This window comes from Streptomyces sp. NPDC006430 (assembly GCF_040612395.1).
Lineage (GTDB): Bacteria > Actinomycetota > Actinomycetes > Streptomycetales > Streptomycetaceae > Streptomyces.
Genome location: NZ_JBEXQA010000004.1, coordinates 57672 through 115342, shown reverse-complemented (window position 1 = coordinate 115342; position 57671 = coordinate 57672). Strand labels below are relative to the sequence as shown.

41 protein-coding genes and 5 pseudogenes (2 of these 46 cut by a window edge) are annotated in these 57671 nt (G+C 71.2%); 19 read left to right on the top strand and 27 right to left on the bottom strand.

What is annotated here, in order from left to right; all coding sequences use genetic code 11:
* Window positions 1-425, bottom strand: the beginning of a protein-coding gene (locus ABZZ20_RS08520; protein ID WP_356868164.1) for a glutamate-cysteine ligase family protein. It extends 943 nt beyond the left edge of the window; 425 of the gene's 1368 nt are visible here — the first part of the coding sequence; the start codon lies at window positions 423-425; its stop codon lies beyond the left edge, outside the window.
* A gap of 128 nt (window positions 426-553) precedes the next feature.
* Here ABZZ20_RS08520 and ABZZ20_RS08515 point away from each other — a divergent pair, with 128 nt between their 5' ends.
* From ABZZ20_RS08515 to ABZZ20_RS08505, 3 genes are all read left to right on the top strand, one after another.
* The gene (locus ABZZ20_RS08515; protein ID WP_356868162.1) at window positions 554-1387 is read left to right on the top strand and encodes a TIGR02452 family protein; all 834 of its coding nucleotides are present in this window, start codon (window positions 554-556) and stop codon (window positions 1385-1387) included.
* A gap of 452 nt (window positions 1388-1839) precedes the next feature.
* Window positions 1840-3390: an alpha/beta fold hydrolase gene (locus tag ABZZ20_RS08510; RefSeq protein WP_356868160.1), complete on the top strand. Its 1551-nt coding sequence runs from the start codon at window positions 1840-1842 to the stop codon at window positions 3388-3390.
* A 12-nt stretch (window positions 3391-3402) separates the two neighbouring features.
* Complete coding sequence (locus ABZZ20_RS08505; RefSeq protein WP_356868158.1) at window positions 3403-5019, top strand: alpha/beta hydrolase; 1617 nt, start codon at window positions 3403-3405, stop codon at window positions 5017-5019.
* Window positions 5020-5121: 102 nt separating this feature from the next.
* On the opposite strand, the gene ABZZ20_RS08500 is transcribed toward ABZZ20_RS08505, so the two are convergent.
* From ABZZ20_RS08500 to ABZZ20_RS08490, 3 genes are all read right to left on the bottom strand, one after another.
* Window positions 5122-5586: a type II toxin-antitoxin system PemK/MazF family toxin gene (locus ABZZ20_RS08500; RefSeq protein ID WP_356868156.1), complete on the bottom strand. Its 465-nt coding sequence runs from the start codon at window positions 5584-5586 to the stop codon at window positions 5122-5124.
* A gap of 111 nt (window positions 5587-5697) precedes the next feature.
* The gene (locus ABZZ20_RS08495; RefSeq protein WP_356868154.1) at window positions 5698-6360 is read right to left on the bottom strand and encodes an O-methyltransferase; all 663 of its coding nucleotides are present in this window, start codon (window positions 6358-6360) and stop codon (window positions 5698-5700) included.
* Between the two features lie 145 nt (window positions 6361-6505).
* Complete coding sequence (locus ABZZ20_RS08490; protein WP_356868152.1) at window positions 6506-7954, bottom strand: amidase; 1449 nt, start codon at window positions 7952-7954, stop codon at window positions 6506-6508.
* A 185-nt stretch (window positions 7955-8139) separates the two neighbouring features.
* Here ABZZ20_RS08490 and ABZZ20_RS08485 point away from each other — a divergent pair, with 185 nt between their 5' ends.
* From ABZZ20_RS08485 to ABZZ20_RS08465, 5 genes are all read left to right on the top strand, one after another.
* Entirely contained in the window at window positions 8140-9198 is a 1059-nt protein-coding gene (locus tag ABZZ20_RS08485) for a LacI family DNA-binding transcriptional regulator (RefSeq protein WP_356868150.1), read from the top strand.
* Between the two features lie 237 nt (window positions 9199-9435).
* Window positions 9436-10635, top strand: coding sequence for a thiolase family protein (locus ABZZ20_RS08480; RefSeq protein ID WP_356868148.1), 1200 nt, complete (start codon window positions 9436-9438; stop codon window positions 10633-10635).
* 158 nt (window positions 10636-10793) lie between these two features.
* Entirely contained in the window at window positions 10794-12233 is a 1440-nt protein-coding gene (locus tag ABZZ20_RS08475) for an aldehyde dehydrogenase family protein (RefSeq protein ID WP_356868146.1), read from the top strand.
* 72 nt (window positions 12234-12305) lie between these two features.
* Entirely contained in the window at window positions 12306-12704 is a 399-nt protein-coding gene (locus ABZZ20_RS08470) for a thioredoxin family protein (RefSeq protein WP_356868144.1), read from the top strand.
* A gap of 223 nt (window positions 12705-12927) precedes the next feature.
* Window positions 12928-14358 carry an NAD(P)/FAD-dependent oxidoreductase gene (locus ABZZ20_RS08465; RefSeq protein WP_356868593.1) on the top strand — a complete coding sequence of 477 codons (1431 nt, stop codon included), beginning with the start codon at window positions 12928-12930 and terminating at the stop codon, window positions 14356-14358.
* A gap of 166 nt (window positions 14359-14524) precedes the next feature.
* On the opposite strand, the gene ABZZ20_RS08460 is transcribed toward ABZZ20_RS08465, so the two are convergent.
* From ABZZ20_RS08460 to ABZZ20_RS08430, 7 genes are all read right to left on the bottom strand, one after another.
* Window positions 14525-14833, bottom strand: coding sequence for a DUF2087 domain-containing protein (locus ABZZ20_RS08460; RefSeq protein ID WP_356868142.1), 309 nt, complete (start codon window positions 14831-14833; stop codon window positions 14525-14527).
* Window positions 14834-14990: 157 nt separating this feature from the next.
* Entirely contained in the window at window positions 14991-15641 is a 651-nt protein-coding gene (locus ABZZ20_RS08455; RefSeq protein ID WP_356868140.1) for a hypothetical protein, read from the bottom strand.
* Entirely contained in the window at window positions 15638-16072 is a 435-nt protein-coding gene (locus ABZZ20_RS08450) for a DUF6114 domain-containing protein (protein WP_356868138.1), read from the bottom strand. Before ABZZ20_RS08450 ends, ABZZ20_RS08455 begins: the two co-directional genes overlap by 4 nt.
* A complete protein-coding gene (locus tag ABZZ20_RS08445) occupies window positions 16063-16620 on the bottom strand; it encodes a DUF6230 family protein (protein WP_356868591.1) in 558 nt (185 codons plus the stop codon). Before ABZZ20_RS08445 ends, ABZZ20_RS08450 begins: the two co-directional genes overlap by 10 nt.
* A gap of 211 nt (window positions 16621-16831) precedes the next feature.
* Window positions 16832-17587: a MerR family transcriptional regulator gene (locus ABZZ20_RS08440; RefSeq protein WP_356868136.1), complete on the bottom strand. Its 756-nt coding sequence runs from the start codon at window positions 17585-17587 to the stop codon at window positions 16832-16834.
* A gap of 40 nt (window positions 17588-17627) precedes the next feature.
* Complete coding sequence (locus tag ABZZ20_RS08435; RefSeq protein WP_356868589.1) at window positions 17628-18815, bottom strand: methyltransferase; 1188 nt, start codon at window positions 18813-18815, stop codon at window positions 17628-17630.
* A gap of 81 nt (window positions 18816-18896) precedes the next feature.
* A complete protein-coding gene (locus ABZZ20_RS08430; RefSeq protein WP_356868134.1) occupies window positions 18897-19247 on the bottom strand; it encodes a tetratricopeptide repeat protein in 351 nt (116 codons plus the stop codon).
* A gap of 106 nt (window positions 19248-19353) precedes the next feature.
* On the opposite strand from ABZZ20_RS08430, the gene ABZZ20_RS08425 reads away from it, so the two are divergent.
* Window positions 19354-20319 carry a pirin family protein gene (locus ABZZ20_RS08425; protein WP_356868132.1) on the top strand — a complete coding sequence of 322 codons (966 nt, stop codon included), beginning with the start codon at window positions 19354-19356 and terminating at the stop codon, window positions 20317-20319.
* A 727-nt stretch (window positions 20320-21046) separates the two neighbouring features.
* Here the strand turns inward: ABZZ20_RS08425 and ABZZ20_RS08420 are convergent.
* Complete coding sequence (locus ABZZ20_RS08420; protein WP_356868130.1) at window positions 21047-22393, bottom strand: IS630 family transposase; 1347 nt, start codon at window positions 22391-22393, stop codon at window positions 21047-21049.
* 58 nt (window positions 22394-22451) lie between these two features.
* On the opposite strand from ABZZ20_RS08420, the gene ABZZ20_RS08415 reads away from it, so the two are divergent.
* Complete coding sequence (locus ABZZ20_RS08415; RefSeq protein ID WP_356868128.1) at window positions 22452-23219, top strand: helix-turn-helix transcriptional regulator; 768 nt, start codon at window positions 22452-22454, stop codon at window positions 23217-23219.
* A gap of 211 nt (window positions 23220-23430) precedes the next feature.
* Window positions 23431-23871, top strand: a pseudogene (locus tag ABZZ20_RS08410) (TIM-barrel domain-containing protein); the annotation flags it as partial.
* Window positions 23872-23951: 80 nt separating this feature from the next.
* On the opposite strand, the gene xylA reads toward ABZZ20_RS08410, so the two are convergent.
* Window positions 23952-25124, bottom strand: a complete 1173-nt coding sequence (gene xylA / locus ABZZ20_RS08405; RefSeq protein ID WP_356868126.1) for a xylose isomerase — start codon at window positions 25122-25124, stop codon at window positions 23952-23954.
* 93 nt (window positions 25125-25217) lie between these two features.
* Between xylA and xylB the strand changes: the two genes are divergently transcribed.
* The 3 genes and pseudogenes from xylB to ABZZ20_RS08390 all read left to right on the top strand — a co-directional run.
* Window positions 25218-26648: a xylulokinase gene (gene xylB, locus ABZZ20_RS08400; protein ID WP_356868124.1), complete on the top strand. Its 1431-nt coding sequence runs from the start codon at window positions 25218-25220 to the stop codon at window positions 26646-26648.
* 14 nt (window positions 26649-26662) lie between these two features.
* Window positions 26663-27877 carry an ROK family protein gene (locus tag ABZZ20_RS08395; RefSeq protein WP_356868122.1) on the top strand — a complete coding sequence of 405 codons (1215 nt, stop codon included), beginning with the start codon at window positions 26663-26665 and terminating at the stop codon, window positions 27875-27877.
* Window positions 27878-28854, top strand: a pseudogene (locus ABZZ20_RS08390) (beta-galactosidase); the annotation flags it as partial. It abuts the gene before it with no gap.
* 138 nt (window positions 28855-28992) lie between these two features.
* Here the strand turns inward: ABZZ20_RS08390 and ABZZ20_RS08385 are convergent.
* The 4 genes from ABZZ20_RS08385 to ABZZ20_RS08370 all read right to left on the bottom strand — a co-directional run bounded on the left by ABZZ20_RS08385 (window position 28993) and on the right by ABZZ20_RS08370 (window position 33986).
* Window positions 28993-30435 carry a GH1 family beta-glucosidase gene (locus ABZZ20_RS08385; RefSeq protein WP_356868120.1) on the bottom strand — a complete coding sequence of 481 codons (1443 nt, stop codon included), beginning with the start codon at window positions 30433-30435 and terminating at the stop codon, window positions 28993-28995.
* A gap of 110 nt (window positions 30436-30545) precedes the next feature.
* Window positions 30546-31439 carry a carbohydrate ABC transporter permease gene (locus tag ABZZ20_RS08380; RefSeq protein WP_356868118.1) on the bottom strand — a complete coding sequence of 298 codons (894 nt, stop codon included), beginning with the start codon at window positions 31437-31439 and terminating at the stop codon, window positions 30546-30548.
* A 4-nt stretch (window positions 31440-31443) separates the two neighbouring features.
* Window positions 31444-32490, bottom strand: a complete 1047-nt coding sequence (locus tag ABZZ20_RS08375) for a sugar ABC transporter permease (protein WP_356868116.1) — start codon at window positions 32488-32490, stop codon at window positions 31444-31446.
* A 128-nt stretch (window positions 32491-32618) separates the two neighbouring features.
* Window positions 32619-33986, bottom strand: coding sequence for an ABC transporter substrate-binding protein (locus ABZZ20_RS08370; protein WP_356868114.1), 1368 nt, complete (start codon window positions 33984-33986; stop codon window positions 32619-32621).
* A 430-nt stretch (window positions 33987-34416) separates the two neighbouring features.
* Between ABZZ20_RS08370 and ABZZ20_RS08365 the strand changes: the two genes are divergently transcribed.
* The gene (locus tag ABZZ20_RS08365; RefSeq protein WP_356868112.1) at window positions 34417-35475 is read left to right on the top strand and encodes a LacI family DNA-binding transcriptional regulator; all 1059 of its coding nucleotides are present in this window, start codon (window positions 34417-34419) and stop codon (window positions 35473-35475) included.
* Between the two features lie 119 nt (window positions 35476-35594).
* Here ABZZ20_RS08365 and ABZZ20_RS08360 read toward each other — a convergent pair whose 3' ends face one another.
* Window positions 35595-37346 carry a glycoside hydrolase family 6 protein gene (locus ABZZ20_RS08360; RefSeq protein ID WP_356868110.1) on the bottom strand — a complete coding sequence of 584 codons (1752 nt, stop codon included), beginning with the start codon at window positions 37344-37346 and terminating at the stop codon, window positions 35595-35597.
* Between the two features lie 668 nt (window positions 37347-38014).
* Between ABZZ20_RS08360 and ABZZ20_RS08355 the strand changes: the two genes are divergently transcribed.
* Window positions 38015-40939, top strand: a complete 2925-nt coding sequence (locus ABZZ20_RS08355; protein WP_356868108.1) for a glycoside hydrolase family 48 protein — start codon at window positions 38015-38017, stop codon at window positions 40937-40939.
* Between the two features lie 80 nt (window positions 40940-41019).
* Here ABZZ20_RS08355 and ABZZ20_RS08350 read toward each other — a convergent pair.
* Window positions 41020-41297: pseudogene (locus ABZZ20_RS08350) on the bottom strand (L-arabinose isomerase); the annotation flags it as partial.
* Window positions 41298-41301: 4 nt separating this feature from the next.
* Here ABZZ20_RS08350 and ABZZ20_RS08345 point away from each other — a divergent pair.
* Window positions 41302-41877: pseudogene (locus ABZZ20_RS08345) on the top strand (class II aldolase/adducin family protein); the annotation flags it as partial.
* Between the two features lie 489 nt (window positions 41878-42366).
* Window positions 42367-44838: a glycoside hydrolase family 9 protein gene (locus tag ABZZ20_RS08340; protein WP_356868106.1), complete on the top strand. Its 2472-nt coding sequence runs from the start codon at window positions 42367-42369 to the stop codon at window positions 44836-44838.
* A gap of 87 nt (window positions 44839-44925) precedes the next feature.
* Here the strand turns inward: ABZZ20_RS08340 and ABZZ20_RS08335 are convergent, their stop codons facing one another.
* The 5 genes and pseudogenes from ABZZ20_RS08335 to ABZZ20_RS08315 all read right to left on the bottom strand — a co-directional run bounded on the left by ABZZ20_RS08335 (window position 44926) and on the right by ABZZ20_RS08315 (window position 51573).
* Window positions 44926-45468 (bottom strand): hypothetical protein, encoded by a 543-nt coding sequence (locus ABZZ20_RS08335; RefSeq protein WP_356868587.1) that lies wholly within the window; start codon window positions 45466-45468, stop codon window positions 44926-44928.
* Window positions 45469-45778: 310 nt separating this feature from the next.
* A pseudogene (locus tag ABZZ20_RS08330) lies at window positions 45779-47101 on the bottom strand (glycoside hydrolase family 2 TIM barrel-domain containing protein); the annotation flags it as partial.
* A gap of 265 nt (window positions 47102-47366) precedes the next feature.
* Window positions 47367-48665: an RICIN domain-containing protein gene (locus ABZZ20_RS08325; protein WP_356868585.1), complete on the bottom strand. Its 1299-nt coding sequence runs from the start codon at window positions 48663-48665 to the stop codon at window positions 47367-47369.
* Window positions 48666-48762: 97 nt separating this feature from the next.
* Window positions 48763-50205, bottom strand: coding sequence for an endo-1,4-beta-xylanase (locus tag ABZZ20_RS08320; protein WP_356868104.1), 1443 nt, complete (start codon window positions 50203-50205; stop codon window positions 48763-48765).
* Window positions 50206-50601: 396 nt separating this feature from the next.
* Window positions 50602-51573, bottom strand: coding sequence for a glycoside hydrolase family 6 protein (locus ABZZ20_RS08315; protein WP_356868102.1), 972 nt, complete (start codon window positions 51571-51573; stop codon window positions 50602-50604).
* A 311-nt stretch (window positions 51574-51884) separates the two neighbouring features.
* Here ABZZ20_RS08315 and ABZZ20_RS08310 point away from each other — a divergent pair, with 311 nt between their 5' ends.
* Entirely contained in the window at window positions 51885-52916 is a 1032-nt protein-coding gene (locus tag ABZZ20_RS08310) for a LacI family DNA-binding transcriptional regulator (RefSeq protein WP_356868100.1), read from the top strand.
* Window positions 52917-53021: 105 nt separating this feature from the next.
* On the opposite strand, the gene ABZZ20_RS08305 is transcribed toward ABZZ20_RS08310, so the two are convergent.
* The 3 genes from ABZZ20_RS08305 to ABZZ20_RS08295 all read right to left on the bottom strand — a co-directional run.
* A complete protein-coding gene (locus tag ABZZ20_RS08305; RefSeq protein ID WP_356868099.1) occupies window positions 53022-55748 on the bottom strand; it encodes a beta-L-arabinofuranosidase domain-containing protein in 2727 nt (908 codons plus the stop codon).
* Between the two features lie 221 nt (window positions 55749-55969).
* Entirely contained in the window at window positions 55970-57469 is a 1500-nt protein-coding gene (locus ABZZ20_RS08300; protein ID WP_356868097.1) for a family 43 glycosylhydrolase, read from the bottom strand.
* Window positions 57466-57671: the final stretch of a glycoside hydrolase family 3 N-terminal domain-containing protein gene (locus ABZZ20_RS08295; RefSeq protein ID WP_356868095.1), read on the bottom strand. Its footprint extends 2014 nt past the window's final position; 206 of the gene's 2220 nt are visible here — the last part of the coding sequence; its start codon lies off the right edge, out of view; it ends in the stop codon at window positions 57466-57468. The genes ABZZ20_RS08300 and ABZZ20_RS08295 overlap by 4 nt, the downstream gene beginning before the upstream one ends.

Below are 57671 nucleotides of genomic sequence, written 5' to 3'. Positions count from 1 at the left end.
GGGCTGGTCAGCAACCGGCGGAGCGGACCGCGCGGATCCCGGCCGGCCCCGTGGAGGACCAGGCCCTGGGAGCGCAGGGCGGCCCGAACGGCGGTGAGGTCGGCCTGTAGGCCGTCCACGCAGCCGGAGAGGGAGGTGGCGGGGGCGGAGCTGAGCTCCAGTTGACCGCCGGGCTCGATGCTGAGCCGGGAGTGCAAGGACAGGGCGCGGGCCGCGTCGTGCGCGGCCGTCAGTCGCTCGGGCGGCAACACCTCGCCGGGCTGCTCGGCGTCCAGGACGAGCCATTCGAGCTCGGCACCGAGGACGCGCGGCGGGCCGGTTTTGAAACAGATGCCGTGGACCAGGTCCTCCGCGGCGGTCTCGCTGAGCACGGGTGGGGGGCCCGGGGTAGGAGCGGTTGGTGGGCTCGACGAGTCCTGAGACATGGCTGGGTCTCCTTTCCTGGACTGTGACTTGACCATGCCTACCCGTCCTTGTCGGCCTGAAAGGTGGGAGAGCGAGACTCGCGAAAAATCTCTGGCCACAGCTGTCCCGCTCTGCCGATGATGGCGAGGTGAGCAGCAGATTGCGCGAGATCGCGCGGGAGAACGCGACGATCGTGGCGGCCGGGGGCTACCGGACGCGGTCGGGGCGGCAGATCTCCCTCGCCGCCGCCCTGGCGGAGGCCAGGGCCGGAACCAGAATATATGGGCCAAAGTCGGTCATTCCAGATGAAAACCTTCCGCAAGGAGGTCGTGAGACGGCCGTCGAGGTCACGGGGGAGAGCAGTACGGTCGCAGCACGTAGGCTCGCGACCGAAGGTTCGGAGCCGGTCCCGGTGGCCGTGCTGAACTTCGCCTCGGCCCGGAATCCCGGGGGCGGCTACGTCCGTGGGGCCAAGGCGCAGGAGGAGGCGCTGTGCCGGGCCTCGGCCCTGTACGAGACCCTGCTGGAGGCTCCGGAGTACTACGAGGTCCACCGCGCGGGGCGCAGCACCTTCTACACCGACCGGGTGATTCACTCCCCCGGGGTCCCCGTCTTCCGCGACGACCGGGGCGAGCTGCTGGACGCCCCCTTCCGGGTGGGCTTCCTCACCTCCCCTGCGCCGAACGCCGGCACCATCCGCAGGCAGGAACCGGAACGGGCGGCAGAGATCCCCGCCGCTCTGGCACGCCGCGCGGAGCGCGTCCTGGAGACGGCGGCGCTGCACCGGTACCCGCGACTGGTGCTGGGGGCATGGGGGTGCGGGGTCTTCCAGAACGACCCCGCAGAGGTCGCCGAGGCCTTCCGGGGGCTGCTGGCCGGCCGTTTCGCGGGAGTCTTCGAACGGGTGGTGTTCGGGGTGCTGGACCGCGATCCGGGACCCCGGGAAGCGTTCGAACGGGCCTTCGCCGGATTCGGGGCCTAGCGAATCGCCCGCGGCCTGCCGCCGCGGCTTCCGGCCGCTTGCGGTTCGCGGGCCGGCGGCAGGGCGCGCAATCCGTGCCCGCCCAGGCCTCGGTGATGCGCCCGGCCCCGGACCGCAGGGCCTGGCGGGCGCAGTCGGCGCCTCGGCGAGGTCGGCGTGACGGCGTCCTCGTTCTCGAACGCGTTGAACTGGCGCGTGTACCCCGCCTGGCCGTAGCCGCTGCGGTGTCGGGTAGGTAGCGGCCCCAGGCCATCGTCGCACCACAGCCCCGCGGTGGGCATGCGGTGGGCGATCTTCCGGAGCATGCTGGTGCTGGGATCGACCCCGGTTCGGCAGCCGGCCGTATGCGCGCCTTTGCGCCACCTGCTCCCGTCGAAGAGGTGCGTTCCAACCAACCCGCTGTGGCGTCGCCCGGCCGGGCGCCGCGGATGTCGGCAGAGGAACGAGATCACATGGCAATGCACAGCATCAACGCGGCGACTGTCGCGGCCACTCTGGTCTGCCTGGCGGCCTTCGGCGCGACACCGAGCAGCGCCGCGCCGTCACACAACCCGCTCGCCGGGCCCGGCCCGACCGCTCCTGCGCGGTTCGTGCCCGGTCCCTGCCCGAAGCCGCCCGAGCCGATCGAAGCGCTGAGCGGCGCGCGGTGCGGTTTCCTGGAAGTCCCCGAGAACCGCGCCCGCCCCGGCAGCCGGACCATCAAGTTGCCCGTGGCGGTCATTGCGGCCACGGCGGCGAAGCCCGCCACCGAACCCGTGGTGTTCATGGCGGGCGGCCCGGGAGCCGACACGTTCGACGACATTCCCTTCCTGGTCGACTCCGGCCTGAACCGGGACCGAGATCTGATCATCATGGCCCAGCGCGGAAACCTCTACGCCCAGCCGAACCTCGCCTGCCCGGAGATCGACCGGTTCAACGCGAAGGCCGTGGGCCTGCGCTACGACGGACCGGCGTCGCAGCGGCCCATGCTGGAGGCGGTGAAGCAGTGCCGCGACCGCCTGGCCGCCGCCGGAATCGACCTCGGCGCCTACAACACCACAGAGAATGCCGCTGACTTCGCCGACCTGCGCACAGCACTGGGCATCAAGCAGTGGAACGTCTACGGGTACTCCTACGGCACTAACCTGGCCCTCACCTACCTGCGCGAGCACCCCCAGGGCATTCGCGCGGTGGCACTCGACTCGCTCGCACCACCGAAGAACACCATCCTGCCGGTGACCTGGGGCAGCGCCCGGCAGGGGATCGACGGCATCCTCGACGCCTGCGCGGCAGAGCCCCGATGCAAGAGCCGCTACCCGGACCTCCCCCGCACGCTGACGGAGCAGGTGCGCAGGCTGGAGGCGCAGCCGCTGGTGCTGAACGCCCGGCCGCCGGGCGGGGGAGCCCCGGTCAAGGTCGACCTCGACGGGGGCGCGCTGGTGAACCTGCTGGTCGCCAACGCCGTCCCGGCCGCCGACGTTCCGGCCGCCCTCGACGAGCTCAGCCGCGGACGTCCCGAGCGCTTCGCGCGGGCCCGCGCAGCCGATTCGGTCCAGTCCGCCGGCGTGGTCGCCCACGGCCTGATCGAGTCGGTGGCGTGCAGCGAGTGGGTGCCGGGTTCCTCGGCGTCCGACCTGCTGAACGCGGGGCGCAAGGCCTTCCCCCGATGGCCCGACACGGTCCTGGCCCAGGCACCCCAACTCCCCTTCCAGTACGAGGCCTGCCGCGTCTGGAACGTCCTGGACCGCACCGCCGCCCAGCGGGTGCCCACCACGAGCACCGTGCCGGCGCTCATCATCTCCGGCACGTTCGACGCGAAGACCGGGGCGAGCCTGGCGCGGGACGCGGCCCGTACGCTGTCCCGCTCGACCTCCGTACAGATCCCCGGGATCGGACACTGGGTGGTCCCCCAGTCGCCCTGCGCGCAGCGCGTGCTGGCCTCGTTCCTCGCCCGTCCGACCGCGCCCGACACCGGTTGCGCGGCCGGTCTGACACCGAAACCGTTCACGATCATCCCGAAGTGACTGGGAGGGCACATGGCTCTCGACCGCGCACCCCGTCGCCGCCGCCCCGTGCGACGGCTCCACGCCAGATCCGCCGCGGTGGCCACCGGGGTCCTCCTCACCGGCCTGCTCGCGACGCCCGCCCACGCGCAGCCCGGCACGGGCACGGGGCCGTCCCCCGGCACCGGAGCACCCATCGGGACGGTCGCCCGCACAGTGGGCGATGCGAGCTTCGAGCCCGGCCCCTGCCCGAAGACGCCGGAACCGATCGCCGAGCTCAAAGGAGCCCGCTGCGGAACGCTCACCGTGCCCGAGAACCGCACCGAGCCGGACAGCCGAAAGATCACCCTCGGTGTCGCGATCGTGCCGGCGGCGGCCGACAAACCGAAACCCGACCCGATCGTGTGGCTCGCCGGCGGACCCGGCGACGACGCGGTCGGAGAGGCGAAGATGGCGATCGACGGCGGCCTGAACCGCGACCGCGACGTGATCTTCATGTCCCAGCGGGGGACGTACTCGGCCGACCCGGTGCTCACCTGCCCCAACATCGACGAGTTCAATGCACGCGCGGTCGGCCTCGTCTACGACGCGCCGTCCACCGAGCGCCTGCACGTCGAGGCGACGCGGACCTGCCGCGAGAAACTGGCGGCGGCCGGGGCCGACCTCAGCGCCTACAACGACATCGAGAGCGCCGCCGACTACGCGGACCTGCGCACCGCGCTGGGCATCAAACAGTGGAACGTGTACGGCATCTCCTACGGCACCCACCTGGCGCTCGTCTACATGCGCCTGCACCCGCAAGGACTCCGGTCGGTCGGCATCGACGGCATACTGCCACCGTCCAAGGGAGGGTCGGCCATGACCTGGAGCAGCGCCAGGCAGGGCTTCGACGGGCTGTTCAAGGCCTGCGCGGACCAGCCCGCGTGCAACCGCCGCTATCCGAACCTCCCGGCCACCTTCGACCGGCTCGTCCGCGACCTCGAAGCCAAACCGGTCACGACCACCGTCACGCTCCCCGGCAACCCGAAGCCGGTGAAAGTCGTACTGGACGGCGGAGCCCTGGTGAACTGGATGACCTCCGCCACCCACGTGGCGCCCCAGGTACCCCGCGCCCTCGACGAGCTGGCCCACGGCAAGCCCCAGCGGATCGCCCGGCAGTGGGCGGGCGGCAAGCTCAGCCCCCAGGCCCACGGCAGGGTCGCGCACGGACTCGCCTACGGCATCTTCTGCAGCGAATGGATCCCCTACGAAAGCCAGGCCGAAGCACTCAAGGGCGGACGGGACGCCTTCCCGTCGTTCCCGCACTCGGTGCTGGCCCAGGCCCCGCAGCTGACCTTCCTGCGACCGGACTGCAAAGTCTGGAACGTCCCCGCGGCGCCGCCCTCGATCCGTGACGTCACGCGGAGCGACATCCCCACCCTCGCCCTGTCGGGCGGGTTCGACTCCCAGACAGGGGCGGCCAACGGGCCGTACGTCGCCCGCACGCTGAGTCGCGCCACCGTCGTCACGGTCCCCTACGAGCCCCATGTCGTGTTCGCCACGTCCAAGTGCGCGCAAGCGATCGCCGTCTCGTTCTTCGACACTCCGACCGCGCCGAAGACCGGCTGCCTCAGCAGCCTTGCGCCACCCAAGTTCGAGACCGGGCCCTGAACGCCGTGAACCCGGTACCGGAGGCCACCCCGAGGGGCCGGCGCTCCGGCGCACACCGAAGCCCCGGCCCTCGATGGCTGATCCGCGGCAGCGCCCTGGCGGCTACCGCCAGCCGTAGCGCTCGCCCAGTCGGTTCACCACCAACTGGAACCGGCGCCGGTCCAGCGCGCACGCCTCGCGCCGCATGCCCGCCTCGTGCACCCGCAGCACCCGGTCCACTGCCACCCAGGACTCCCGCCCGGCGCTGTCCCAAGGCCCGGTCCCGATCGGCACCCACTCCCGGTCGCCGTCGTGCCGTTTGCTGGACAGCTGTACGGCCAGCAGCGTCCGTCCGCCCGCCTCCCGGGCGACGACCAGTACCGGGCGGTCCTTGCCCCGGCCGTCGTTCTCCTCGTACGGGACCCAGGTCCACACGATCTCCCCGGGGTCCGGGTCGCCGTCCGGATCGGGGGCGTACTCGGTGCGCACCGGCCCGATGGCCTGCGGATCGGCCTCGGTGGTCGCCGTGTCCCCGTCCCGCCCGGGTCGCTCGACGTAGCCGCTGGCGTGCTGTGAAAGTGCCGTCATTCGGGCGAGATTACTGGTTCGGGCGACTGCGGTGCGCGTGCGGCGGTCGGCCGGTCCTGCCTGCGGCCGGTCCGGGGCGATGTGAGGCTCGGGCGTACGGAAGGGCGCAGGTCAGTTGGTGACCAGGGCCAGGACGAGGCCGTCGTAGCCCTTGCTGCCGACGGTCTGTAGCGCGGTGGCGGTCAACTTCGGGTGCTCGGAGATGAGTTCGGTGAACCGGCGAACGCCCTGGACGCGGGGGTCGGGACTGTCGGGGTCGACGACCGCGCCGTCACGCACGACGTTGTCGCCGATGATGACGCTGCCGGGCCGGGTGAGCGCCAGGGCCCACTTCAGGTAGTCCGGGTTGGACGGTTTGTCGGCGTCGATGAAGACCAGGTCGAACGGGGCGAGGTCCGAGAGCTCGGGCAGCAGGTCGACGGCCCGGCCGCGCCGGATGTCGACGACGTCGGCCAGCCCGGCCCGCGCGATGTTCGCGGCGGCGACGTCGGCGCACTGCGCGTCGACCTCCAGTGTGACCAACCGCCCGCCGGGGGGAAGGGCCCGGGCCAGCCAGATGGTGCTGTAGCCGCCGAGGGTGCCGATCTCCAGGATGCGGCGGGCGCCGTGGATGCGGGCGAGCAGATTCAGCAGCTTTCCCTGGTTGGGGGCCACCTGATGGGCGGGCAGCCCCGCGGCCTCGCTGTCGGCGGCAGCGGCCACCAACGCGGCGTCCTCCTCGACGAGTAGCCCGTCGAAGTAGTCGTCGACGGCCGTCCACGTCTGTTGTGTCATGGCTCGCTCCTCCCGTGTCGCATCCCTCATGCATGGTTCCCAAAGGGAACTTACATCAGGTCCTGGATCGTCAACAGCGGGTGGGGGCGGCGGTGGCGGTGGCGGGAGCGGGGGTGGCGACGGGACCCGCCACCCCCGCCCCACCTCAGTTCACCCCGTCCGGCCACCGGTCCCCCCACTTCTCCACCGCTTCCACCTGCGCGGCCAACGCCAGCAGCAGTGGCTCCGAGCACTCCGGCCCCAGCAGCTGGGCCCCCATCGGCAGGCCCGTCGTCGTGAATCCCGCCGGGACGTTCACCGCCGGCCAGCCCAGGACGTTCCAGGTCCAGGCGTACGGGCAGGCGGCGATCATCGCCCGGTCCGTGGCCATCGCCCCGAGCCCGGCCAGGGCCCCGATCCGCAACGGTGCGGTGGCCGTCGTGGGAGTCAGGACCACGTCGAACCGGCCGAAGATCTCTCCGATCCTCCTGCGCAGGAGGCCTTCCGCCCTGCGCGACGCCCGCAGTGGCAGACCGCCCAGGATCCGGCCCGTGCGCATCGCCTCGTGCGTGCGCGGGTCCAGCAGCGCTCGGTCCGGCACCCGGGACGCCCAGTTCCGTACGCCCTCGGTCGCGCGGGGCACGAAGGTCAGGCCGATCTGTCCGTAGCGAGGGTCCTCGGGGACGACTTCGTGCCCCAGGGACTCCAAACGCCCCGCCAGTCGCTCCACTGCCGAACGGATCTCCGGATCCAGGGACTTCGGCGTCGCCGTGAACGCCATCCCGAACGACAGGGCGATGCGCAGCCGGCGCGGGGGGCGGCGGGTCGCCTCGAACGCCGAAATGGGCGCGGGGCGGTGCAGGTCGCCCGGGTCGGCGCCGCTCGCCGCGTCGAGCAGGAGCGCGGCGTCGGCGACGGTGCGGGCCAGCACGCCGTTGACGGTGAGGCCGTTGAACGCCTCCGGCTCAGGCCAGGTGGAGATGCGTCCGCGCTGCGGCTTCACCCCGACCAGGTGCGTCCAGGCCGCGGGGATCCGGACGGAACCCGCCCCGTCGGATCCGAGGGCGGCAGGGACCAGTCCCGCGGCCACGGCAGCCGCCGAGCCGCCCGAGGAACCGCCGGGCGTATGGGCCGGGTTCCACGGATTGCGGGTCGCGCCGAAGGCCGGGCCCTCCGTGAAGGGCCACTGCCCCAGCTCCGGCGTCTGGGTCTTGCCGACGACGATCGCGCCGGCCGCGCGCAGCCTGCGTACGGCCTCGCTGTCGGCGGTCTTCGGCGGGAAGTCCCCGGCGCAGCCGAACGCCGTGGGCTCCCCGGCCACGTCCATGTCGTCCTTGACGGCCACCGGCACGCCCAGCAGCGGCAACCGCTCACCGCGGGCGAGGCGCCGGTCGGCCGCGTCCGCCTCGGCGAGCGCGGCCTCGGCGCGTACGACGCGGAAGGCGTTGAGCTGGGCCTGAGCCGCCGCGATCCTCGCCAGTGCCTCCTGCGTCAACTGCCGTGCCGTGACGCTTCCTTCGGCGAGCGCCGTTGCCATGTCGACCAAACCGGCCGGAGCGTTTGACGATCCGCCGGAAGGGGCGACTGGAGCCTTCGAACCTGACGTCACCGACATCGGACCTCCCCGTTACCGCTCGGTAGGACCGAAGGTAACGGCGAGGAACCGAGGGTGGCTAGAGCAGTCGAAGTCGCCGCGGTGGACGGTGTGTGCGACGCCGGCGCCCGAACGCACCTCTTAGCAGCCGTTTCCGGCCATCCGCTAGCCCCCGGGTGTGATCGGTCTGGAAGGATGCCACGGCAATGTCTCAGTCATCGAAATCGCCGAAGTCCTCCTCCTCGGCCCCGACGTCGCCCGCCGGGCCGCTCGCTGCGCCGCCCCCCGTGCCGACCAGCGCAGACGTGGCCCGCCTCGCCGGCGTCTCGCGCGCGACGGTCTCGTACGTCCTGAACAACGCGGAAGCCGTACGCATCAGCGAACCGACCCGCCGCAAGGTCCACCAGGCCGCAGAAGAGCTCGGGTACGTGCCGCACGCCGCCGCCCGCAGCCTGCGCGCCGGACACACCCGGATCGTGCTGCTGCCCACCTCGCACGTGTCTGTAGGCCCGCTCTACAGCGCCCTCCTCAACGAGCTCCAGTGGTCCCTGCGCCGCCTCGACTACACCGTGGTCCAGTACGGCAGCCTCGGCCTCAGCGGCGACGAGGCCGCCCGGGCCTGGGCCGAGCTGCGTCCGGTCGCGGTGATCTCACTGGGCGAGATCACCCTGTCCGCGCACAATGTGGCGACCCTCAAACGTGCCGGGGCCCGCGCGGTGATCACGACGGGCCCGGTCGGTGTCCCCGGCGCGCACGCCCTGGTCATGGACCAGCGCGAAGTCGGGGTCCGGGCCGCCACCCACCTCGTCGCGCGAGGCCGCCGGCGGATCGGGGTGGTCGTTCCGCGGGAGGAGGGGCTGGAGCTGTACTCCACTCCCCGGCTGGAGGGAGCCCGCTCGGTGGCGGGCGCCGAGATCGAGCCGCTCCCGTTGGCCTACTCGGAGGAGTCGGCCGCGGGTGTCGCGGCCCGTTGGTGCTCCCTCGGCCTGGACGCGGTGTTCGCGTACAACGACGAGTACGCGATGCTGCTGATGCGCGCCCTGCTGGACGAGGGCCTGCGCATCCCCGAGGACGTCGCGGTCGTCGGCGCGGACGACCTGCTCATCGGCAGGCTGCTGCGGCCACGGCTGAGCACGGTGCAGATCGAGTTGCCGACCGGGGACCACCTGGCCTCGATGGTGGACCGGGCGGTGCGCGAGCCGGCGGAGATCACGCAGCGGTACGACCTGATGGCCGCCGTGGTCGTCCAGCGCGAGTCGAGCTGACCGCTGGGCCGCCGACCGCGGGCCGCTGACGGCGGCTCCTGACTGCGGGCCGCCGACCGTGGGCCGAACCTGTCGGGCCGGACCCGCCGGCCCTCGCAGGCAGGGGGAGCGTTGACAGGCGGTGACCGGCGGACGGAGACTGCGGGCGCGCCCCACCGGGCGCGCCCGGCGCCGTACCGGGTGCCTACTACGGCACCTCCTCGGCGCCGCCCGTACGGATCCGCGCAGGAGAGCCCCATGAGCATCCGCACCGTCCGCGACGTCTACGTCGTCGACGCCGTCCGCACCCCGATCGGCAAGTTCGGCGGTGCCTACGCCGGGGTACGCCCGGACGACCTCGCCGCGCACGTCGTGCGCGCGCTGGTGGACCGTACGCCGGACCTCGACCCCGCGCGCATCGACGACGTCGTCTTCGGTGACGCCAACGGTGCCGGCGAGGACAACCGGGACGTCGCCCGGATGGCCGTACTGCTCGCAGGGCTCCCGGTGTCGGTCCCCGGGGTCACCGTCAACCGGCTCTGCGGATCGGGCCTCGAAGCGGTCATCCAGGCCGCCCGCGCCATCGCGCTGGGGGACGCCTCCGTCGCCATCGCGGGCGGCGTCGAGTCGATGAGCCGAGCCCCCTGGGTGGTGCAGAAGCCCGAACGCTCCTTCCCGGCCGCCCACCAGCAGATGTGGTCCACCACCCTCGGCTGGCGGATGACCAACCCGCGGATGCCCGCCGAGTGGACCGGCTCGCTCGGCGAGGGTGCCGAACTGATCGCCGAGAAGCACGGCATCACCCGCGAGGCGCAGGACCTCTTCGCCCTCGGGAGCCACCGCACCGCCGCGGCCGCCTGGACGGCCGGGCTGTACGACGACGAGGTCGTGCCGTACCCCGGGGTGGACCTCGTCCGCGACGAATGCATCCGGGAGGGCTCGACGCCCGAGTCGCTGGCGCGCCTCCGGCCCGCCTTCCGGACGGACGGCACGGGCACGGTCACCGCCGGGAACGCTTCCCCGCTCAACGACGGTGCCGCGGCACTGCTGTTGACGGACGAGGCGGGGCTGGCGGCCACCGGCCGGGAGCCGCTCGCCCGGATCAGCGCCTCCGCGGCCACCGGCATCGAGCCGCAGCTCTTCGGCCTGGGCCCGGTCGACGCCGTGCAGCGGGCGCTCTCCAAGGCCGGCCGGAACCTGACCGACCTCACCGTCCTCGAACTCAACGAGGCCTTCGCGGCACAGGCGTTGGGCTGTCTCGCGGCCTGGCCGGAGCTGGACCCGGCGGTGGTCAACCCGCGCGGCGGAGCCATTGCGATCGGCCACCCGCTCGGCGCTTCCGGGGCTCGGCTCGCCGGCTCGGTGGCGCACCAGCTGGCCGCCGCCGGCTCGGGAACCGGCATGGCGACGCTGTGCATCGGCGTCGGGCAGGGCATCGCGCTCGTCCTGGAGCGCTGAGCCCCCCCCCCCCGCACGGCGAAGGACGGCCGAACGATTCCGGTCACGAAGGAACGTCAACTGCCCAATAACTGAACAGATGTGGTGCCTCCGGTCTGGCACGATGGCGCGTGCTGCCGCCCCCCGCCCCGCCCATCCCCACCCGGAGGCCCCGCGCCATGCCGCTCCTCGAACCGACGCTCTGGCAGGACGGACCGACCCTGACCGGCGGTGCCGCCCCGGTCGTCGAACCCGCCACCGGCCGTACCCTCGCCACGCTCCACCTCGCGGCTCCCGCCGACGTCGCAGAAGCCGCCGTACGGGCCCGGACCGCTCAGCACGACTGGGCGCGGGCCACCCACATGGAGCGGGCCGCCGTCCTGCGCCGCGCCGGAGACTTGTTCGCCCAGCACGCCGCGGAACTGCGGGACTGGCTGGTGCGGGAGTCCGGCTCCATACCCGGCAAGGCGGACTTCGAGCTCCACGTCGCCGCCCAGGAGTGCTACGAGGCCGCCGCGTTGGCCTCCCGCCCGGCCGGGCAGGTACTGGCCAGCGAAGCGCCCCGGCTCTCCTTCACCCGCCGGGTACCAGCCGGAGTGGTCGGCGTGGTCGCCCCGTTCAACGCCCCGCTGATCCTGGCGATCCGCTCGGTCGCGCCGGCGCTCGCGCTCGGCAACGCGGTGCTGCTCAAGCCGGACCGGCGCACCGCCGTGTGCGGTGGCCTCGCGCTCGCCGCCGTCCTCACCGCCGCGGGCCTGCCGGACGGGCTGCTCCAGGTGCTGCCCGGGGATGCCGGGACGGGCGCCGCCGTGGTCGCCGACCCGCTGGTACGGGTGGTGTCGTTCACCGGTTCCACGGCGGCCGGACGGCTGGTCGGGGAGCTGGCCGGCCGCCACCTCAAGCGGGCCCACCTGGAGTTGGGCGGGAACTCCGCCCTCGTCGTGCTCCAGGACGCCGACGTCGAGGCCGCCGTCGCGCAGGCCTCCTGGGGTTCGTTCTTCCACCAGGGGCAGATCTGCATGACCGCCGGCAGGCACCTCGTCCACGCCTCGCTGTACGACGAGTACGTGGAGCGGCTCGCCGCGCGGGCCGAGGCCTTGGTGGTGGGGGACCCGTACCGAGACCGGGTGCACCTGGGGCCGCTGATCGATCGGGGCCAGCTGGAGCGGGTCCACGCCCTGGTCGAGGCCAGTACGGAGCAGGGGGCAAAGCTCGTCGCCGGGGGGACCCACGAGGAGCTGTTCTACCGGCCGACCGTACTGGCGGGCGTCGGCGACGACACCCCCGCCTACGCCGAAGAGGTCTTCGGCCCGGTGGCGCCCGTACGGTCCTTCGAGACGGAGGAGGAGGCGGTGGCCCTGGCTTCGGCGGGCCCCTACGGTCTCTCCCTCGGGATCGTGACCCGGGACGCGGCCCGCGGGCTGGAGCTGGCCGGGCGGATCCCGACCGGCATCGCGCACGTCAACGACCAGACGGTGAACGACGAGGCGGTGGCCCCCTTCGGCGGGCTCGGCGCCTCCGGGACCGGAGCCCGCTTCGGCGGCGAAGCGAACCTGGACGCCTTCACGGAGCTGCGCTGGACCACGGTCCGCTCCTCCCCGGCGGGGCACCCCTTCTGAGCGACCTGTGGAATGCACCGGGCGAGTCGATCGTTCAAGCAGCATAGGAAGCGATCAGGAGGTCTGGAACCCGTGGCTACTGTCGAGCTCACCAAGGAGAACTTCGACCGGACGGTCAGTGAGAACCCGTTCGTGCTGATCGATTTCTGGGCGGGCTGGTGCCGGCCCTGCCTGGCGTTCGCCCCGGTCTACGAGAAGGCATCGCAGACGAACCCCGACCTGGTCTTCGCCAAGGTGGACACGGAAGCGCAGCAGGAGCTGGCCGCCGCCTTCCAAATCACCTCGATTCCGACTCTGATGATCGTCCGGGACCAGGTGGCCATCTTCGCGCAGCCCGGCGCGCTTCCAGAGGCCGCGCTCACGGACCTCATCGGGCAGGCGCGGGCGCTGGACATGGACGAGGTACGCGGGAAGATCGCCGCGTCGCAGCAGGAGGGCCAGCCGGGCTCCGCCGGCACGACGGAGGCCTGAGGTCCGAAGCGCGGCGCCTGAGGTCCGGGGGCCCTGGTCCGAGGCCGAGGCCCGAAGTGCGAGTGTGTGGTTGTCCCGGCCGGCCCATGGTGGCCTCGCCGGGACACCGCCGTGCGTCCGGGCTTGCGCAGTGGCGTTGCCGCGCGTCTGCCGGGCCTCTTCCGTACCCCACGTAAGGTGACGGGGACATGAGCCCCTGTCCCTGGAACCACGGAAGGTGACTGTGTCGGAAGCGGTGGAATACGACGTGGTGGTGCTCGGTGGGGGACCGGCCGGCGAGAACATCGTGGACCGGACCCGCGCCGCCGGGCTCACCACGGCCCTCGTGGAGAGCGAACTCATCGGCGGGGAATGCTCGTACTGGGCGTGCGTGCCGAGCAAGGCCCTGCTGCGCCCGGCGCTCGCCAGGGCCGACGCCCGCCGGGTGCCCGGCCTCGCGGACGCCGTCGCGGGCCCGCTGGACGCGGCGGCCGTGTTCGCGCACCGCGACTACTGGACCAGCAGCTGGAAGGACGACGGGCAGGTCGACTGGCTGGACTCGATCGGGGCCCACGTCTACCGCGGCCACGGCCGGCTGTACGGAGTGCGCAAGGTCGCGGTGACCAGCCCCGAGGGGGAGCACCACGTGCTCGCCGCCCGGCACGCGGTGGTCGTCGCCACCGGCACCCGGGCCGTCATCCCGGACCTGCCCGGGCTCGCCGGGGTGCGCCCGTGGACCAGCCGCGAGGCCACCTCGGCCCAGGAAGCACCGGGGCGGCTGTTGATCGTGGGCGGTTCGGTGGTGGCGGCCGAAATGGCCACCGCCTGGCGGGCCCTCGGATCCGAGGTCACGGTCCTGGTCCGCGGCGCGGGGCTGCTGCCGCGGATGGAACCCTTCGCGGGGGAGCTGGTCGCCGAGGCGCTGCGCGAAGCCGGCGCGGTGGTGCGCACGGGCGTTTCGGTCGAGGCGGTGGTACGCGACGGCTCGACCGGGCCCGTTCGCGTCGTGCTGGAGGGCGGCGAGTTCCTGGAGGGCGACGAACTGCTGATGGCGACCGGCCGCGCGCCGCGCACCGAGGACATCGGGCTGGACACCGTCGGGCTGACGCCTGGCGGCTGGATCACGGTCGACGACAGCTGCCGGGTGCTGGGTCACGACTGGCTGTACGCCGTCGGAGACGTGAACCACCGTGCACTGCTGACCCACCAGGGCAAGTACCAGGCCAGGATCGCGGGCACCGCCATCGCGGCGCGCGCGGCGGGCACCGCCGCGCTCGACACCGGTCGCTGGGGCGCGCACGCGGCGACCGCCGATACCCGGGCCGTGCCGCAAGCAGTGTTCACCGACCCGGAGGCGGCGGCCGTGGGCCTGACCCTCGCCGAGGCGGAGCGGGCCGGACACCGGGTCCGCGCGGTCGACTACGACCTGGGCAAGGTCTCGGGCGCCGGGCTGTACGCCGACGGGTACCGTGGCCGGGCCCGGATGGTCGTAGACCTGGACCGGGAGGTGCTCCTCGGGGCCACCTTCGTCGGCCCGGGGGCAGCCGAGCTCCTGCACGCGGCCACGATCGCGGTCGCGGGAGAGGTCCCGATCGACCGGCTGTGGCACGCGGTCCCGGCCTTCCCGACGATCAGCGAGATCTGGCTCAGGCTGCTGGAGACGTACCGGGGATAGCGCGACCGGGCGGCGGGCTCGGATCAGCGCGCCCGTCGAGTACGGGCGGGGTCGCCGGGCATTCCGCGGCCGGTCGCGGCCCGTGAGCGGGCGGTCCAGGCCGGCTACCGGCCGGTCGGGGCCCGCTACCGGCCCGGCGGGGCTCGCTATCGGTCGGCGGAGCCCGTTATCGGTCGGTCGGGGCCGCCCGCCGGTAGCTGCTGCCGTCCCGGGTGCGGGTCAGTAGGCCCGAGGTGATCAGGTAGCGCCGCAGTGCCGAGCAGTCCTCGTGCACGGTGCGCAGCGCTTCGTTCACCTCGGGCTCCGTGTACGCCCGGTCCTCCGCGAAGAGGGTCTCGGCCAGATGGACGAGCAGTTGCTCGCGGCGGGCGGCCCTGCGCGGGACCGCGAGGAGCCGACCGCCGGAGAAGAGGTCGGTGACGGTGCGCCGCGCGTGCGGTTCCACCGGCTGGTTCGGGAGGGCGTCATCTGACATGGGAGGAAGCTTGTCCGGCCCCGTGTCCGCCGGGCAACGCCTTTTCCCGTCCGCCGGCGGTGGGGCGGGTTCAACCCGGTCCGCCCGGCCGGCGGTGGGGCCGCCCGCCCGCTCCGGATCTCCCCGGCGCGGGCGGGCGTCCTCGTGCAGGGGTGGTTCAGGGGCCGACGGTGATCTGCTGCGCCGGGTCGGTCGTATCGGTGACCTTGTACACGGCGTTGAAGGTGGAGGAGGTCGCGCTCGTCGGGCAGCCGAACCCACCGGTGACCGTGACCGGTACGGAGGCGTTGGTGAAGGTCAGGCTCGACGGAGCGCCGTTGGCCCAGCTCCCGGCGACGTTGGCCGGGGCCGACGGCGCCGCGGTGACCGTACAGGTGGCCAGACCGGTCGTGTGCACGACGAGTCCGCCGACCGGGACGGTCATGGTGGCGGTGATCGGGGAGCCGTCCTGCATCGACACCGACCAGGAACCGCTGGTGGTGACCGTCGGTGTCACGCCCGGCATGCTGGAGGTGCACGAGCTGTACGTCGGCGGCGAGATCGGCGACGAGACGGGCCCGGCGGCGTTGTGGTTACCCGGGGCCGCCGGGACCGTGCCGGTGGAGACGGAGACCGTGCAGGTCACCGTCACCGAACCGGCCTTGAGGGTGGCCTTCCCGCTCAGGGCGGCCTTGAAGGCGTGTCCGGCCGGGGTGACGGTGGTCGACCCGGCCAGCGGTAAGGGCGCGGCGGTGGCGGTGACCGAGGCCACCGACAGTGCTCCGGCGGCGGCCATCCCGAGGACGAGCGCGGTGCGCGTGCGGCTCATGGCTGTGCTCCTTGGGGATCGGTGTGCAGTGTGGAGCCGGTTGGGGTGGGGGACTGCGGTGTGGGGGAGCGGCGCGGGGCGGCGTACGGCTGCCAGGCGAACATCAGGCCGCCGCCGAGGATCCCGAGCAGGGTGCCGATCAGGAACCCGCCGAGGTTCGACAGGACCAGCGCGGCGGTCGCGACGAGGGTGGTGAGGACACCGGCGAGGCTGCGCTGTGGGGGCGCGAACCAGGCGGTGAGGCCGAGCACGATCATGACGATGCCCATCAGGACGGACGGGATGCCGGCGACGCCCTGCTGGAGCATGACCTTCAGCGGTGCCAGCGGCAGGGCGCAGATCTCCGCGCCGGCGAGGATGGCGAACAGTCCACCCCAGAAGGGCCTGTTGCGCCGCCACCGTCGCCACTGCCGCCAACGGCTCAGAAGCATTCCTTCTTGCCCTTGCTGATGTTCATGCTGAGCCCGGAGAGCTTGAAGGTGCCCGCGTTCGTGGCCCAAGCCGTCTGCTGGAGATCGGTGATGCTGACGGTGTCCGCCTGCTGGGCGAACAGGTCCTGCATGCCCACGGCTTCCGTCGGCCCCTTGTCGAGGGTGGAGGCGTCGCGGCCGATCTCGATGTTGGTGAAGACGGCGTTGCCGGAGAGCTGGGTGGCGTCCACGAAGAGGTTGCTGGCCTCGACCGGGGTCTTGCCGCCCGCGGTGAGATTGAGCGAGATGTCGCCGACGACCGGGAGGGTGGTCACCACCGACTGGCAGAGGCTGTGGAGCTTGGCCTCCTTGATGGCGGTCACCGCCACCGGGATGAGTTCCTCGCGGGCGTTGACGTCGATGCTGCCGTACTGGGCGAACCCCTCGCCCTCAAGACTCGCCGCCGAGACCTTGAACTGTTGCCCAGATACTGCGAAGGAGGCGGCGAGCGCGCCCTGCGCGAGGGCGATGCCGAGGCCGGCGGTCACGGCCACGGCGGGGACGGTCAGGACGGCGAAGTGACGCCAGCGGACGCAGCCGCCCCGCTCGTCATCTCTGCCGGGCGGGCCGGATAAATCGGATGTCGTGGGGGAATCTGCCATGAGATCGTCCCTTATTTCGGCTGTGCACCGTTGTTACCGACGAGTTGAATGTAAGAGTGCCAATGAAGGTTGGCAAGGTTGTTCGAGCGTGCCTTTCCGGCCGACTCCTACCGGTCGGTCACTGTTGCGTGCGCAGCAGTTCGGCGACCTCCGCCTCCACCCGCCGGGCCATCGCCCGGGCGAACTCCGCGGCCACGACCTCGCCCGCCACCGGACGCAGTGCCGCCGCCGCCTCCGAGATGTGATCCAGTTGCGTGGCCGAAAGTCGCTCCAGCCCCTCCGTGCCGATCACGTGCCGCCGGAACAGTCCGACGAACCGGTCGGCGAGTACGGCCGCCTGCGTCTGTACGAAGTCCCCCGCATCGAGGACCTCCACGAGCGGCACCCCCTGCCGCACCAGCGTGAGCGTCGCCTCCAGCAAGCGCCGGCTCCGGTGCGTGACGTGGTTGCCGTCGATCCGTACGTACCCCAACTCCGCGGCCCGCCGGGTGTCTTCGGCCGTCGCCGCCGGGCCGAACAGCTCGCGCAGCTCGGCCAGGGTCATGGTGACCGGCTCTTCCTGGACCCAGTCGCGGGTCATCGCCCGCTCCAGGCCCAACAGTTGGGACAGCCCGCCGCCCGCCTCCCAGGCGTGCAGCAACTCCGCGATGCCGTTGACGGTGTACCCCCGCCCCAGCAGGTCGCTGATCAGCCGCAGCCGGGTCAGGTGGTCCGCGGAGTACCAGGCGATCCGGCCCTCGCGGCGCGGTGGCGGCAGCAGCCCGCGCTCCTGGTAGTAGCGCAGGTTGCGCACCTTGACGCCGGCCGCGCGGGCCAGGTCCTCCCGCCGGTAGCGCTCCCCGTCCATGCCGTCGTCGTGCACCAGGCTGCTCACGCGGCCGAGTGTAGGACGTACCGGCGGGTGTACCGGCAGGTCACATGGGGCGCGGCCGTTCCTTCTGCTTGACGGCGCGCAGCACCACGAACCGCGGTTCGCTCGCGACGACTTCGCTGTTGCCGAAGAGGCGGCGCAGGTGCGTGTGGTACCCCATGTGGCGGTTGGCGATCACCCACAGTTCACCGCCGGGGCGCAACACCTTGCGCGACTGCGCGAACATGCGCAGCGCCGTCGCGTCCGTCGTCGCCTGGTGGGAGTGGAACGGCGGGTTGCACAGCACCAGGTCCACCGACCCCGGGTCCAACATGGCCACCCCGTCACCGACGAGGAAATCGGCCCGCTCCCGCTCGCGCTGGACATTGGCGCGGAAGGTGGCCTTCGCCGAGGCGACCGCCTGGTAGGACTCGTCGGTGAACACGATCTCCGCATCGGGGTCGGCGACCGCGACCGCCGTGCCGACGATGCCGTTGCCGCAGCCCAGGTCCACGACCCGGGCCCCGTTCGTGTTGGTCGGGATGCTCTGCAGGAAGAAGCGGGTACCGATGTCGAGCCGGTCCGCACAGAAGATCCCGGCGTGGTTGACGGCGGTCAGGCCGGCACCCGAGCCCGCGTCCTCGTCCAGTGTGTACGTCACCGGCCACGGGTCGACGGCCCGGGTCGACGGGGCGCTGGGCGTGCAGAAGATCAGCCGGGCCTTCTTCTCGGCGAGCGAGGTCCTGGTCGGGCCGAGGATCCGCTCGAAGAGCTTCAGGGTGGAGGTGTGGATCTCCTTGACCATGCCGGTGCCCACGACGACCGTGCCCGCGTGCACGTGCGGGGCCAGCCGGTACAGCTGGTCCTCCAGCAGCGCCAGGCTCTTGGGCACCCGTACGAGGAGCACGTCGATCCGCTCGGGCGGCGCGTCCTGCGTGGTCAGCAGCCGCACCGTGGCCTTGGACGTGCCGATCCCGGCCCGGTCCAGGTTCCCGGCGGTGGCGGCGCGGGAGAGGTAGGAGTCGGTGATCTGCGTCGGGTGGTACGCGGCCAGTGCGGTCGTCAGCGCTCCCCAACGGTCCCCGAGGATGGTGATCTGGCCGGCGCCGGCCAGATCCACGGGGCCGCGGTCCCCCGTACCGGAGTCGAGGTGGCGCAGCAGGTACTCGTCGGCGGCGTCCCAGGCGCGGAGCTGGTCGCGCGGGTCTTCGGGGAAGCGGGTGAGCTCGTAGGAGCCGAAGGGCGTGGTCAGACGGTTCATCGTGCCCCCAGGCTAACCGAGCCGGCCGCCCGCCCCCGCACGCACGGCCCGACCCGCCGCCCTGCTCCGCCGCTACTCGGGGAACTCGCCGGCCATGGCGGCGGCCAGCCGCAGGAACGGCGCCGCCTCGGCGGCCCGGCCCTGGCGCTCCAGCGTCCGGCCGAGCATCAGCTGTGCGTAGTCCTCCACCGGCCAGCGCTCCAGGAGGGCGCGGAGCTCGTGCTCGGCGCGCGAGAGCTGGGCGGAGTGGTAGTAGGCGCGGGCCAGCAGCAGCCGGGGCGCGAGCTGCTCGGGGGCCTCGCCGGCCAGCGGGTGCAGGATGCGTGCGGCCGTCGCGTACTCCTTCGCTTCGAAGAAGAGCTGGGCCCGCGCCCAGCGCTCGGCCGCCGTCCCGTGCTCGAAGTACGTCGTCCGCGCGTTCATCGCGTCCCTTCCGCCGTTCAGGTGGTGCGTCCGCCCCCTCCAACACGTGACGGCAGCCGGGCATTCCACCGAACGCGGCGCGGGCGTCGGTACTAAGTTGTGCAGTATGAGCAATCTCGATCGCCAGCCCGCTCTCTCCGCTTGCGGAGGCCGCGGCTTCGTCGTTGCCGAACCCGTGCGCGAGCTCCTCAGCCCGCGCACGGTCAAGCTCGGGGAGTCCACCGAGGTCCGCCGCCTCCTGCCGAACCTGGGTCGCCGCATGGTGGGTGCCTGGTGCTTCGTGGACCACTACGGTCCGGACGACATCGCCGGCGAGCCCGGCATGCAGGTCGCTCCGCACCCCCACTCGGGACTCCAGACCGTGAGCTGGCTCCACGAAGGCGAGGTGCTGCACCGGGACAGCGTGGGCAGCCTGGAGACCATCCGCCCGCGCGAGCTCGGCCTGATGACCTCCGGCCGCGGCATCAGCCACTCCGAGGAGAGTCCCCGCTCGCACGGCCGCTTCCTGCACGGGGCCCAGCTGTGGGTTGCCCTTCCGGAGGCCCACCGGAACGTGGAACCGCACTTCCAGCACCACGCGGAGCTCCCGCACGTGACCGCCCCGGGCCTGACCGCCACGGTCATCCTGGGTACCTTGGACACGGCGACCTCGCCCGGATCCGCGTACAGCCCCATCGTCGGCGCGGACCTCGCGCTCGCCGCGGGCACCGAGACGCGGCTCCCGCTGGACCCGGACTTCGAGTACGCGGTCCTGTCGATGTCGGGCGAGGCCCACGTGGACGGCGTCCCGGTCCTCCCCGGCTCGATGCTCTACCTCGGCTGCGGCCGCACGGAACTCCCCCTGCGCGCGGCCTCGGACGCCGGCCTGATGCTGCTGGGCGGCGAGCCGTTCGAGGAGGAGATCGTGATGTTCTGGAACTGGATCGGACGGTCACACGAGGATATCGCACAGGCTCGCCAGGACTGGATCGATGGGACGAGATTCGGCGAGGTGAAGGGGTATGACGGCCCTCCACTTCCGGCTCCTGACCTGCCCCCGGCCCACCTCAAGCCGCGCGGTCGAGTGCGCTGAACTGCGATAACTGGAGAGAGGCGGCCCTGCGGGGCGCGAGTCAGATGCCTTCCGGTTGATGAATCCTCGGCGCTTCCGATCGCGTCCCGTGCTTGCCCTTCGATGGTGCGGGGCCTTCCCCCTCTGTGGGCGTCCGTGGGTGGGTGTATGTCTACGAATGCTGACCCAATGCTGACTTTCCTGACGCTGCGTCAGGTGAGGCTTCGTGCAGGTACAGACGTCGAAGCGGCTTCGTCGGCGATCCGCGCTTGTCTGGAAGTTGTTCCCGGCTACGTGCCGGTCGGGTTGCCCACTGCGCTTCGCTAGGCTCGGACCGAGAGTCTGATCGCCCGGGTGCTACCTCTTGTAGGAAGCCGACAACCCCTGCAGCGGTCGTCGCAGCGACGTCCGCCGCGCAGTCTCGGCGAGGCGGGCTTCCGGGAGGCAGTGCGATGAACGGCACTGCCGTAAGGGTGTCCGCGGCTCTGTGGCGTGCCTTCCCTTGGTCCTCGTCAGAACGGTTCACAGGTGCGGTTGGGTCGGTAGCGCGCCAGCGTGAGTCAGCGGACCGTTCGGACGCGCGAGCGACCGGCAGTCGGCACAGACGAGGGGCCTGAGAGCGGAGTCATGCCACGGCAAGCCCGACGAGTTCGGCGCGCATGGAGATGTTGCTGACGCACAGGCTCCATCGCCAGTGCGTGTCACGTGACAGCAAGGTGTCTAGTGTGATGCGCCGGAAATCTCAGGGTTAAGTCTGCGGCTGGTTGTTGGTGGCTGGTGGGGTGATTTTGGTGAGGTAGTCGGCGAGGGACTTGAGGATCTCGTCGGCGCTCTTCGTCCAGGTGAAGGGTTTCGGGTCCTCGTTCCAGGTCTCGATCCAGGCCCGGATGTCGTCTTCCAGTGCTTTCACCGAGGTGTGGACGCCGCGGCGGATGAGCTTGTCGGTGAGGAGACCGAACCACCGCTCGACCTGGTTGATCCAGGACGAGCCTGTGGGGGTGAAGTGGACGTGGAAACGGGGGTGTTTGGCCAGCCACGTCTTGATCTCGGGGGTGTTGTGGGTGGCGTAGTTGTCGCAGACCAGGTGCACGTCGAGGTCGTGGGGCACGGCCTTGTCTATCGTGACCAGGAACTTCTTGAACTCCTTCGCGCGGTGACGGCGGTGGAGTTCGCTGATGACGGTGCCGTCGGCGATGTTGAAGGCAGCGAAGAGACTGGTGATGCCATGTCGCAGGTAGTCGTGGGTGCGCCGCTCGGGCATGCCCGGCATCATCGGCAGCACGGGCTGCGAGCGGTCCAGAGCCTGGATCTGGCTCTTCTCATCCACGCATAACACCACTGCCCGTTCGGGCGGATTGTGGTAGAGCCCGACGACGTCGACGACCTTGTCGACGAACTGTGGATCGGTGGACAGCTTGAAGGAATCCTGCAGGTGCGGCTTGAGATCGAACCGCTTCCAGATCCGGCCGACCGTCGATTTCGACAGCCCCGTACGAGCGGCCATCGAGGCCCGTGACCAGTGGGTGTCCCGGCCCGGAGTGGACTCCAGCGTCGCCACGATCACGTCCTCGACCTGGTCGAGGAGAATCGAGGACGGCCGGCCCGGCCTGGGCTCATCGGCCAGACCGTCCAAACGGTCAGCGATGAAACGACCGCGCCAGCGATCCACGGTCGAGGTGTCGACACCAAGTTCTGCCGCGGCCTGCTTGTTCGTCCCGCCTTCCGCACAACGCAGCACGATCCTCGCGCGAAGCGCCAGGTACTGGGCGGTCTTCGCGCGCCTGGCCCACCGGATCAGCTGGTCCCGTTCGGCCTCGCTCAGAACCAGATCGGCCTTCGGCCGGCCGATGCGCGCGGCATCCTCGAGCCCGGCCATCCTCTCAGCGGCGAATTTCCCACGCCATTTCCTCACCGTCGCGGCGGTCACGCCGACCTCCACCGCCACCCGCGCGTTCGGCGCCCCGCCCGCACACGCCAGCACGATGCGCGCCCGCTCCGCGAACCGCGGCGCCACCGCCCCACTCGCCCAACGAGACAACTCCGCGCGTTCCTCATCGGACAGACGGACTTCAACGGCACGAGGACCCGGCGACATGCCAACAGGCTACAGACTTAACCCTGAGATTTCCGGCGCATCACACTAGAGTTAGCGCATGACCAGGAACCGGGTTCCGATCTGGCCCGACAGGCTGCGTAGGGCGCGGAAGGCGAAGGGGTTGTCCCAGACGGATCTGGGTGTCCTGATCGGTGCCGATGTCTTCCGCATCACGAGTTATGAGACTGGCAAGAGTGCTCCTTCTCCGAACCGATTGATGCAGCTAGCAAGGGTTCTGGAGTGCGAACCGTCTTACCTCATGCAGACCGATCCGGACTCCTTCCTCCTGGCAGATCTCCGCATGAGCGCAGGGTTGACCGCAGCCGAAGTGGTTGCCAAGTGTGTTCCCCTTCTAGGTCGAGTTGGCGTTCCCATCTCGCGCCCCAGGCTCTTGAGGGCGGAGAGAGGAGAGCTGCCAGCTTCTTGGACCTCGCCGGATGCGCGGAACCGTGTACAGGCCGTTCTCGCGCATGTTTATGGCGCCCCGGTGCGAGCGGTGATGGATGCCTGGGTGCTCACACTGTCTCGCTCCGAAAAGTCCGGCGACAACATTGGCAGCGGCAAGAGTTCGAGATCCGCAGTCCCCGCGTCCCGCCCTGCGACGACGAAGGCCGCGAAAGCCTGGGCCGCCCTCAACGACCGGCAACGCACATACCTGAGGGTGATCTTCGAGGAGGATCAGCGCGCCGAGCGCCGAGCGGAGAGGGCGAGTGCGAACCGAGAGCCCTGGCCCGGCTGCGCGATGGCGTCGGCTCGCCTTCTCGGTGCATGGGGATCTCCCGGCCGACTACACCACGATTCAGGAGCGTCTCCGGACGGAGGGTGAGCACGACACCGCCGCAGGGTCGACGCTGCGGGCCTTGACGCGGCGTGGGCTCATCGAGACGGAGGAGGAGATGGTCACGGTCCCCGACTGGGGAATCCTTCGCTAAGTGATGGTGAAGGTGACCCGTGCTGGCCGGGCCTGCGTGCGCGCCGGCCTGGACATTCCCCCCAAGGGGCGCCCCCCGAAGCACCTGCTTTCAGCCCCCTTCAACGCCATGGCCGAGTCGCTGCGCGGCGGGCTCTCCCTGGGTCTGTCCGGCTTCGGCTTCTGGAGCCACGACATCGGCGGCTTCGAGGGCACCCCGACCCCCACCGTCTTCCAGCGCTGGGTGCAGTTCGGCCTCCTCTCCTTGCACAGCCGCTGGCACGGCAGCAAGTCCTACCGCGCCCCGTGGGACTACGGGGAGGAGGCCGTCGAGGTCACCCGGGAGTTCACCCTGCTCAAGCACCCCCTCGCCCCGTACCTCCAGCGCGCCGCCCAACAGGCCCACGCCACCGGCATCCCCGTCATGCGCGCCATGGCGTTGGAATTCCCCGACGGCCCCGCCGCCGCCGCGCTGGAGCGGCAGTACATGCTCGGCGACGACCTGCTCGTCGCCCCCGTCTTCACGGACGACGGCACGGTCGAGTACTACGTGCCGGAAGGGACGTGGATCCGACACACATCCCGGCGGTCACCTCATGGCGGAGCCGGGCCGTGGAAGCCCACGGCCCGGCTCCTGCGCGCACCGGCTCAGCGGGCGCCGAGGAGGTGTTCGAGGGCGAGCTGGTCCAGCTGCTCGAAGGCCATGCCGCGGCGGGCGGCGGCATCGACGTCGAACTCGTCGAAGGCGGATCGGTCGGCCAGCAGCCCGGCCAGGCCGTCCTCGGCGGTGGGCAGGGCGAGCTCGGGCAGTCGGGAGGCGGCGAGCGCGGCCTGGACCTCCGGATCGGACCGGAAGGCGCGGGAACGCTCCGCCAGCAGCAGGTAGTTGCGCATGCAGGCGGACGCCGAGGCCCAGACGCCGACGGAGTCCTCGGTGCGCGGCGGCTTGAAGTCGAAGTGGCGGGGGCCGTCGTAGCCCGCCGACTCCAGCAGGTCGACCAGCCAGAAGGCCTGGCGCAGGTCGCCCGCGCCGAAGCGCAGGTCCTGGTCGTACTTGATGCCGGTCTGGCCGTTGAGGTCGATGTGGAACAGCTTGCCGTGCCAGAGGGCCTGGGCGATGCCGTGCGGGAAGTTCAGTCCGGCCATCTGCTCGTGGCCGACCTCCGGGTTGAGGCCGACCCGGTCTGGCCGGTCCAGCTCGTTGATGAACGCCAGGGCGTGGCCGATGGTGGGCAGCAGGATGTCGCCGCGCGGCTCGTTGGGCTTGGGCTCGATCGCGAAGCGCAGGTCGTAACCCTGGTTCTCGACGTACTCGCCCAGCAGGTCGAAGGCCTCCTTGAGCCGGTCCAGCGCCGTGCGCACGTCCTTGGCGGCGCCAGACTCCGCGCCCTCGCGGCCGCCCCAGGCGACGTAGACCGAGGCGCCGAGCTCCACGGCCAGGTCGATGTTGCGGATCGTCTTGCGCAGCGCGTACCGGCGCACGTCCCGGTTGTTGGCGGTGAAGGCGCCGTCCTTGAACACCGGGTGGGTGAAGAGGTTCGTCGTGGCCATCGGCACCTTCAGCCCGGCCGTGTCGAGTGCGCTGCGGAAGCGCTTGACCGCCCGCTCGCGGGCGGCGTCGCCGGTGCCGAAGGGGATCAGGTCGTCGTCGTGGAACGTGACGCCGTAGGCGCCGAGCTCGGCCAGCCGCTCCACGCTCTCGACGGGATCGAGGGCGGGCCGGGTGGCGTCGCCGAAGGGGTCCCGGCCCTGCCAGCCGACGGTCCACAGGCCGAAGGTGAACCTGTGCGCGGGAGTGGGGACGAGCGGGTCGCTGGTCATGAGGCGCTCCGGATCCATGCCGAGGGCTATTTGTTATGGCGAAAAACAAATTAGTATGCCGAGACGCCAGAAGGAACCCCACCGGAGGAACGCATGTCTGCTCAGCGTGTCGTGATCGGTGTCGACAGCTCGACCCAGTCCACCAAGGCCCTCGCCGTCGATCTGGACACCGGCGCCGTCCTGGGCGAGGGCCGCGCCTCGCACGCCGTCAGCGTCGGCGCCGGACGCGAGAGCGACCCCGAACAGTGGTGGCGGGCCCTCGGCGAGGCCACGGCGGGCACCGGCTGGGCGGATCGCGCAGCCGCTTGTTCGATCGCCGGCCAGCAGCACGGCCTGGTCACCCTCGACACGGCCGGCCGGCCGGTGCGCCCGGCGCTGCTGTGGAACGACGTCCGCTCCGCCCCGCAGGCCGCCGGACTCCGGGCCGCGTTCGGTACGGCAGCGCTCGCCCGCCGCACCGGCAGTGTCCCGACGGCCGCCTTCACCGCCGCCAAATGGGCCTGGCTGCGCGCCCACGAGCCTGCCGCAGCCGACCGCGTCGCGGCCGTCCGGCTTCCCCACGACTTCCTGACGGAGCGGCTGACCGGCGAGCCGGTGACGGACCGCGGTGACGCGTCGGGAACCGGCTGGTGGGGCCCGCACGGCTACGACCAGGAGATCCTCGACGGGATCGGCCTCGACCCCGGCCTGCTGCCGCAGGTCCTCCCGCCGGGCGCCCGGGCCGGCCTCGTCCGTGCCGGAATGCCCCTGCCCGAGGGCACGCCGGTGGCCACCGGGACCGGCGACAACATGGCCGCCGCCCTCGGGCTGGGCCTGACACCCGGACGTCCCGTGCTGAGCCTCGGAACTTCCGGCACCGTCTACGCCGTCGGCCGGACCCGGCCCGCCGACCCGAGCGGAACCGTCGCCGGCTTCGCCGACGCTCTCGGCGGCTGGCTGCCGCTCGCCTGCACCCTCAACTGCACCCTCGCCGTCGACCGCTTCGCCGCCCTCGTCGGCCGCGACCGCGAGGACGTCGAGGCGGGCGGCACGGCGGTGGTGCTCCCCTACCTGGACGGCGAGCGCACGCCCGACCTCCCGGGCGCTTCCGGCCTGGTCCACGGCCTGCGCCACGACACCACGCCGGGCCAGCTGCTCCAGGCCGCCTACGATGGCGCCGCCCACGCTCTTCTCGTGGCCCTGGACGACGTACTGCGTGCCGGAGGCGAGAGCCCCGCCCCCGACGAACCACTGCTGCTGATCGGCGGCGGCGCCCGCGGCCGGGCCTGGCAGCGGACCGTGCTGCGGTTGTCCGGCCGGGCGGTGCAGGTGCCCGAGGCCCGGGAACCGGTCGCGCTCGGGGCCGCCGCCCAGGCCGCCGCACTGCTCACTGGTGAGCCTGCCGACGCCGTCGCCCGGCGTTGGGGGACCGCCGCGGGCCGGGTGCTGGAACCCGTGACCCGTGACGACGAGACCCTCGAACGGATCACCAGTACGCTGCGGCGGGCGCGGGCCTTGCAAGAGCTCCCGCCGGCAGAACGATAGGAGGGTCGGGCTCAATGGCGGGGATCGGCAGGGCGAGCGGGGGCGTGGAGGCCGTGCCCGCCTCGCAGCAGGGCATGCGTCGGCAGAACCTCGCGGTGGTCATCGGAGCGGTCGCCGCGCACGGCCCGCTCTCCCGGGCGGACGTCGCCGGGCACACGGGCCTGACCAGGCCGGCCGTCTCCTCCATGGTCGACGAGCTCATCGGCCGCGGAGCCCTGACCGAGACGGAGACCGCGCCCAGCGGACGGGTCGGCCGCCCCGGACGGGCACTGGAGCTGAGCGATCGGGGTCCCGCGGGCCTCGGCCTGGAGATCGGCGTCACCCACCTCGCCGCGTGCGTCGTGGACCTGCGCGGTGAACCCCGGGTGTGGCGCCGGGTGGAGCGGGCCAACGCGGGCCGGCCGGCCGGGCGGGTGCTGGCGGAGGCCGCCGCGCTGGGCGCCGAGGCGGAGGCCGAGGCCGCCGCCCTCGGGCTGCGCGTCGCGGGCCGCGTTCTGGCCGTGCCGGGGGTGGTGCCGAACGAGCCGAGCGGGCTGATCGGACACGCCCCCAACCTCGGCTGGCAGGCAGTCCGCCCCGCCGACCACTGGCCCGACGCCGACACCGTGCCCGAGCCGGAGAACGAGGCCAACCTCGGGGCGCTGGCCGAGCAGTGGCACCAGGGACACCCCACCGGGACCTTCGTACACGTCTCCGCCGAGGCCGGAATCGGCGCCGCACTGGTCGTCGGCGGGCAGCTGTTCCGCGGCGCCCGCGGCTTCGCGGGGGAACTCGGCCACCTGCCCGTCCACCCGGAGGGCGCCCGCTGCGCCTGCGGGGCACGCGGCTGCCTGGAGCAGTACGCGGGCGAGGCGGCCGTGCTGCGCGAGGCCGGCATCGCGGACGCCGGCGACCCGGTGGCCCTGCTGGCCGAGCGGGCAGGCGCCGGGGACGCGGCGACCCTGCGCGCCCTGGACCGTGCAGGACGGGCCCTGGGCCTCGCCCTCACCTCTGCGGTGAACCTGATCGACCCGGACGGCCTCGTTCTGGGCGGCGCCTACGCCGAACTCGCCGACTGGCTCCTCCCGGCCATCCGCGCCGAACTCGCCGCCCGGATCACCGTCCGGCCCTGGACCCCGGAGGCGGTACGCCCCTCCGCGCTGGGCCGGCGCGGACCGGTGCTGGGCGCGGCATGGTCGACCGTCCGACAGATCATCGCCGATCCCACCCGCCTGCCCGCCCGCTCCTAGGGCACCGCTTTCTGGAGCCACGGCTACGACACCGGGGACGGCATCCTGCCGCCCCGTCTGCCCCACTACATGCGCAACCCCACCCAAATGCTGGACTTCCGGCGCTTCACCTCCGACATGCTCCTGGAGTGCTACGCCGCCGAGCGGGACATCGTCCGCCGTCACACCCCGCACCTGCCGGTGACCAGCAACTTCATGCCGCTGTGGGTGGGCCAGGACGCCTGGCGCTGGGCGCAGGAGGAGGACGTGGTCTCCGTCGACATCTACCCGGATCCGCGCGACCCGCTGGGCGCCCAGAGCAGCGCCTCGTCCAGGACATGACCCGCTCCCAGGCGCGCGGGCCGTGGATGCTCATGGAGCAGGCCGCCGGGCCCGCCAACTGGCGGGGCGTGAACCACCCAAGCCCCGGGGACCGGACCGGCTCTGGTCCCTGCAGGCCGTGGCCCGGGCGCCGACGCCGTCTGCTACTTCCAGTGGCGCCAATCCCGACAGGGCGCGGAGAAGTTCCACTCCGGCATGGTCAGCCGTGCCGGGGAGGAGGGCCGGACCTTCCAGGAGGTCAAGCTGCTCGGAGCGGATCTGGAGCGGATCGCCTCCGGGGTGACCGGCCGGAACATCACCGCGGACATCGCGGTCCTGCACGACTGGAACGCCTGGTGGGCCGGCTCCCATGACGGCCGACCGTCCGACCAGGTGGACGATCCGGACATCCTGCGCGCCTGGCACGGGCCCTGTGGCAGGCGCACCTCACCACCGACTTCGCCCACCCCGAGCACGACCTGACGCCGTACGCCGTCGCGCCGCAGCTGTACGCGTTCACCGACGCGGCGATCGACGATCTCCTCGCCCATGTCCGCACCCTCGACGACTCGGGCCTGGACTTCCTCGGCTGCGACCGGCACTACTCGGCCCACGACGACCGGCTCATCGCCGACCGGCTCACCTCGTTCATCGCCAGCCTCCCGACAGGCTGGTGATGGCGCCGACCGGTAAGAGCACAGGACGACATGGGCGGACCGGGTGCGAGGTCGGCCCACTCCGGTGGGCGGCGCCTTCCTCGTGCCGGCGGCGTGCCAGTGGGCTCGCACTGCTGCCGAGTCCACCAGCACCGCCCGCTACGCCTCGCCGGGAGCGCGCAGCTGTCCTGTCCGGGCCACGCGGGAGTACCAGTGCGCGCTCGATTTGGGTGTGCGCTCCAGGGTGGCGTAGTCGACGTGGATGGCGCCGAACCGCTTGGCGTAGCCGTACGCCCACTCGAAGTTGTCGAGCAGCGACCAGAGGAAGTAGCCGCGCACGTCCGCCCCGTCCGTGATCGCCCGGTGCACCGCGTCGAGGTGGGCGTGGACGTAGGCGGCGCGCTCCGGGTCGTGGACCGTGCCGTCGGGGCCGATCTCGTCCTCGTACGCCGCGCCGTTCTCGCTGACCAGGAGCGGAAGCGCGGGGTACCGGGCGGCGGTCCGGGTCAGCAGGTCGTACAGGGCGCCGGCGTCGACCGGCCAGTCCATCGCCGTACGTTCACCCGGCGCCCGGTGGAAGGCCACGCCCTCCGCTCCGGGCCACGGCGAGTGCTCGCTGCTGCCGTGCCCGTCGTCCTGCGGCACCGCTCCGCCCTCCGCCGGGTGCGAGACGACCGTCGGGGTGTAGTAGTTCACGGCGAGCAGGTCCAGGGGCTGGTGCACCGTGGCGGTGTCGCCGTCCCGGACGAAGGACCAGTCGGTCAGGTGCGCGGTGTCCGCGAGGAGGTCCTCGGGGTAGGCGCCCTCCAGCATCGGTCCGAGCCAGATCCGGTTGCCGACGGCGTCGATGCGCCGGGCCGCCTCCCGGTCTTCGGCCGAGGAGGTCAGAGGGCGCACCTCGTGGAGGTTGAGGGAGACCGCGACCTGACCGTCCCCGGGCAGCGCCGCCCGCAGGGCCTGGACGGCGAGGCCGTGACCGAGGTTGAGGTGATGGGCCGCGCGCAGGGCGGCGACGGGGTCGGTGCGCCCCGGGGCGTGGACCCCGGAGCCGTAGCCGAGGAACGCGCTGCACCAGGGCTCGTTGAGGGTGATCCAGTGCTTCACCCGGTCTCCGAGGGCGTCGGCCACCAGGCCCGTGTACTCGGCGAACCGCTCTGCGGTCGAGCGCTCAGGCCAGCCGCCCGCGTCCTCCAGGTCCTGGGGGAGGTCCCAGTGGTAGAGGGTGAGGGCGGGTGTGACGCCGGCGGCGAGCAGTTCGTCGACGAGCCGGCGGTAGAAGTCCAGGCCCTTCTGGACGGCGGGGCCCCGGCCGGTCGGCTGAACGCGTGACCAGGAGACGGAGAACCGGTAGGCGCCCAGGCCGAGTTCCGACATGAGCCGGACGTCCTCGGGGAACCGGTGGTAGTGGTCCACGGCCACGTCACCGGTGTGGCCTTCGAAGACCTTGCCGGGGGTGTGGGAGAAGGTGTCCCAGATGGATGGGGTCCGGCCGTCCTCGTGGGCGGCGCCCTCGATCTGGTACGCGGCGGTGGCCGTGCCCCACAGGAAGCCGGGCGGGAAGGTGCGGGTGGCCGTGAGTGGCCGGGTCTCGGACGCGGTCATAGGAGAGCGCTCCCAACGCATGTTTGGATGAAGTGGTGCCGGATGAAGCGGTGGCGGAAGACAGGGTGTGCTAACGGACCGACGGGCCGGCCGGTCCTCGACGAACGCCGTCAGTTCTTGACGGCGCCGGCTGTGATGCCGCCGACGATGTGCTTGCCGAGCACGGCGAAGACCAGCAGCAGCGGCAGCGTGGAGATGAGCGCGCCGGTCAGCACGACGGCCTGGTCGACGGTGTGATTGCCCGCGCCGAGGCCGGCCAGGGCGACCTGGAGGGTCGGGTTCCCGTCGGGGGTCAGTGCGATGAACGGCCAGAAGAAGTCGTTCCATGCCTGCACGAAGACGAGCATGCCCAGGACCGCCATCGCGGGCCGGGCGACCGGGAACACCACGTGCCAGATGATGCGCAGGCTGTGCGCGCCGTCCATCCGCGCCGCCTCCACCAGCTCCACGGGCAAGGCCTCGATGAGGTACTGGCGCATGAAGAACACGCCGAAGGCGGCGACCAGCGAGGGCAGGACGACCGACTGGAGCTGGTCGACCCAGCCGAGGTCGGTGATGATCTGGTAGAGGGGGATCACACTGAGCTGCGGCGGGATCGTCATGGTGGCCACCACGAGCGCCAGCAGCGCGCCCTTGCCCCTGAAGGCCAGTTTGGCGAAGGCGAAGCCGGCCAGGGTGGAGAACAGGACGGTGGACAGGGCCACGAGCCCGGCCACGATCGTCGTGTTGACCAGCGCCTCGCCCATGTCGACCTGGTTCCAGGCGAAGGAGAGGTTGTCGAACAGCCGGGGGCCGGGCAGGAGCGGGGCCGGAGCCTCGACCACGCGCTCGCCCGTGTGGGAGGCGGCGACCAGGTTCCAGTAAAGGGGGAAGAGGGAGACCAGGGCGGCGAGGCAGAGCAGGACGTAGGCCAGCGGTCCGGCGTGGTGCTGGCGGCCGGCCGACGGGCGAAGGCGCCTGGCGCGCGGCGCACCGGCGGAGGTCGTGTCGAGTGTGCGGCTCATGGGTTCAGCTCCCGTCCTTCGTGCGCATGCGGCCGGCGCGGTTGCGGTTGCGGCTGCGGTTCGAGCGGGAGAGCAGAGGCTGGAGGCCGCCGATGAGCAGGAGCAGCAGGAGCATGACCCAGGCGATGGCGGAGGCCTGGCCCAGCGCGCCCGTCACCCAGCCCTTCTCGTACATGAGCAGGCTCAGCGTCTGGAACTGGTTGCCGCTGCCGCCGCTGATGCCGACACTGCCGCCGAAGAGCATCGGCTCGCCGAAGAGCTGGGTGGCCCCGATGGTCGAGACGATGACGGTGAACAGGATCGTCGGCCGGATCGAGGGGATGGTCACGCTGAGGAACTGGCGCCAGCGCGAAGCCCCGTCCAACGCGGCCGCCTCGTAGAGGTCCTGGGGTACGGCCTGCATCGCGGCCAGGTAGATGAGGGCGTTGTAGCCGGTCCAGCGCCACGTCACGATCACCGAAATCGCGATCTGAGCAGGCCACTTGGAGGACTCCCAGGCGACCGGATCGAAGCCGGCCCAGCCCAGCGCAGTGTTGATCAGCCCGTAGTCGGTGTTGAACAGCTGCGCGAAGACGAGCGTCGCCGCCGCGATTGAGGTGGCGTAAGGGGCGAGCACCGCCACGCGGAAGAAGCCGCGGCCACGGAGTTTGTAGTTGAGCAGGTGGGCCAGGCCGAGGGCAATCAGCAGCTGGGGAACGGTGGAGATCACGCCGATGGTGAAGGTGTTGGCGAGGGCGTTCCAGAAGAACTCGCTGCCCGCCAGGGAGGTGTAGTTCTCCAGCCCCTTCCACTGCGCGCTGCCGCCGAGTTCCACCCGGTGGAGCGAGAGCCAGCCCGTGTAGAGCAGGGGGAAGAGTCCGAAGGCCGCGAAGGTGAGGAAGAAGGGGGCGAGGAAGACGTAGGGGACCGCCTTCAGGTCCAGGCGGTAGAGCGTGCTGCGCAGTCCGCCCCGGCCGGAGGGCCGCTGCTTGCGGGAGCCGGTGCCGGGGGCCGGGGGCTGTGCGGCGGGCGGCGCGGAGCCGCCACTGGTCGCCCGTACGGAGGTGGCCACGGGGGCGTCCTTCCAGGTCGATGCGTGCGGTGGCGAGGTGGTGCGGACGGCGACGGCCCGCCGCCACCCGCGGGGAGGCCGCCGGAGGCGGGTGGGAGGCGGGTGGGGGCGGGCCGCCGCGTGCCCCGCTACTTGTCGATCTTGTCGGCGACCAGCTTCTTGACGTTCTCCCAGGCCTTCGCCGGGTCGGTGCCGCGCTGCTCGATGTCGAGGATGCCGTTGTCGGTGAGGAAGGTCTTCACCTGTCCGTCCCAGCGGCTGATCGGGGCGGGCGTGATGCCGGCCGCGGCTTCCGAGTAGATCTTGCCGACCGGAGTGTCACCGAAGTACGGCAGCTTCGCGCCCTGCACCGCCGGAGAGCTGAGGGTGTCCTTGGAGGAGGGGATGTTGCCGTTCACGCCGAAGACCTTGGCGTGCTGGGCCGGAGCGGTGAGCCAGGCGGCGAGTTCGGCCGCCTCCTTGGCGTGCTTGCCCGACTTCGGGACGGCGAGAAAGGAGCCGCCCCAGTTCCCGGCCACGGGCGGTGCGGCGATGTCCCACTTGCCCTGGTTCTCCGGGCCCGCTTGGTCCTTGATGATGCCCGTCATCCAGCTAGGGCAGGCCACGGTGGCGAACTTCGAGTTCTTGAAGGCCGCGTTCCACGTGCCCTTCTCGTCGAACTGCCGGAGCTTCGCGGTCATTTCGCCCTTGGCCGCTGCCACGGCCGTGTCCCAGGCCTTCTTCACGCCCGGACTGTTCTCGTAGTCCAGCTCGCCCTTGGCGTTGGCGTACTGCACGGGCTCGCTGGCGATCACGGCGTTGAACAAGCCGCTCGCGGAGTCGTGGAAGGAGGTCCCCTCGGGGGCGCTCTTCTTGTACGTCTCGCCGGTCTGGATGAACTTCGCCCAGTCGCCCGCCCAGAGCTTGGCGACTTCGGCGCGATCGGTCGGCAGGCCGGCCTTGGCGAAGAGGTCCTTGTTGTAGCAGATGGCCATCGGGCCGATGTCCGTGCCGAGCCCGATCACCTTGCCGTCGGCCGTCGTGGCCTGCTTGACCTTCCAGTCGAGGAACGCGCCGAGGTCCGCGCCGCCCGTCTTGCCGAGTTCGGCCCACTTGCCGGCCAGGGCGGGTCCGGTCGCCTCCGCGATGTAGCCGACCTCCAGGGCCTGGATGTCCGCCAGGCCGCTGTCGCGGGAGAGGCGCAGCTTGAGGGTGTCCCAGTACTTCTGGCCGTCCGCGACGTTCGACTCTTCTATCTTGATGTTCGGGTGGGCCTTCGTGTACTCGGCGTAGAGCTTGGCCCCGGTCGCGTCGTCGTAGCCGAAGGAACCGAAGGTACCGATCCGCAGCGTGATCTGCTCGCCGCCGGCCGCGCCGTCGCCCTTGCCCTGGTCGCCGTCACCGCCGCAGCCGGTGAGCAGGGCCGTACCGGTCGCTACGACGGCAACCGCGGCGACCGCGTGGATCAGGGTGCGGCGTCCCCGTCCGCGTCCGTGTCTGCTGCTGGAAGAACGCATTCCACTCTCCTCGTCCAAGGTGCTGCTCGTTGTGCCCCATGGGGTCCGGCGGGCTGTTCGCGGCTCGGCCAGGGGCCCGCCCGGACCTGATGTGAAAGCCGTTGTCGCACCCCCTGAATGGGAGCGCTCCCACCTCGTAGCCGGAAGGCTGCTGCCTGGCGGGTGCGGGTGTCAAGAGATGAACGCGAATTCATTACACGGAGCCCCCGATGCTGGGGGCTGCCTTCTCGGGCGCGCTGCCCGTGTCAGGTTGTGAACGCAACCGTGGTGGCGGGAGGGGGTGGGGAGTAGTATGGGAGCGCTCCCACCTCTGGTCGGCGTAACGTGTCCCACGGCTACGGGACGGGGTGCACCGTCCTACGTACCTGATCAGCAGGCCGGGCCCGCGCCCGGCGCGGAGTGCGATGGCATATGAGGGGAGTTCAAGAGCGTGAGCGGACGGCAGAGCGGCGGCAGACCCACTCTGGAAGAAGTAGCGGCCCTGGCCGGTGTCGGCCGGGGCACGGTCTCCCGGGTCATCAACGGTTCGCCGCGGGTGAGCGAGCGGGCCAAGGACGCCGTGGCCCGGGCTGTCGCAGAGCTGGGGTACGTACCCAATCAGGCGGCCAGGGCGCTGGCCGGCAGTCGGACCGACGCGGTGGCCCTGGTCATTCCGGAGACCGAGGCCCGACTGTTCTCGGAGCCTTACTTCCTCGACCTGATCCGCGGGGTCAGCGCCGAGCTGGCCGAGGCGGACAGGCAGTTGCTGCTCACCCTCGTCCGGACCGAGGCCGAGCGGCAGCGGTTCGAGCACTACCTGGCGGCCCAGCGGGTCGACGGCGTGCTGCTGGCATCGGTCCACGGGAACGACCCGCTGCCCGACCGGATCACGCGGCTGGGCCTGCCGGTCGTCATGAACGGGCGGCGTTCCGAGGGCGAGCCCGTGGCCTATGTGGACTCCGACAACATCGGTGCGGGACGGGCGGCCGTCGCCCACCTCGCGGGGCGCGGCCGCTCCAGGATCGCGACCATCAGCGGGCCGCTGGACATGTACGTGGCCCGCGCCCGTCTGGGCGGCTACCGAGCTGGCCTCGCCGAGGCGGGAATCCAGCCCGACGAGTCGCTCGTGGCGACCGCGGACTTCACCGAGGAGGGCGGCCGGCTGGCGATGCGCGAGCTCCTGGAACGCGCCACCGGCCTGGACGCCGTCTTCGCCGCCTCCGACGTGATGGCGGCCGGCGCGCGCGGCGTGCTGCGCGAGGCCGGCCGGCGGGTCCCCGAGGACGTCGCCCTCGTAGGGGTCGACGACTCCACGGTGGCCCGTCTGATGGACCCGCCCCTGACCAGCGTGCGCCAGCCCATCGAGGAGATGGGCCGGACGATGACCCGGCTCCTGCTCCAGAAGATCGCGGAGCTGTCCCGAGAAGCCGGGGCCGCCCCGGGGCGGGGCATGGGCGAGGAGCCGCGCCGGGTGCTCCCGACGGAACTGGTCGTGCGGGATTCCTCCTGAGCCGCTCCGGCAGCCTGCCGGCCGCCCCGCCTTCCGGCCACAGCACTGGCGTGCCGAGGCCCGGAGCCCCGCGGAAGGGAATGCTTCCGTAGGGCTCCGGGCTCGTCACCTGCCCTGCGTCACAGCGCCGGGTAGGCGTTCTTCATGAGCTCCTGGAACTGGGCGGAGAACCACTGGCCGGCGAGCGGTGCGTCCGGGAGGGCTCCCGACATGCTGTTGCCGTTGCGGACGTTGCCCGTGTAGGTGGGGTCGCACATCCGGTCGAATCCCTTGCCCTCGTTGTTCGGGATCTCCTTGCTCGCCCCGTCGGACTCGCCCGGGGGCTTGATCCACACGTAGGCGTCGATGCCGGCGGCCGGGGCCGCTTGCGGTCGTTCGCCGAGTCCGGCGCCGGACTGGTTGCACCAGTTGCCGAGGTGGATGCGCCGGTCGTAGCGGCCGCCGTTGACGTAGGTGTCCACGTTCGTCAGAGCGCCGGGCCCGGTCGGGCGGGCGGTGCCGCCCCAGCCGTTGCGGGAGGTGTCGATGAGCATGCCGATGTTGGCGTCGAAGCCCAGGGAAACCAGCTTGGTCCGCATGGCTTGGGCATAGGACAGTTCGTCGGTGTAGCGGTTCCAGTCGACCCACTTCGACTGGCGCACGGAGGTGCCGTTGATCGAGTCGTCGATTTTGAAGTGGTCCTCCTTCAGGGCGCTGTAGTTGGCGGTGTTGACGATGAAGCCGTGCACGTTGGAGAGCGTGGAGCCCTCGGCGGTCGCGGCCTGCTTGAACATCTCGGCGGAGGCGCCGAAGTTGTCGTCCCAGCCGAGCCAGCCGTGGTGGCCCGCGTCCACGTAGTTGTAGACGTTGGCGATCGAGCCGAGCTTGTTCAGCGCGTATCCGACGCCCTTGATGTAGTTGCCGTTGGTCTTCATCACGTCGCAGTTGGCGGTTGCAGTGGGGCGGCCGGAGACGTTGGTGACCAGGTTCGGCAGTGAGTCGATCTCGACCGTGGTCACGATCCGCAGCCCGGCGTACTTGGGGTCGGCGAGGATCGCGGCGATCGGGTCGATGTACTGCGTCTTGTACTTGTCTATCTCGGTGGGGCCCAGCTCGCCGTTGGAGGCGAGCGCGGAGCAGTCCCGTCCGGGCAGGTTGTAGATCACCAGCTGGACGACGAGTTCGCCGCTGCCCTTCTGTGTCAGGGCCGCGTTGAGGTGGTCGCGCAGGCCCATCGTGCCGCTCGTGCCCGTGACGAGGGCGATGCGGTCCAGCCATACGCCGGTGGGCTGGTTGGACACCCTGCTGCCGCCCGGTTCGGCGGCGGCATGGGCGGACCACTCGGGGTTCACGTACATCTTGGCGCCGGCGTAGGGGTTGTCGACCTTGCCGCCGGTGGGCGGAGGCGTGGTCGGCGGTGTTGTGGGCGGGGTCGTCGGGGGTGTGGTGGGGGGCTGGGTCGGGTCGGTGGCGCCGTTGCAGGTGATGCCGTTGAGCTTGAAGGTCGCGGGGACGGCGTTCGTGCCGGTGTGCGAACCGTTGAACCCGAAGGAGGTCGAACCGCCCGTGGCCAGCGAGCCGTTGTAGGACATGCTCTTCGCCGTCACGGCGGCGCCGGACTGGGTGATGGTGGCGTTCCAGCCCTGGGTGACCTGCTGGCCGTTCGCGTAGGACCACTCCAGGGTCCAGGAGGCGACCGGGTCACCGGTGTTGGTGACGATCACGTTGGCACCGAAGCCGGTGTTCCACTGGTTCGAGATCTGGTACTCGACCTTGCAGCCGGCAGCGGCGGCGGCGCCGGCGCTGGTACCGAACGCCGTGGCGGTGGCGCCGGCGACGGTGACGAGACTGAGGGCCGCCAGTAAGGCGGTGCGGGGGATGGTGCGGCTCATTTCGCGGGGCCTTTCAGTCAGGGTGCGCAGGCGGTCACGCACCTGGTGCCGAATGGGGGGAGTGCCGTGGTGCGGAGGGGTGCCGTCGTACGGAGCGGGCGCGGTCGTCGGAACCGGGCCGTGGCGCGGTCGGTGAGCGCGTGTCCGCAGGTGTGCTCGCCGCTCTCGCCGGCGACCGGGGGGCCCGGTCCGCGACCGAGGCGAGGGGGGAACGGGTGGGCCACTGGCTCGGGTCGTTGTAGGCGATCCCGGGGACCGGCAGGAAACTGCGGGCCCCGGTCGCATGCACGGCCTGCACCAGGTCCTGTGTGCCGGCGACCGTGTGGCCGATGCCGGCAAGTACCGCCGTCGCGCGAGGTCAGCGCCGCTCCGCCGAGCAGTGTTGACAGGCGCGGGGTGTCGATGAGCGAGTCCTTGCAGCACGTTGCGCCCTGACGGCGTGCCGGCCGATGGAACCGCTCCCACTGGTTGGGGCCAGACCGTAGCGCCAAGTGCCGCCAAGCAAAAGAGGAGTTGAGTAAATTCCTCGCAGATTGCTTTCGACTCTTCACACGTCTTGACGCCGTCGCGTCACCTCTGCACAGTGGGAGCGCTCCCACTGGTTCGGAGCTTGTGCGCAGACGCTCCTCTCATCCCGTCTCCCCCGAGCCGCGAGGAGAACCATCCGCATGCCGTCACATCCCCCACCCGGATTCCACGGACGACGCACCCTGCTGACCGCGTACGCCACGGCCGTGGCCCTCTCCCTCCCCCTGGGCCTCACCGCCGTCGGCGCCACCACCGCCGCGGCCGCGGCCGTGCAGTGCAGCGTCGACTACAAGACCAACGACTGGGGCTCGGGCTTCACCGCCGAACTCACCCTCACCAACCGGTCCGCGACCGCACTCGACGGCTGGAACCTCACCTACGACTACTCCGGCAACCAGCAGCTGACCAACGGCTGGAACGGCACCTGGACCCAGTCCGGCAAGAGCGTCCGCGTCTCGGCCCCGGACTGGAGCAAGACCGTCGCCGCCGGCGCGGCCGTCACCGCCGGCGCCCAGTTCAGCTACAGCGGTACCAACGCCGCCCCCACTTCTTTCGCCGTCAACGGCACTCCGTGCACCGGTGCTCACCAGCCCCCGGTCGCCGTCCTGACCAGCCCCACCGCAGGCGCCGTCTACACGGCGGGCACCCCCGTCCCGCTCGCCGCCACCGCCGCCGCGGCCGACGGCGCCACCGTGGGCAAGGTCGAGTTCTACAGCGACACCACGCTCCTGGGCACGGACACCACGGCGCCCTTCACCCTGGATGCCACCGGCCTCGCAGCCGGTTCCCACTCCCTCTACGCCAAGGCCTACGACAGCCTCGGGGCCTCCGCCGAGTCGGCCCCCGTCGGCATCACCGTCGCCGCAGGCCCCGCGCTCGTCGCCGCCCCCGGGCAGCTCTCCGTGCGCCGCGGGGAGACGGGCACCTTCGACCTGAAGCTCTCCAAGCAGCCGGCCGCGAACGTGACGGTGGGCGTGGCTCGCACCTCAGGCAACACCAACCTCGCCGCGGCACCTGCCGCGCTCACGTTCACCCCGGCGAACTGGAACACCGCCCAGAAGGTGACGGTCACCGCCGGGACCACCGGCAGCGGCTCCGCCGTCTTCACCGCGACCGCCCCCGGCCACGCGAAGGCGGAGGTGACGGTCACCGAGCTGGCCGGCGACTCCACGTACGAGGCCCGCTTCCTCGACCTCCACGGGAAGATCACCAACCCGGCGAACGGCTACTTCTCGCCCGAGGGCATCCCGTACCACTCCGTCGAGACGCTGATCGTGGAGGCCCCGGACCACGGGCACGAGACGACCTCGGAGGCGTACAGCTACCTGATCTGGCTGCAGGCCATGTACGGGAAGATCACCGGGGACTGGACCAAGTTCAACGGCGCGTGGGACACCATGGAGAAGTTCATGATCCCCACCCATGCCGACCAGCCGACGACCGGCTCGTACAACGCCTCCAAGCCCGCCACCTACGCCCCCGAGCACGACCTTCCCTCGCAGTACCCGGCCAAGCTCGACGGGGGAGTCGCCGCCGGTGCGGACCCGATCGCCGGTGAGCTGAAGAGCGCGTACGGCACGGACGACATCTACGGCATGCACTGGCTCCAGGACGTCGACAACGTCTACGGCTACGGCAACGAGCCCGGAAAGTGCTCCGCCGGACCGACCGCGACCGGACCCTCGTACATCAACACCTTCCAGCGCGGCCCCCAGGAATCGGTCTGGGAGACCGTTCCGCACCCCACCTGCGACAACTTCACCTACGGCGGCAAGAACGGCTACCTCGACCTCTTCACCGGGGACTCCTCCTACGCCAAGCAGTGGAAGTTCACCGATGCCCCGGACGCCGACGCGCGTGCCATCCAGGCCGCCTACTGGGCCGACGTCTGGGCCAAGGAGCAGGGCAAGGGGACGCAGGTCACCGCGACCGTCTCCAAGGCGGCCAAGATGGGGGACTACCTGCGGTACTCCATGTTCGACAAGTACTTCAAGAAGGCCGGGAACTGCGTCGGCCCGACCGTCTGCCCCGCCGGCACCGGCAAGGACAGCGCGCACTACCTCATGTCCTGGTACTACGCCTGGGGCGGCGCCACCGACACCTCGGCCGGCTGGTCCTGGCGGATCGGCTCCAGCCACGCACACAGCGGATACCAGAACCCCCTCGCCGCCTACGCGCTCAGCGAGTACGCCCCGCTGAAGCCCAAGTCGCCGACCGGCGCCACGGACTGGGCGACCAGCCTCGACCGGCAGCTGGAGTTCTACCGCTGGCTCCAGTCCGACGAGGGCGCCATCGCGGGCGGCGCCACCAACAGCTGGCAGGGGCGCTACGCACAGCCCCCGGCCGGGACCCCCACCTTCCACGGCCTCTTCTACGACGAGAAGCCGGTCTACCACGACCCGCCGTCCAACCAGTGGTTCGGCTTCCAGGCCTGGTCCATGGAGCGGGTCGCCGAGCTCTACCAGCAGACGGGCGACGCCGCCGCCAAGACCGTGCTCGACAAGTGGGTCGGCTGGGCCCTGTCGAAGACCACGATCAACCCCGACGGCACCTACCGCATCCCCTCCACCCTCCAGTGGTCCGGCGCCCCCGACACCTGGAACGCGTCCGCTCCCGGCGCCAACGCCGGCCTGCACGTCACCGTCGCCGACTACACCGACGACGTGGGCGTGGCCGCCGCCTACGCCAAGACCCTGACCTACTACGCGGCGAAGTCCGGGAACGCCGAGGCCAAGCGGGTCGCCAAGGCCCTGCTCGACGGCATGTGGGCCCACCACCAGGACCCGCTGGGCCTCTCCGTCCAGGAGACCCGGACCGACTACAAGCGCTTCAACGACCCGGTGTACGTGCCCGGCACGTGGACCGGAAAGATGCCGAACGGTGACGCGGTGAACTCCTCGTCCACCTTCGCCTCGATCCGCGGCTTCTACAAGAACGACCCGGCCTGGCCGAAGGTCGAGGCCTACCTCGCGGGCGGCGCCGCGCCCGTCTTCACGTACCACCGGTTCTGGGCCCAGGCGGACACCGCCCTGGCCATGGGCTCGTACGCGGAGCTGTTGGAGTAACTGCCCGCCCCGGCCGGAGGGCGGCTCCGCGTACGACGAGGCCGGGCAGTCCGCGAGGACCTGCCCGGCCTCCGAGCGGTTCACAGTCCCAGTGCCAACCGGTAGTACGCCTGGTTCCAGCGGAGATCGCGCCGGAACTGCTTCGGGGTGGTGGTCTCGTCGATGAGGGCGAGTTCCATGCGGAGCATCTCCGCCAGGTCGTCGAGGTGGTCGGAGGTGAGGGCGGTACTGAGGAGGGTGTGGTGCGGTCCTCCGGCCGTCAGCCAGGATCGGTGGAGGTCCGCAGGTCGGGGTGGGGCCGCCAGACCGCGCGGGCGACGGGCAGGGCGGGCAGCGGGTGAGGGGGCGCCACCACGTCGCCCGAGGACGACCTGGTGGTGGTGGCGCTGGAGGACGGGCGGGTCGTCGACGGACACCTCAGGCCGTCCACCGACACCGAGACCCATCGGTGCCTCTACCGGGCCTTCCCCTCCATCGACGGCGTCACCCACACGCACTCGGCGCACGCCGTCGCCTTCGCCCAGGCACGCCGCCCGATCCCCGTGCTCGGCACGACACACGCCGACACCTTCAACGGGCCCGTCCCCGTGACGGCGGACCTCACCGCCGAGCAGTGCGCGCAGGACTACGAGTACAACACCGGACAGGTGATCGTCGCCCGGCTCGACGGCGACCCCCGCCGGGCCGACGAGGTCCCCGGCGCGCTCGTCTCACGGCACGGCCCCTTCACCTGGGGTGCCACCGCGAAGGCCGCGCTGGAGAACGCCATCGTCTGCGAGGCCGTGGCGGAGATGGCGCTGCACACGCTGGCACTGGGCTCCCGCCTCGGAGACACCTCGGAACCGCCGAGGCATCTGCTGGAGCGGCAGTTCACCCGCAAGCACGGACCGGACGCCTATTACGGCAATGCCCCTCACGCCCCTGCCCCGGGCGTCTGAGGCCGCGCACCGCCTCACGCTGCGGCGACCTGCGGCAGGCTGCCGACGGCCCGCGGCGCCGGCGGGGGAGGGGGCGTCGGGCGGTCACGAGGCTGTCGCCCGCACCGCGTGACCACCCCCCGCTGGGTGGACGCCTCGCGGTCGCCGATGCCGCGGTGCCGGCCGAGCGCGACCACCTGCGCCGCCTCCACGTGGTGCACGACCGGGAGCGCGTCCGTCGATGTCCGGGTATCCAGGTGGCCGACCGGTGCGCTGGACGGCAGCTCGATCCCGGCCGGCGGCGGGCGTGGCTCGGGGGGTGGGGCTCCTCTGATCGTCGGTTTTGGGCCACCGGTTCACGTGTGCCGAAGCTGTGGTGGCAGTCGGCCCGTTCTCGGATGCGGTTCGCTCAACTACCGGTTCGTACCGGTGGCTTGACGGGTCCGTCAGGCGCCTGGCTTCATTGGGAGCGCTCCCACCCTGCCCCTCATCCACCGAGGAAGGCTCACCGTGCCCCCAGTCACCTCCGCCCGCGGCGTGCCACGTCGCGCGGCCGCCGTGCTCGCCGGCTTCGCGCTGGCGGTCGGCGGCCTGTCCACGACCGCCCTGACCGTTCCGGTCGCGGCTGCCGCCACCATGGCCGCCGCTGCCGACTCGCCCGTCCGGGTCAACCAGCTCGGCTACCTGCCCGACGGTCCCAAACGGGCCACCGTGGCCAGCTCCGCGACCGCCCCGCTCGCCTGGCAGCTGCGTGACGCCTCCGGTGCGGTGGCCGCTTCGGGTGCCACCGTGGTGCGCGGCGCCGACCAGGCGTCCGGCCAGTCCACGCACCTGGTGGACTTCGGCGTGTACACCGGCACCGGCACCGGTTTCACCCTGGTCGTCGATGGCCGGACCAGCCACCCCTTCGACATCTCCGCGTCGCTGTACGACGGACTGCGCGCCGACAGCATGTCGTTCTTCTACCAGCAGCGCAGCGGCATCGCGATCGACGCCGCCCTGGCGGGCGGCAGCGCGTACGCCCGCCCCGCCGGGCACCTGGGCGTCGCCCCGAACAAGGGCGACACCGGCGTCCCCTGCCAATCCGGGGTGTGCGACTACCAGCTGGACGTGCGTGGCGGCTGGTACGACGCGGGCGACCAGGGCAAGTACGTGGTCAACGGCGGCATCTCGGTCTGGGAGATGGTGAACTCCTTCGAGCGCGCCCGCCGTTCGGGCGGCGAAGCGGCGCTCGGCGATGCGACGCTGCGGGTGCCGGAGCGCGGCAACGGGACGCCGGACGTGCTGGACGAGGCCCGTTGGGAATTGGAGTTCCTGCTGCGGATGCAGGTCCCGGCCGGGAAGCCGATGGCCGGGATGGCCTTCCACAAGATGCACGATGCCAAGTGGACCGCCTTGCCGACCCGGCCGGAACTGGATGCCGAACAGCGTGAGTTGCACAAGCCGTCGACTGCCGCGACGCTGAACCTGGCGGCTTCTGCCGCGCAGTGTGCCCGGGTGTACGCGCCGTACGACGCCGCGTTCTCCGCGCGCTGCCTGGACGCGGCCCGCCGAGCCTGGACGGCCGCCAAGGCCAATCCGAACGTGCTCGCCCCGGCGGGCGACAGCACCGGCGGCGGTGCGTACGAGGACGCCGACGTCTCCGACGAGTTCTACTGGGCGGCGGCGGAACTCCTGGCCACCACCGGCGAGTCCCAGTACCGGGACGCCGTCACCTCCTCCCCGCACCACGCCAAGCCCGTCGACGCGTTCTGGTGGGGTGGCACCGCGACGCTCGGCCGCATCACCCTCGCTACCGTCCCCGGAGTGACCCTGCCCGCCGACGACGTGACCCGGCTGCGCGGCCTGCTGACCACGGCCGCCGATGGCCACCTGTCCACGATGTCCGGAAAGGGCTACGCGGTACCGCTCCCCGCCACCGGGTACGTGTGGGGCTCCAACAGTTCCGTCACCAACAACGCGATGGTGCTGGCCGTAGCGTACGAGATCACCGGGCAACAGCGTTACCGAGACGGAGCGTTGGAGTCCTTGGACTACCTGCTCGGCCGTAACGCGCTGGACCTCTCCTACGTCACCGGCTACGGCGAGCGCCACTCCGAGAACCAGCACCACCGGTTCTGGGCGCATCAGAACGACGCCTCGCTGCCGCACCCGCCTGCCGGTTCCTTCGCGGGAGGGCCGAACGCCGGCCTGGAGGACCCGGTGGCCAAGGAGAAGCTCGCGGGCTGCGCACCGGCGGCGTGCTACGTGGACGACATCGGCTCGTACTCCACCAACGAGGTGGCCATCAACTGGAACGCCTCGCTGGCCTGGCTGGCGGCCTTCGCGGCTGAGCGGCGCGGCGCCCCGGCGGCGCCCGTGGTCGAGGTGGCACCGGCAGCCGTGACGGTCCCGGAGGGCGGCTCGGCGCCGGTGGGCGTGCGGCTCTCGGCCGCGCCCGCGCAGAACGTGACGGTGACGGTGGCCCGGAACTCCGGCGACGAGGACCTGTCGGCAGCCGCGACCCTGGTGTTCACCCCGGCCAACTGGGCGACGGCGCAGCAGGTTTCGGTCCTCGCCGCGCAGGACGCCGACGCGTCGTCGGGCAGCGCGACATTCACGGTCGGTGGTCCTGGCGTGCAGTCGGCGACGTTCACGGCGACGGAGGCGGACGACGACGCGTCGGCGGCCTCCTGCACGGTGGCGTACCGGATCGACAATGCCTGGGGCAACGGTTTCACCGCGACGGTGACCGTGAGGAACACCGGAACCTCGACGATCTCCGGCTGGACCCTTGGCTGGAGCTTCGCGGGTGATCAGCGGATCAGCAACGGCTGGAACGCCACGGTGACCCAGTCGGGCGGCACGGTCACCGCCCGGGACGCCGGGTGGAACGGCACACTGCAGCCCGGCGGCAGCGTGGGCTTCGGCTTCCAGGCGACGTATTCGGGCACCAACGCGATCCCGGCGCGCTACACGCTGGGCGGTGCACTCTGCTCCTGAACGATCACCACGCCCCGCCTGCCCGCCGCACCGGAATCTCCGGTGCGGCGGGCCGCTCTCGGTGGGCTCAGCTCTGCTGGAGGGAAGTCAGGGTGAACGCGAAGTGGCCGGGCCGAGTTCGAGCCGGTGCTGAGGCAGGACACCGGGTCCCACGGCGGCGGTGCCGAGGCCCTGGACGGCGTGGTTGTCCGCGCGGTTGCCGTTCTCCTGGGGGCGCACGTAGAGCGTCTGCAGCTCGTCCACGGTCGCGCGGAACCGTCCGACGCGAACCGCCTGACGCGAGTCGGGGTAGGCCTCGACCCCGGTGCCGAACCACTCCACCTGGGACCGGTCGCGGGAAGCTCCCAGTCGAGTCCGATGCGGGCCAGTGAGCGGGACCCGTTCCTGTGGAGGAGATCCTGGTACTCCTCCGGGCGGGAGGGCCGGGTCCACCATGGTGTCGGGGAACTCGTCGCCCCGCTCCGGCCGGTGCCCGACGGGTTCGGCGTGCACCCGCAGGCGCAGGCTGTCACCGTCGCTGTCCCAGCGGTAGGTGGTGAGGTAGCCGGAGTTGCCCGCGGCGGCGGCGCTGCGGACGATGACGGTCAGGCCGTGTGCGTGCGGGGAGAGGGAGACGGTGCGCCGCCGCAGCCGGTCGAGACCGCGGCCCTTCCAGTAGGCGGCGTCGCGCTGGGACCAGCCGCTGGTCGTTGTCGGTGGGGGCGCGCCACAGGTTCAGCCGTGGGCCGCGGAGGGGAAGTCCGCCGATGGCGAGCAGAGCTCCGGCGGACCGGTCGAAGCGGCCGGGGCCGAGGAGTATGTGCTCGCCCTCGCCCTCGCCCTCGCCCTCGCCGCGGGCCGGGCCGGGCGGGCCGATCGGCCGGCGGCGGCCCGTCGCGGAGAGCCGGAGCTGTCCCCAGGCGACCACGTGGCCTTCGGGGGCCCAGTCGGCGGGCTTGGCCAGCTCCGCCTGGACGGTGAGCCAGCGCTCGCCCCCGCCGTCCTCCCCGTCCTCCCCGTCCTCCCCGTCCGGAGGGTCCAGCCGGGGCAGCGGCAGCCGGCCGTGCTCCCCGGCCGTGAGCTGCGGTGTGGGCAGCACGCCCCGGGCCAGCTCGACGCCGTCGCGGGCCAGCGACCAGGCGAACCGCAGATGGGACAGGTCCAGCACCGCGTAGCGGTTCTCCACGGTGAGGGTGTCCGCCTGCGGGCCGGGACCGATCAGGTATTCGGTGAGCCAGCCGGGCCCGTTCCCCATGGCGTGGGCGAACTCGGTGAGCAGGAAGGGCTTGCGGTTGCGTGGGTCGTCCGCCGGGTCGCCCGAGCCTCCTCGCGCCGGGTAGGAGACCTCGCCGGGCAGGAGCTCCCCCCGTCCGATCCGGGCGACGGCCGCGGGCGGCCGGTACATCTCGCCGTGGACGCCGGTGTACTCGCCGAGCCGGTCGCCCTCGTAGTGGATCGGCCGGGACGGGTCGCGCCGGCGAACCCACGCGGACATGGCCCGGAGGTTGTGGCCGTCCCCGGCCTCGTTGCCGAGGAACCACAGGATGACGCTCGGGTGGTTCTTGTCCCTTTCCACGGTCCGCTCGATGCGGTCCAGGTAGGCGTCGTGCCAGCGGGGGTCGTCGGAGGGGTTGCGCTGCCAACGCTCGGGGTCGACGCTCTCGAAGCCGTGGGTCTCCAGGTCGCACTCGGCCATGACCCACAGCCCGAGCTCGTCACACAGGTCGAGGAACGCGGGATGCGGCGGAGAGTGCGCGGTGCGCACCGCGTTGATGTGGTGCTGCTTCATCAACTCCACGTCACGCATCGCTTCGAGCGAGAGCGCACGGCCGTGATCGGGGTCGAACTCGTCCCGGTTCACGCCGCGCAGCACCACTCGGCGGCCGTTGACCCGGAGCACCCCGGCCTCGTCGACGGCCACGCTGCGGAACCCGAACCGGATCCGGACCCGCTCGCTGCCGGTGGCCAGGTACGCCTCGTAGAGCTGCGGATCCTCCGCGCTCCAGGGCCGTACCGCCGCGAAGGCGAACTCGGCCCCGGCCGGCTGGTCGTGGATCCCGAGGGCCGGGATGTCGATCCGCACCGGCGCGTCCGCGTCGGCCTCCACCCGGAGACGTCCCGCGGCGGTCTCCGCGTCGTAGTCGGCGTGCACGAAGACGTCCCGGATGCCGCCCGCGGGGCGGGCCAGCAGGGACACGTCGCGGAAGATGCCCGACAGGCGCCAGGTGTCCTGGTCCTCCAGGTAGGTGCCCGCGGAGAACTGGTGCACCCGCACCGCCAGCACGTTGCGGCCGGGCCGCAACCGCTCGGTCACGTCAAACTCGGCCGGCAGACGGCCCAGGTGGCCGGCAGGTCGAAGGTCCGGCGGTAGTCCCCGGTCTCGTTCTCGTCCGGGAGAAATAGCGTGCGGACATGCGCAATCCTCCGGCGGTCGTAGGTGATGCGCGCGACCGTACTATCGAAGGTGTCTTGCGGGAAGCGCTGCCCTCGGTGGACGACGACGGAGTGGAGCCAGGATGATCCTGGCTCCACTCCATGGTGCGGGCCTGTCACTGGAACTGTGCGAAGAACCTCCAGATCTCTCCCTTGGTCCAGGTGGTGACGCCGCTCTCGTTGGGGGAGCCGTCGACCGGACCGGGCAAGTGGCCTCCGTCGAACGCGGCCCATTGGACCGGGTACCCGGCACGGCAGCCCGAGTAGACGGTGGTGATGTGCGTCCGGCTGCCCGGCGCGGGCTCGCGCGGGCTCTGTGCAGTGCAGCCGTTGTTGCCGACGAACCTGTCGCGCAGGGACCTTCCTTGCGCGATGTTGAGGACGGAGTCGCCGACGCCGTGGATTCCGAAGTAGGCGATGGGCTGGGTGCCGCCGCTGCACCCGCTGATCTCGCCGCCGGAGATGACCGCGACGGCCCTGAAGACGTTCGCCCGGGTGCATGCGAGTGCGTAGCTCATTCCGCCGCCCCAGCTGAAACCGGTGGCGAAACGCTGCGCCGTGTTGACGCAGAGGCCGCCCTCGATCCGCCGGATCATGTCGTCGACGAAGGTGACGTCCTCACCGCCCGGATTGGCCCAGCCGTTGTCGAGGCCCTGGGGGGCGACGAGGATCGCGCTGTTGTCGGATTGTTCCTGTTGGCCGTAGTAGGACCAGGCGTTCCCGCTCGTTCCGCCCGAGGCGACGTCGCCGGCGGTTCCGCCCCGCCAGTGGAACGCGAAGATCAGCCGGTAGGGCCGGCTGTTGGAGTAGTTGGCGGGGACCCTGAGGATGAAGCTGCGGCTCTTGCCGCTGCTCTGGATCGTGTGCGTACCGCTCGCCACCGTCGGGGCGCTGCCGCATCCACCACCGCCGGACGACAGCTTGACCATCTGCCATTGCTGGTTGGCGCCGCCCCAGTCGGTGTACTGGACGACGTTGCCGCCGTCGGCGGTGGAAGCGCCCTGCACCTCGACGGCCTTGCCGCTGTTGCGGTTGATCAGCCGGACGTGGCCCGCGTCGGAGTCGGCCAGGCGGAACTGCTGGTTGGCCCCGTTGCCGTCGGTCCGCTGTGCGATCGAGGCACCGTCGGCGGTCGAGGCGCCGGCCACGTCGAGGACCTTGCCCGAATGCCGGGCCTTGAGCCGGTAGAAGCCGCCGCCGGAGTCCACGAACTGCCACTGCTGGTTGGCTCCGTCGTTGCGCGTCCACTGGCTGACCCGCGCGCCGTCGGCGGTGGACACGCCATAGACGTCAAGCGCCTTGCCGCTGTTGCGATTGACCAGGACGTACCAGGCATTGCCGTCCACCGTCGCCGCCTCGGCGGGCGTCGGCTTCACCGCGAAGAGAATGCCGATCGTGAGCGTCGCCGCCACCACGGCGGCCAGCCGGGACCACCAGCGATGCCTTCGTGGAGGGGCGGGGGAAGCCGCACCGTAGGTCTTCATCGGTTCACCCTTTCGCCGTGGCAGGCCGTCAGGTGCGGGTCCAGCGCTGGTTGCTGCCGCCCGAGCAGGAGTAGAGCTGGATCAGGGTGCCGTTGGCGGTCCCGTTCCCGGCGGCGTCCAGGCAGAGGCCGGACTGGACTCCGACGATGGATCCGTCGGAGTTGAGGCGCCACTTCTGGTTTTCGCCGCCCCAGCAGCTGTAGATCTGGACCTTGGTGCCGTTGTCGGTGCCGGCGGCGTCCAGGCACTTGTCGCCGTAGACCCTGAGCTCGCCCCCGGCGGTGTAAGACCACTGCTGGTTGATGCGGTTGTTGCAGTCCCACAGGTTGAGCTGGGTGCCGTCGGTGGTGCTGGCACCGGGCACGTCCAGGCAGCGGCCCGAACCGACGCCCTTGACCGGTCCGGACCCGGGCGTAGGGGTCGGAGTGGGGGTGGAGGAGCCGGCGTTGAGCGCGTTGAGCACGGAGGTGTAGGCGGGCTTCTTGTTGCCACTGCCGTCGAACAGCAGCGGCGATTGCTCCGACCGCCAGGAGTCGGTGTCGCGCACACCCCAGACCGTGATGCCGAGGCAGCGCGGGACAGCCAGGCAGTCGTTGGTCACGTTGGCGTAGGTCGTGGCCGAGGCGCCCTGGATGTCGAGTTCGGTGACGGCCACGTCGACGCCGAGGGCGGCGAAGCTCCGCAGGGTGGTGCGGAAGTTGCTGTTGTACGGGCTGTCGTTGTTGAAGTGGGACTGGAAGCCGACGCAGTCGATCGGCACTCCGCGCTGCTTGAAGTCCCGGACCATGGCGTACATGGCCTGGGTCTTGGCCCAGGTCCAGTTCTCGACGTTATAGTCGTTGTAGCAGAGCTTGGCGGCCGGGTCGGCGGCACGCGCGGTCCGGAAGGCGACCTCGATCCAGTCGTTGCCGGTGCGCTGAAGGTTGGAGTCGCGCCGGGCTCCCGAACTGCCGTCGGCGAAGGCCTCGTTCACGACGTCCCACTGGACGAGCTTGCCCTTGTAGTGGGCCATCACGCCGTTGATGTGGTTGGTCATCGCCTGGCGCAACACGCTGCCGCTGAGGTTCTGCATCCAGCCGGGCTGCTGCGAGTGCCAGGCCAGGGTGTGGCCGCGTACCCGCTTGCCGTTCTGCACCGCCCAGTTGTAGACGCGGTCACCTGCGGCGAAGTTGAACTGGCCCTGCTGGGGTTCGGTGGCGTCGATCTTCATCTCGTTCTCGGGTGTCACCATGTTGAACTCGCGGCCCGCGATCGTCGTGTACGCCGAGTCGCCCAGCCTGCCCGAAGCGACGGCGGTGCCGAAGTAACGGCCGCTCTGCGCCGCCGCGCCACCGAGCGTGCTCTCGGCGGCCTGTGAGGCTGGCGGAACCACCAGCATGGCGGCCGAAGCGAGGACGCCTGCGACCAGCGCTGTGCGAAGAACGCCGATCTTCCGGCGGGCGGTGGATGGGGGAATGGCATTCGAGCCCATGAAAGAGCCTCCAGGACAGAAATCACGGAAGGATTGGAGCGCGGCAGAGTGAATCCGCGTGAATGGCGCCCGCGTCCATGGCAAAGGACGCTCACCGGTCAGGGCGTAAAGATTCAAGGCCGACACCCGGCACTCGGACGCAGACGGGGGGTATCGCCTCGCGCTCAGTCTGGAAACACCGCCGAAACATGTCAAGAGTTTCGAAAGGGTTTCGAGAATCCGCTCACTCTGAATAGCCCAATAGCCGCTTTTCATAAAGTGATCCTCGTCGAAAATATTTCGACGACGATCGCTCGACTGGACTGCAGCTGAAAGATCAGGCGAAATCCGAACGGCGGCCCCTGAGGAGAGACCCCGCCATGAACGGGTATTTCCTTCGGTTCGCCTCTGGGTGGGTCAGTAGCCGTAGATCATCTTGTAGGCGACCTCCGGCAGGAACTGTCCGGCCGAGGAGCCGGCCCCGACACCGCAGTTGCCGTCGGACTCGCCGGGGACCTTGATCCACAGCAGCATCTCGGCACCGCCGCCGCGCTGGGTGGGAGTACCGATCCGGCGGCCGGCGGGGTTGCACCACTCGCCGTTGGAGCCGTTGCCGTTGCGGCTGGTGTCGACGACGAACGGCTTGGTGTAGCCGTAAGAGCCCAGGGCGGAGTTGACCGCGTTGCCATAGGCGGTGTTCTGGTCGGTGGTGAAGTAGTTGGAGACGTTCAGCACGAAGCCGCGCGCCCCGCCGACCCCCGCGGCGGCGAGCTGCTGCGCCATGGTCGAGGCGCCGATCCAGCCGGGGTTCCCGGCGTCGAGGTAGACCCAGGTGTTGGGTGCCTTGGCCTTGAACTGGGCGATCGCGTTCTTCAGCATGGCGTTGCGCTCCGCGATCTGAGCAGCTGTCATGCAGCTCTCGTGGCCGAGCGCGTCGGGTTCGAGGACGACGACGGCCGGGCGGCTGCCGATGCCACTGGCGAAGGCGGCGATCCAGGCGTCGTACGCGGCGCGGCTCCCGGCGCCGCCGCCGGAGTGACCGGCGCAGATGTCCCGGTTGGGGATGTTGTACGCGACCAGGACCGGCAACTTGTCGTAGGAGTCCGCGCGGCCGACGTAGGCGCCGGTGGCGGCGCCGATGTCGCCGCTCCAGCTGCCGAACCAGCGGGCCGCCGGGGTGTTGGCGATGGACGTCCGGATCGCCGCCGCCCGCCCGTCGCCGGGGTTCGCGTTGGTCCACCGCAGGGCGGAGTTGTCGGGGTCGGTGTAGAAGCCGCTGGTCATGGTGGTCGGGTCGGCGGCGTACGCCGGGCCGGCGTTGAACAGGGCGAGACCGGCGGTGAGGGCACCGGCCAGCAGGGCGGATGCGGCGCGGACGGACTTGCGCATGGTGCTTCCTCCGGTGGGGGTGGGGAAGTGGAAGCGCTTCCGGTTTTGGTGTGGGGTTGGATCGCGCTGATCGGATGATTGGGGCCGTCGCCGGGGCGTGTCAAGTGGTTGAACACGGAAGTACCGACGTGGCCGGTATGGCGTCATTGGTTGGAAGCGCTACCGGATCGAGACCAAGGGCGGCATCCGCGTGCAGGTCCGAAGTCGGGGCGGTGATGGAATCATGGCCGCTGTTCGCTGTTCGCTGTTCGCTGTTCGCTGTTCGCTGTTCGCTGTTCGCCGTCCGCGTGAGCCCGAGGAGCAGTTCTTCCATGGAGCCGTCACCCAAGCGCATGCCGACTCTCGACGAGGTGGCCGCACGCGCAGGCGTGTCGCGCACGGCGGCCTCCCGGGTGATCAACAACGCCCCGCACGTCAGCCGCGCCAAGCGGGAGGCGGTCCAACGGGCGGTGAGGGAGCTGGATTTCGTGCCCAATCCGTCCGCGCAGGCCCTCGCGACCCGCAGGGTCGGAGCGGTGGTGCTGGCGGTCTCCAGCGACGAACCGGGGCTGTTCGCGGACCCGTTCTTCGCGGAGGTCATCGTCGGCGTCAGCGCGGCGCTGGAGCAGACCGAACTGGAACTGATCCTGCTGCTGGCCAACACCCCGCGCGGCCGGGAGAGGTTCGAGCGGCTGTTGCGCTCCCGCCGGGCCGACGGCGTCATGCTGATGGCGCTGCGGGGCGACGATCCGCTGGGCCGCCTGGGCGAGGAGGTCGATCTGCCCGTCGTCTTCGGTGGGCTCCCGCTCATCGGGGAGCCCACGTGGTACGTGGACGCCGACAACCGGGGCGGTGCCCGCCTGGCCGCCGAGCACTTCGCGCGCACGGGCCGCCGACGGCCCGTCATGATCACCGGCCAGGTGGACACCAGGGCGGCGGTCGCGCGGGAGCAGGGGTTCACCGACGGTCTGACCTTGGCCGGCCTGCCCCTGTTCGGGGTCGAGCCCGGGCAGTTCACCGAGGAGGGCGGCGCCCAGGCGATGGAGCGGCTGCTCCGGGCGCACCCCGATCCCGACGCGGTGTTCGCCGCCTCCGACGCGATGGCCATCGGCGCTCTGCGCACCTTGCGGGCACGGGGGTTCCGGGTGCCCGAGGACGTCGCGGTGATCGGCTTCAACGACCTGGCGAGCGCCCGGCACACCAGCCCGCCGCTGACCACGGTCCACCAGCCGGTACGGGCGCTGGGGCAGGAGATGGCCAGGATGCTGGTCAGTGCCATCGAAGGACACCGGCCCAGCCCGTTGATCCTCCCGACCCGCCTGACCGTGCGCGAGTCCGCCCCCGACCTGCCCGCGTCCGCCTGACGGGTGGGCGCTTCCGGCAGCGCCGGCCCGATCCGACGCGAGCGCCTCCCCCTCGATTTCCCTTCGCCGCGAGCGGCTCGTGGCGATCGGGGGCTCGGCGCGGGGTCAGATGAATCGCCACAGGTGGTCGTTGGTGCCGTTGTCGTCCCAGAGGACGGTCTGTGCTCCCTGGGCGGTGGAGGCGCCGGAGACGCCGAGGACGCGGCCGCTGTTGGCGCACTGGATCCTGAAGGTGTCGCCACCGCCATGGCGCAGGCGCCACCGGTGGTCGGCGGTGCCGTTGTCCGTCCACTGGACGATCCGGGCGCCGTTGGCGGTGCCGCCGTTCTCCACGGCGAGGACCTTGCCGCTGTGGGAGTTGCGCAGGCGCAGGTACCCGCCGGTGTCGACGACGGCCGTCCAGAGATGGTCGGCGGTGCCGTTGTCGTCCCACTGGACGGCGAGGCCGCCGTCGGCGGTGGACATGTCCCGCACACCGAGGACCCGCCCGCTGGCGACGTTCTGGATGCGTCTGGCGCCGTCGGGGACGAACTGCCACTGGCTGGCGGGGGCGCCGGTGTCGGGCACCTGTACGGCCGCGGCGCCGTTGGCGGTGGCGCCGCCTTCGATGCCGAGCAGCTTGCCGGTGTGGACGTTGCGAAGCTTGTGGTAGCCGTTGCCGGCGTCGACGAGGGTCCACCGGTGGTCGGCGGTGCCGGTGTCGGCCCACTGGAGGATCGGGGCGTTGTCGGCGGTGGACATGTCCTTGACGCCGAGGACCTTGCCGCTGTGGAGGTTGCGCAGCCGCAGTGCGGTGCCGTCGACGAGGAGGAGCCAGGCGTGGTCGGCGGTGCCGGAGTCGGTCCACTGCAGAGCGAGGGCCCCGTCGGCGGTGGACATGTCCCGGATGCCGAGGACGAGTCCGCTTGCCGCGTTGACGAGACGGAAGCCGGGAGTGTCGGTCCGCCAGTAGACGGTGTAGTTGAAACCCTGGGCGTCGTGGAAGGGCGCGAGGTCGACCTTGCTTCCGTTGGCGGTGGCCGTGAAGGCGAGGGCGGTGCCGCTGGTTCGGGTGATCGAGGAGGGGTCCAGGGCCGGGAGGGAGGACAGTGTGGTGCTGCCGTAGTTCCCGGCGAGGACGGCGGGGCCGTAGGTGATCGCCGCGACACCGGGGTTGTCGTTGGCGGCCTGGAGGGCCACGCGCATGGGGAGCTTCACGGTGACGGTATCGCCGGAGGCCCAGGACCGGGTGAGCGTGGCGTAGGTGCCCGGACTGGCCGTGACGGTCTGGGCGACGCCGTTGACGCTGACGGTGGCGCCCGAAGTCCATCCGGGGATGCGGACGCGCATCGACCAGGTCCCGCCGACGCCGCCGGTGACCTTGAGCGTCGTGGTGTCGTCGGCCGGGTAGGAGGTGGTCTGGGTGACGGTGATGCCTCGCTGGGTCCAGTCCAGGACGGAGGGGAGGAACAGGTTCACGGTCAGGGTGGTGCTGCCGTCGTGGAAGTAGACGGAGTCCATCAGCTTCGTGTTGGACTCGACGCCCGTTCCCTGGCAGCACCAGAACGTGTCGTAGTCGGTGCTCCAGGTGCCGCCGCCCCACGCCGGGCCCATGCCGCGGCGGCCGCCCGGGTTGAGGGGGGTGAAGTAGGTGACGTGCCCGTGGGGGTCTGCCGGGTTCTGGGCGCCGATAACGTGGTTGAGCAGCGCCTTCTCGTAGAAGTCGAAGTACGACGCCCGGCCGGGGTCCAGCTGCCACAGTTCCCGGGTCAGCTTGAGCATGTTGTAGGAGTTGCAGAGCTCGCAGGTGTCGGGGACGAGGAAGCCGGAGACGGCGTTCGGGGCCCGGAAGTGTTCGGCCTGGCTGTTGCCGCCTATGGCGTAGGTGTGCGAGGTGGTGCAGATCGTCCAAGCGTTGGCGGCGATGTCGCGGTAGCGGGTCGTCCCGGTGGCCTTGTACTCGCGGACGGCTCCTATCCACTTGGGCACCTGCGTGTTGGCGTGCAGACCGTTCAGTTGGTCCAGGTTCGCGGCGAGGGGATCGAAGACCGCCGCATGGTCGAACCGCTGGGAGGTGGTCAGCCAGTGTGCGTCGCCGGTCTGTTGGTGGAGGTCGGCCAGCACCTCGTTCATGCCGCCGAACTCGACGCCCATCAACGACTGCATCGTGCTCCGGCTGAGCGCGGCGGTGCGCCGGTCGACCCAGCCGGCGAGCGCGAGGAGCACGTCGCGGGCCTGCGTGTTGCCGATGAGGCGCCACACGTCGAGCAGACCGGCCATGGTCTTGTGGACGCAGTAGTACGGGACGTTCCCGTTGTTCAGCGTGCCTGCTTCGAGGCGGGTGAAGTCGGCCTCGGGGAAGCCCGACAAGTAGCCGGCGGAGAAGCCCGCGGCGGAGTTGTTGGCCTGGCACTTGGCGAGTTCGGCCACCATGCGGTCGGCCTTGTCGCGGCAGGTGGTGTCCCCGACCGCGGCGTAGGCCTGGGCCCATGCCGTGAGGAAGTGGCCCTGCACGTGGGTGCGGAAGGGGAACGCCGGGTCGTCCCAACCTCCGGTCGGGGCCGCGGCGTTGGTGGAGAGCCGGTGGTTGGAGCGGAAGTTGTACAGCAGGCGGTCGACGTCGATGAAGCGGAGATAGGCCAGGGTGCGGTTCTGATTGTCGAGCCAGCGGCTGCTGGTGAGCCGGACCTGACCCAGGTCGAACGGGAACGCCGACACTCCGACGTCGGACCTGACCGGGGGCGTCTGCGCCGCCGCGGAGCCGATGTTCAGTACGGGGCCGACCGCCGCGGCCACGGCCGCGACGCCGGTCGCCTTGATCATGGCGCGGCGGCTGAAGGGCGGAACCGGCATGGCGAACTCCAGGGTCCGTGAGAGATGAGGGTGCCGCGCACAAGGACGGTCGGGCTTCGAGCGGCGGCTGCGAGGTCGGTGCGGCGGCTGCCAGTCTGCGCACGAGTGTTAACGCTCACAATTGACGTGTCAATACTTTCGACGGGCGGCGGCGACACGGCCGTCCCGGGCACCGCGCGCAGCTGCTCCAGGCGATCGATCCGCTCCCGGCACCAGCGATGTCAGCGCCTGTCCGGCGGTTCCTGTGGGCTCGGGTACGTGATGTCGAACCACGTGAAGTGGGCTTGGTTGGTGGAGGGACGGCCGTTGGAGGTGGCGTATAGGCCGAGCTGGACGCTGGTGAACAGCGGGGTGAGGAAGGTGGCTTCGACGGTGGTCAGGTCCTGCCATGCTCCGTCGGGTGCCGCGTGGGCGAAGGTGTGGCTGAAGCCGCGGATACGGACCCCCAGGCGAATGGGGCCCGGGGGGACGGGAACGCCGGCCAGGACCTCGGCCCCGCGGCGGAGGGTGAGTCCCTCCGCGGTGCGGAGGAGGAGGAGATGGGTGTCGTCGTCGAGGACTACAGCGAGGCCCGCCACTTCGTCCGGTGCGGCGGGGGTGAAGTGCAGTTCGGTGGAGACTTCGCAGTCGGGCTGTTCCTGGGGGCGGGCCAGGAGGGACGGGGTGGTGCGTTCGCCGATGCGGTCGGGGCGGAGCTGGAGGCGGAGCCCGTCGCCGGTGGTCCAGAACCGCTCCGGCGGTGTGCGCAGGCTGCTCCAGTCCGCGGAGAGCGTGGCGAAGTCGTCGTGGACGGGGCGGCGGAGGTCGGTGTGGACGACGGGGGAGAAGACCGGCCAGCCCGCGTCCCAGGTGATCCGGCTGAGGAAGGTCTCGCGGCCGAGGGCGGAGCCAGGGCGAACGCCCAGGAGGACGGCCCGCCAGTCGCCGTTCGGGGTTTGGACGAGGTCGGCGTGCCCGGTGCAGGTGACCGGACCCTTGGCGGGCGGTAGCACCGGATTGCCGGGGGCGCCCTCGTAGGGGCCGGTCACGCGGTCGGCGCGGGCGGCCACCACGCTGTGGTCCACATCGGTGCCGCCCTCGGCGGTGACCAGTAGATAGGTGCCGCCGGTCTTGTAGAGGTGCGGGGCTTCCGACCATCGGGCGCCGGGATGGCTCCCCGACCACAGGACGTGCTCGGGTCCCGTCAGCCGTCGTTCCCGGGGAAGGTATTCGCGCATCCAGATCTCGGTGCGGCCCGCGGCTTCGTCCACGACTCGTGCGGCCGTGAACCAGGCCCGGCCGTCGCCGTCGCCGTCGCCGTCGCCCTCGCCGTGCCCGTCGCCGTCGTCCGGCCCGTCGTCGAAGAACAGCGACGGATCGAAGCCCTCACCGTCCAACCAGTGGGGCTCCGACCACGGCCCCGCCGGGTCGGTCGCCGTGACGACGAAATGGCCGGGGCCGTCCATCAGCGTGCAGACGAGATGGAAGACCCCGTCATGGTGCCGGATCGTCGGTGCGAACAGACCCCGAGAGGGCTCGCACCCGTCGAGGTCGAGCTGGGACGCCCGGTCGAGCGCGGAGCCGATGCGCCGCCAGTTCATGAGGTCGCGGCTGTGGAACACGGGAAGGCCCGGGAACCATTCGAAGCTGGACGTCACCAGGTAGTAGTCCGCTCCCACCCGGCAGACGGACGGGTCGGGCCGGAACCCGGGCAGCACGGGATCACCGAAGTAACCGGTCATGGAGCCGGGACAATCTCGACCGGCACGGACAGCACCCGGTCGGCCGTCGGGTGACGTACGGGGCCTTCCAGAGTGAAGGAGCCCTGGAGCGGAAGATCGCCGCTGGACCGTCCGACGGCCACGCCGATCTCCCCGGGCTCCACTCTTCTGCGCAGGTCGAGCCCGGTGAAGGAGGTCCGGTCGGCATGGACCGAGAAGGTGA

Excerpts from the sequence above, each read along its gene's own strand:
- ABZZ20_RS08380 (WP_356868118.1), bottom strand. The coding sequence starts at position 31,439 with ATGAGCCGCACACTCGACACGACCTCCGCCGGTGCGCCGCGCGCCAGG.
- ABZZ20_RS08460 (WP_356868142.1), bottom strand. The coding sequence starts at position 14,833 with ATGTCAGATGACGCCCTCCCGAACCAGCCGGTGGAACCGCACGCGCGG.
- ABZZ20_RS08450 (WP_356868138.1), bottom strand. The coding sequence starts at position 16,072 with ATGCTTCTGAGCCGTTGGCGGCAGTGGCGACGGTGGCGGCGCAACAGG.
- ABZZ20_RS08505 (WP_356868158.1), top strand. The coding sequence starts at position 3,403 with ATGGCTCTCGACCGCGCACCCCGTCGCCGCCGCCCCGTGCGACGGCTC.
- ABZZ20_RS08315 (WP_356868102.1), bottom strand. The coding sequence starts at position 51,573 with ATGCGCAAGTCCGTCCGCGCCGCATCCGCCCTGCTGGCCGGTGCCCTC.
- xylA (WP_356868126.1), bottom strand. The coding sequence starts at position 25,124 with ATGACCAGCGACCCGCTCGTCCCCACTCCCGCGCACAGGTTCACCTTC.
- ABZZ20_RS08305 (WP_356868099.1), bottom strand. The coding sequence starts at position 55,748 with ATGCCGGTTCCGCCCTTCAGCCGCCGCGCCATGATCAAGGCGACCGGC.
- ABZZ20_RS08490 (WP_356868152.1), bottom strand. The coding sequence starts at position 7,954 with ATGTCGGTGACGTCAGGTTCGAAGGCTCCAGTCGCCCCTTCCGGCGGA.
- ABZZ20_RS08480 (WP_356868148.1), top strand. The coding sequence starts at position 9,436 with ATGAGCATCCGCACCGTCCGCGACGTCTACGTCGTCGACGCCGTCCGC.
- ABZZ20_RS08360 (WP_356868110.1), bottom strand. The coding sequence starts at position 37,346 with ATGAGCCGCACCATCCCCCGCACCGCCTTACTGGCGGCCCTCAGTCTC.
- ABZZ20_RS08395 (WP_356868122.1), top strand. The coding sequence starts at position 26,663 with ATGGCGGGGATCGGCAGGGCGAGCGGGGGCGTGGAGGCCGTGCCCGCC.
- ABZZ20_RS08355 (WP_356868108.1), top strand. The coding sequence starts at position 38,015 with ATGCCGTCACATCCCCCACCCGGATTCCACGGACGACGCACCCTGCTG.
- ABZZ20_RS08495 (WP_356868154.1), bottom strand. The coding sequence starts at position 6,360 with ATGACACAACAGACGTGGACGGCCGTCGACGACTACTTCGACGGGCTA.
- ABZZ20_RS08485 (WP_356868150.1), top strand. The coding sequence starts at position 8,140 with ATGTCTCAGTCATCGAAATCGCCGAAGTCCTCCTCCTCGGCCCCGACG.
- ABZZ20_RS08370 (WP_356868114.1), bottom strand. The coding sequence starts at position 33,986 with ATGCGTTCTTCCAGCAGCAGACACGGACGCGGACGGGGACGCCGCACC.
- ABZZ20_RS08320 (WP_356868104.1), bottom strand. The coding sequence starts at position 50,205 with ATGGGCTCGAATGCCATTCCCCCATCCACCGCCCGCCGGAAGATCGGC.
- ABZZ20_RS08510 (WP_356868160.1), top strand. The coding sequence starts at position 1,840 with ATGGCAATGCACAGCATCAACGCGGCGACTGTCGCGGCCACTCTGGTC.
- ABZZ20_RS08425 (WP_356868132.1), top strand. The coding sequence starts at position 19,354 with ATGAGCAATCTCGATCGCCAGCCCGCTCTCTCCGCTTGCGGAGGCCGC.
- ABZZ20_RS08430 (WP_356868134.1), bottom strand. The coding sequence starts at position 19,247 with ATGAACGCGCGGACGACGTACTTCGAGCACGGGACGGCGGCCGAGCGC.
- ABZZ20_RS08415 (WP_356868128.1), top strand. The coding sequence starts at position 22,452 with ATGACCAGGAACCGGGTTCCGATCTGGCCCGACAGGCTGCGTAGGGCG.
- ABZZ20_RS08420 (WP_356868130.1), bottom strand. The coding sequence starts at position 22,393 with ATGTCGCCGGGTCCTCGTGCCGTTGAAGTCCGTCTGTCCGATGAGGAA.
- ABZZ20_RS08300 (WP_356868097.1), bottom strand. The coding sequence starts at position 57,469 with ATGACCGGTTACTTCGGTGATCCCGTGCTGCCCGGGTTCCGGCCCGAC.
- ABZZ20_RS08310 (WP_356868100.1), top strand. The coding sequence starts at position 51,885 with ATGGAGCCGTCACCCAAGCGCATGCCGACTCTCGACGAGGTGGCCGCA.
- xylB (WP_356868124.1), top strand. The coding sequence starts at position 25,218 with ATGTCTGCTCAGCGTGTCGTGATCGGTGTCGACAGCTCGACCCAGTCC.
- ABZZ20_RS08475 (WP_356868146.1), top strand. The coding sequence starts at position 10,794 with ATGCCGCTCCTCGAACCGACGCTCTGGCAGGACGGACCGACCCTGACC.
- ABZZ20_RS08455 (WP_356868140.1), bottom strand. The coding sequence starts at position 15,641 with ATGAGCCGCACGCGCACCGCGCTCGTCCTCGGGATGGCCGCCGCCGGA.
- ABZZ20_RS08385 (WP_356868120.1), bottom strand. The coding sequence starts at position 30,435 with ATGACCGCGTCCGAGACCCGGCCACTCACGGCCACCCGCACCTTCCCG.
- ABZZ20_RS08500 (WP_356868156.1), bottom strand. The coding sequence starts at position 5,586 with ATGACGGCACTTTCACAGCACGCCAGCGGCTACGTCGAGCGACCCGGG.